Here is a 56,749-nt window from a genome sequence, read left to right as displayed (position 1 = left end):
TCACGGTGTGCGCCCCCGTCGAGGCCGATCACGCCTACGACTTCACGGGCGCCGGCGCCGAACACGTGCACGTCCCGCGCAGCAGCGACCCGTCCTCCGTGGCCGCGCTCCGGGCCGCCTGCGCGGACGCCGACCTGGTGCACGCGCACGGGCTGCACGCCTCCTTCCGCGCCGTCCTCGCGCTCAGCGGCCGCCGTACACCCCTCGTGGTCACCTGGCACGACCGTGCCCAGGTCGAAGGAGCGCGCGCCCATCTGCTGCGGCTGCTGGAGCGGCGCGTCGTCAAGGCCGCCGTCGTCGTGCTCGGAGCCACGTCCGACCTCGTCGACCGGGCGCGCCGGACCGGCGCCCGGGACGCGCGGCTCGCCGCCGTCGCGCTGCCGGGGCCGCGCAAGGCCGTCGAGTACGAGGATCCCGACCGGCTGCGCCCCAAGCTCCGCGCCGAACTCGGCGCCACCGACCGCCCGTTGCTCGTCGCCGTCGGCTCCCTCGACCGGCAGCGCGGCTACGACACCCTCCTGGACGCCTCGCGCGGCTGGTGCCGCCTCGATCCGGCCCCGCTGCTCGTGATCGCGGGGGAGGGGCCGCTGCGGGCCGACCTGCAGCGCCGGATCGAGGACGAGGAACTGCCGGTCCGGCTCGTCGGGAGCCGCGACGACGTGGGCGAACTGCTCGCCGCCGCCGACCTCGCGCTCCTGCCCAGCAGTTGGGAGTCCCGCTCGGTGATCGCCCAGGAGGCCCTCCACGCCCGCGTGCCGCTCGTCGCGACCGCCGTCGGCGGCATCCCCGAACTCGTCGGCGACGCCGCCGAACTCGTGCCCTACGGCGACGCGAAGGCCCTCTCCGACGCGGTCACCCGGCTGCTGCGCGACCCCGAACGCCGGGAACTGCTCCGGGAGAAGGGCACCCGACAGGCGGCCACCTGGCCCACGGAGGACGAGACCGTCGCCCAAGTGCTGAGTGTCTACGACGAGTTGACCCAGCCTCTGCCGCTGACCTGAGCTAGACCTCTTACGGCACGAGCCTGCGCGCCCGCAGTGCCAGGCTCAACGCCAGTACCGTCTGCGGGTCTTCGAGGTCCGTGCCCAGCAACTCCCCGATGCGGGCAAGGCGGTTGTAGAGGGTCTGCCGGTTGAGGTGCAGTTCGCGGGCGGTCTCGGCCTTGCGGCCCGCGTGGGCCAAGTACGTTTCCAGGGTGGGGAGCAGGGGCGGCTTGGCGCGGTTGTCGTGGTCGCGGAGCGGGCCGATCGCGCGGTCCACGAAGGCCGCCAGGTCGGGATGGTCGCGCAGTCGCCACAGCAACAGCTCGATGTCCAGGCGTCGGGCGTCGTACCACGGGCGGTCCGACAGGCCCTGTGCCGCCGTCGCCGTCTCGGCCGCGTGCCGCAGTCCCGCGGACGCCGCCGTCCAGCCGCCGGCCACCCCGACGACCACGATCGGCGGCTGGGCGCCAGGGCGTTGCATTCCGGCCCGTTCCACGCCCGCCCGCAGCGCCGCCGCGACCCGGTCCGCGACCGCCGACCGTTCCGACTCCGAGCGCAGCCCGAGCAGGAGCGGGACGCGGCCCTCGACGGGTCGTACGCCCAGCAGGACCGGGACCCCCACCGAGGCCAGCTCCTCCGCGACCGCGCGGGCCAGGACCGCCCAGCCGCCGCCCGGGGCGGCCAGCGCGTCGCCCAGCCGCATCACCACGGGCAGCAGCGGGCTGGTGCCGGGCTTGAAGCCCAGCACCCGGGCCTGCGCAGGGGCGTCCTCGGCGGCGATGCGGCCCTCGGCGAGGTCGGTGAGGAAGTCGCCGCGTCCGCGGGCCGCCAGCTCCTCCTCCTGGCGGGCCTGCATCAGGACCACGGCGAGGATGCCGGCGGCCCGTTCGGCCGCGATGCGGTGCACGGGGGAGAGCGGCGCCCGTACCGGAAGCAGCACGATCCGCGCCCGCACCGAACCCGTACCGGGACCGCCCCCGGGCACGTCCACCAGCACCGAACCGGCGGGCGGCGAGCCGTCCTTGTGCTGGCCGCGCAACCCCTCCCAGACCTGGAGCGGGTCGGCGCCCTCGGGACCGGACCCGGCGGCGTAGAGGAGTTGGCCGTCCGGGGTCTCCAGGAAGACCGGGTTGCCGCTGAAGTCGGCCAGGATGCCCAGGACTTGGGGGATTCCGCCGCCGCCGAGCAGGGCCTCCGTGCAGCGGCGGTGGACCTCCTCGGCCTGCTGGAGCAGTGCGTAGTGGCCGTTGACGATCTCGGTGTGGATCTCCTCGGTGACCGCCACGAACGGCACCTCGCGGTGCAGCTGGACCAGCGGGAGACCGGTCGCCCGGGCCGTCTCGACGAGGGTGGCGGGGAGCCGGGTGAATCGCGGGCCGAGCTCGACGACCAGGGCCGCGATGCCCCGCTCGGCCAGCGTTCGGACGAAGGCGCGCTGTTCCGCCGGGCGCGTACCGAGGCCGTAGCCCGTGGTCAGGAGCAGTTCGCCGCCCTTGAGGAGGGAGGCGATGTTCGGGACCTCGCCCGCGTGGACCCAGCGCACGGTCCGCTGGAGCCGGTCGGCGCCGGCCAGGATCTCCGGCAGCCCGCTGCGCAGCCCGGGCAGCTCCAGCGCCCGCTGAACGGTGATCCCGGCGCCCTGGCTGTCGAATGTGCTGTCCGTACGGCTGTCCATGCAGCGGACGCTACCTGCGCGGATGCCCTCAGCACACCTCGAGGCTAGGCGGGCGCGATGTTGTGGTTGAAGCGGAAGACGTTGTCGGGGTCGTACTCCCGCTTCACCGCCGCGAGCCGCCGGGTGTTCTCGGCGCCCAGGCCCGCCGTCACGCGGTCGGTGCCCTCGTCGCCGATGAAGTTGAGGTAGGCCGCGCCGGTGCTCCAGGGCCGGACCCGGGCCTGGACGTCCCTGACCCAGGCGACGCAGCGTTCGTCGTCCGCCGGGTCCTCCCACATGCCGAAGGGGTGCACGGCCCAGGGCGCGGTCCGGAACGGCTGCGGGTACTCGGTCGGCCCGGACGCGATGGCGCCGCCCTGCGGGAACAGCACGTGCTGGGTGCCCGTGGGGACCGGCATGCTCTCGCCGAGGGCGCAGAAGACGTCCGTGAACGCGTCGGGCGCGCCCGTCAGATACTCGGCCGACCAGTAGTTCCGCATCCCCGGGGGATCGTCGAACATCGTCTGGAACATGGCGTAGGGCAGCGCGGTGACGATCTCTATCTCGTGCGGCAGGGCCAGCAGCGGCTGGGCGAGTTTGCGCATGTCCTCCTCGGCGCCGGCGTAGGTGATCAGCGCACCGCACAGCCGCTTGCCGACCAGGTGCTCGGGGACGAACTCCTCGGGCGGGGCGGTCAGATAGATGACTCCGCCGCTCGCCTCGTCCGGGCCGGTCTCGATGATCTCGCGGTAGGTGCGGACGACGTCGGGGCCGTGCTCGGGCTCGTACATCACCATGGCGACGGAGAATTCGGGCAGTTCGTGGAGTCTCAGGGTGAGCGCGGTGGCGATGCCGAAGTTCCCGCCGCCGCCGTGCAGGGCCCAGAAGAGTTCCGGGTTCTCCTCGGCGCTCGCGTGGACCACGGTCGCGTCGGCGGTCACCAGGTCGACGCCGAGCAGGTTGTCGACGGCGAGACCGAAGGCGCGGTCCAGCCAGCCGGTGCCGCCGCCGAGGACGAAGCCGCCGACGCCGGTCGTGGAGACCCGGCCGCCGGTGGTGGCGAGACCGTGTTCCTGGGTCGCGCCGTCCAGTTCGCTCATGGTGGCCCCGCCGGCGATCCGTACCGCCCGGGCCGCGGGATGGACCGTGACCTCGCGCATGTGGCGCAGGTCCACGACGAGCGCTCCGTCGCCCAGTGCCATGCCCGCGACGCTGTGGCCGCCGCCGCGCACCGCGATCGGCAGGTCCAGTTCGCGCCCGAAGCGCACGGCCCGTACGACATCGGCCTCGTCCACGCACTGGGCGATCACGGCGGGACGCCGGTCGATCATCGCGTTGAAGACGACACGGGCGTCGTCGTAACCCTGATCCCCCGGGGCGAACACGTCGCCGACCAGATCCTCGCGCAACGCGGTGAGGGCCGCGCTCGCCGTCGAGAGGGAAGCCATGGCCGCCCCCCTTTCAGAAAAGGGGCTTTTGTCGGCTTCCAGCCTAGGCGGGTGACGTGCGGCGGTCGCGCCGGGCCGCCGCACGTCACCAAGCCGTAAGGAACAGCGCAGCAGGGCCCGGACCGCGCGTCACGGTCCGGGCCCTGCTGCTGAGGTGCGTCAGCTCTTCGCGGTGTCGTCGCCCGCCTGTCCGGCGGCCTCGGCCGCGGCTGCCTTCTCGCGCATCTTGCGCACCAGCTCCGCCTTCTGGTCGGCCGCGCCCTGGCGGTCGAGGTTGCGGTGCGGACCGTGGTTCTGCCGTTCGGCGCGGGACTGCTTCTTGCGCTTGCCGCCGCCCTGGCCCACGGGGTTGTTGATGTTCTTGCTGACGGTCATGGTTCTCCCGGTAGTGATGTCAAGTGGTCCGCGGATTCATCACCCCGGCGCCGGTGTCAGCCGCCGTAGGCCCCCGAAGCCGTCAGCCGCAGCGCCGTGTCGATCAGCGGGACGTGGCTGAAGGCCTGCGGGAAGTTGCCGACCTGGCGTTGCAGGCGCGGGTCCCACTCCTCGGCGAGGAGGCCCAGGTCGTTGCGGAGCGAGAGCAGCTTCTCGAAGAGCTTACGGGCCTCGTCCACCCGGCCGATCATCGCGAGGTCGTCCGCCATCCAGAACGAGCAGGCCAGGAACGCGCCCTCGTCACCGGGGAGGCCGTCGACGCCCTCGTCCGTGCCCGAGGTCGGGTAGCGCAGGATGAAGCCGTCCGGGGTGGACAGTTCGCGCTGGATCGCCTCGATCGTGCCGATCACGCGCTTGTCGTCGGGCGGCAGGAAGCCCATCTGCGGGATGAGCAGCAGCGAGGCGTCCAGCTCCTTCGAGCCGTACGACTGCGTGAAGGTGTTGCGCTCCTTGTCGTAGCCGCGCTCGCACACGTCCCGGTGGATGTCGTCGCGCAGTTCGCGCCACTGCTCCAGCGGGCCGTCCGCGTCGCCCGACTCGATCAGCTTGATCGTGCGGTCGACCGCGACCCAGGCCATCACCTTCGAGTGCACGAAGTGGCGGCGCGGGCCGCGCACCTCCCAGATGCCCTCGTCCGGCTCGTCCCAGTGCTTCTCCAGGTAGCGGATGAGCTTGAGCTGGAGGAGCGAGGCGTAGTCGTTGCGGGCCAGGCCCGTCATGTGGGCCAGGTGCAGGGCCTCGGTGACCTCGCCGTAGACGTCGAGCTGGAGCTGGTGCGCGGCGCCGTTGCCGACCCGGACCGGGCCGGAGTTCTCGTAGCCCGGCAGCCAGTCCAGCTCCGCCTCGCCGAGCTCGCGCTCGCCGGCGATGCCGTACATGATCTGCAGGTTCTCCGGGTCGCCGGCCACCGCGCGCAGGAGCCACTCGCGCCAGGCGCGGGCCTCCTCGCGGTAGCCGGTGCGCAGGAGGGAGGAGAGGGTGATGGCCGCGTCGCGGAGCCAGGTGTAGCGGTAGTCCCAGTTGCGGACGCCGCCGATCTCCTCCGGGAGGGAGGTGGTCGGCGCGGCGACGATGCCGCCGGTCGGGGCGTACGTGAGGGCCTTGAGGGTGATCAGGGAGCGGACGACGGCCTCGCGGTAGGGGCCGTGGTACGTGCACTGGTCGACCCACTCGCGCCAGAAGTCCTCGGTCGCCTCCAGTGACTGCTCCGGCTCGGGGAGCGGCGGAGGCTGCTTGTGCGAGGGCTCCCAGGAGATCGTGAACGCGATGCGGTCACCCGGCGCGACGGTGAAGTCGGCGTACGTCGTGAGCTGCTTGCCGTAGGTCTCCGCCGATGTGTCGAACCACACGGAGTCGGGGCCCGCGACGGCGACCGTGCGGCCCTCGTGCTTGTGCACCCAGGGGACGACCCGGCCGTAGGAGAAACGCATCCGGAGGGCCGAGCGCATCGGGACGCGGCCGGAGATGCCCTCGACGATGCGGATCAGCTGGGGGGCGCCGTCGCGAGGGGGCATGAAATCGGTCACGCGGACCGTGCCTCGCGGGGTGTCCCACTCGGACTCCAGGATCAGTGAGTCGCCGCGGTAGCCGCGCCGGGCCGCGGTGGGCGGCGGCGCGTCGGAGGCGTGGGCCGGGCCCAGCCGCCAGAAGCCGTGTTCCTCGGTGCCCAGCAGACCGGCGAAGATGGCATGGGAGTCGAATCGGGGCAGGCACAGCCAGTCCACCGTGCCGTCCCGGCAGACCAGGGCAGCGGTCTGCATGTCTCCGATGAGTGCGTAATCTTCGATGCGCCCGGCCACGTGCAACTCCAGTCGAACGGCCACGTCGCCCCACCAAGAAGGGGGCGGTCGCTGTGTGCGGTCAAGGGATCGTTTGTAGTGCGTCGTTGAGCCATGAAGCAAATGGGGGTCGTTGCCCAACGGGCCGACGAGCTCTCGTTGTTCCGGGATATACGGGCGGGGGTGGTGCCGTGTTCCGGACCGGCTCGGCAGCGAGTGTCCGAGCAGGATACGACGCACGTAGATGATCTGTGTGCCGCTCTCGCCAACGGACCTGGGCCGAACGGGTGAGCAGCGGGTGAGAAGCAGGTAACCAGGGCGCGTCTGTGTCGACGCGGGTGACCTGTGTGTCGGCGTGAGTGCGGAGCGTGGCCGGAAGCCATCTCGTCCGGGCGCTGATACCCTGGTAGCCCGTGGACCGGTGGGCACAAAACCCCCGACGACCGCACCTCGAACCGCGACCACGGGAGCCCCCTCTTGGCCATGCCGCCCGCTGCTTTCCGAAACAGCACAGCCACGACGACCAAGCACATCTTCGTCACCGGGGGTGTCGCCTCCTCACTCGGCAAGGGCCTCACCGCCTCCAGCCTCGGCATGCTCCTCAAGGCGCGGGGCCTGCGCGTCGTGATGCAGAAGCTCGACCCGTATCTGAACGTCGACCCCGGCACGATGAACCCCTTCCAGCACGGTGAGGTCTTCGTCACCAACGACGGCGCCGAGACCGACCTGGACATCGGCCACTACGAGCGGTTCCTCGACCGCGACCTGGACGGCAGCGCCAACGTCACCACCGGCCAGGTCTACTCGACGGTCATCGCCAAGGAGCGTCGCGGCGAGTACCTGGGCGACACCGTGCAGGTCATCCCGCACATCACCAACGAGATCAAGCACCGCATCCGGCGGATGGCGACCGACGAGGTCGACGTCGTCATCACCGAGGTCGGCGGCACGGTCGGCGACATCGAGTCGCTGCCGTTCCTGGAGACGGTCCGCCAGGTCCGCCACGAGGTCGGCCGGGACAACGTGTTCGTGGTCCACATCTCGCTCCTGCCGTACATCGGCCCCTCGGGAGAGCTGAAGACGAAGCCCACCCAGCACTCGGTTGCGGCCCTGCGGAACATCGGTATCCAGCCGGACGCGATCGTGCTGCGCTCCGACCGCGAGGTGCCGACCGCGATCAAGCGCAAGATCTCGCTGATGTGCGACGTCGACGAGGCCGCCGTGGTCGCCTGCCCCGACGCCCGCTCGATCTACGACATCCCCAAGACCGTGCACAGCGAGGGCCTGGACGCCTATGTCGTCCGCAAGCTGGACCTGCCCTTCCGTGATGTGGACTGGCGGACCTGGGACGACCTCCTCGACCGCGTCCATAACCCGCTGCACGAGATCAACCTCGCGCTGGTCGGCAAGTACATCGACCTGCCCGACGCCTACCTCTCGGTCACCGAGGCGCTGCGCGCCGGCGGCTTCGCCAACAAGGCCCGCGTGAAGATCAAGTGGGTCACCTCGGACGACTGCAAGACCCCGGCCGGCGCCGCCAAGCAGCTCGCCGACGTGGACGCGATCTGCATCCCCGGCGGCTTCGGCGACCGCGGTGTCTCCGGCAAGGTCGGCGCCATCCAGTACGCCCGCGAGCACAAGATCCCGCTGCTCGGCCTGTGCCTGGGCCTTCAGTGCATCGTGATCGAGGCCGCGCGCAACCTGGCCGGCATCGAGGACGCCAACTCCACCGAGTTCGACGCGGCCACCGGCCACCCCGTCATCTCCACCATGGCCGAGCAGCTCGACATCGTCGCCGGCGACGGCGACATGGGCGGCACCATGCGCCTGGGCATGTACCCGGCCAAGCTCGCCGAGGGCTCCATCGTGCGCGAGGTCTACGACGGCAAGGAGTACGTCGAGGAGCGCCACCGCCACCGCTACGAGGTCAACAACGCCTACCGCGCCGAACTGGAGAAGAAGGCCGGACTCCAGTTCTCCGGCACCTCCCCGGACGGCAAGCTCGTCGAGTACGTCGAGTACCCGCGCGAGGCCCACCCCTACCTCGTCGCCACCCAGGCCCACCCCGAGCTGCGCTCCCGCCCCACCCGGCCGCACCCGCTCTTCGCGGGCCTGGTCAAGGCGGCCGTGGCACGCAAGACGGGCAAGTAGTACGAGGGTTGTACGGTGACCGGGGTGCGCGCCTTCAAGAGGTGCGCACCCCGGCCGTTCTGTACGTCAGGTTCGTGTACGTGTGGAGGGACAGCGCATGACCATCAAGGACACCCCGGAGGAGTGGGAGATCCGGGCGACCGCGACCCCCTTCGTCGGCAACAAGACCTCCGTGCGCACCGACGACGTGGTGATGCCCGGCGGCGCGGTCGTGCACCGCGACTACCAGGTCCACCCCGGCTCCGTGGCCGTCCTCGCCCTCGACGAGCAGGACCGGGTGCTGCTCATCAAGCAGTACCGCCACCCCGTGCGGCAGAAGCTGTGGGAGATCCCGGCCGGACTGCTCGACATCCCCGGCGAGAACCCGCTGCACGCCGCCCAGCGCGAGCTGTACGAGGAGGCGCACGTCAAGGCCGAGGACTGGCGGGTGCTGACCGACGTCTACACCACGCCCGGCGGCTGCGACGAGGCCATCCGCATCTTCCTCGCCCGCGATCTGTCCGAGGCCGACGGACAGCGCTTCGAGGTCGAGGACGAGGAGGCCGACATGGAGCACACACGCGTGCCCCTCGACGACCTGGTCCGCGGGGTCCTCGCCGGCGAACTCCACAACAACTGCCTCGTCGTGGGCGTCCTCTCCCTGGTCGCCGCCCGGCACGGCGACGGCGTCGACGCGCTGCGCCCCGCCGAGGCGCCGTGGCCAGCGCGTCCTTTCGAGTCCTGAACCCAACCCTCCGCCTCCTTCGGCCCTTTGGTGTGACCATCGGCTGATCCGATCGGGGGATGTGCCCGCCGCGCTCCGCACGGTTCGTCGCAGAGCGTGAACTAGGCTCTGGAAATGCCCGAACCGGAGTCCCGGCGGGCTTTGCGCGTGCAGTGGGACGGGAGTGTGGCCCGTGACGGATCAGGCGGTGGACACAGATGGCGTGAAGCTGTCCGAGGACACTTCTGCCGAGGGCCAATTCCTGGGCCGCGCAAGAGAGTTGAAGGAGCTGCGGGCCGACATCGAGCGCGCGGGCCTGGACACCATCGCCGGCCGGAAGGCGCCCCGCGCGCGCGTCCTCCTCATCGCGGGCAAGCCCGGTTCGGGACGCACCGCCCTCGCGGGTGAGCTCGTCCGGCAGGTCGCTGACCGTTACGACCACGGTGTGCTCCGGGTCCGGCTCAGCGAGCCCGACGGCACCCCCGTGCCCACCGAGCGCACCGCCCGCGAACTGCTCACCGCCCTGGAGCTGCCCACCCCGGCCGGCGCCTCCGAGGACGACCTCTCGGACATCCTGCGCGCCGCCCTCGCCGACCGGCGGGCGCTGCTCCTGCTCGACGACGCGGCCGACGCCGAGCAGGTCGACGCGCTTCTTCCGGACACTCCGGACTGCCTGGTCGTCGCCGTCTCCGGCGGCCCGCTCACCGGCATCGCCGATGTCCGCCCGTGCACCCTGGGCGGCCTCGACACCAAGTCCGCGCTGGAACTCCTCACCCGCTACACCGGCGCGGTCCGCATCACCGTCGACCCGGTCGCCGCCGAGGGCCTGGTCGAGGTCTGCCGGGCCCAGCCCGCCGCGCTGACCCTGGCCGGCGGCTGGCTCGCCGCCCGCCCGCAGGCCGCCGTCGCCGACCTCGCCAAGCACCTGCACGCCGAGAGCGACGAGGGCACCCCGCTGAGCCGCGTCTTCCGGCTCGTCTACGGCTCGCTGCCCAGCCCCGCCGCCCGGATACTGCGACTGCTCTCCCTCGCCCCGGCCGGCCAGGTCGACCCGCAGACCGCCTCCGCGCTCGCCGGCTGCTCCGTCAACGGCGCCCGCGCCGCCCTGGACGACTTCGTCACCGCGGGCCTGCTGCGCGCCCTGGACTCCCCGCTGCCGCAGTACGAGGTCCCCGGCTGCCTCCAGCCCCTGCTGCACGCCCTCGCCGAGGCCCAGGACCGCCCGGCAGAACTCCAGCTGGCCCGCGCCCGCATGCTGGAGCGGACCGTACGGCTGCTCCAGTCCTGCCGTGCCATCACCGAGACCGACAGCCCCCAGGCCCGCGAAAAACTCCTCGGCACACCCAACTCGCTGCGCTTCCCCAACCCCCGGGCCGCCGCCGACTGGCTGCGCCTCAGCCAGCCCGCCCTGCTGGCCTCCGCCCGCCTCGCGGTCGCCGACGGCGAACTCGACACGCTGGCCCGCCGGTTGATGTCCCAACTCGTGCGGGCGATGGTCGCCCACTTCGGCACCCAGGCCGCCGCCCCCGAGCTCTACGGCATCCACCGCCTCGTCCTGGACGTGGCCGAGCGGCGCAAGCTGCCCCGCGAGCAGGCCGCCGCGCTGCTGAACCTCGCCGATCTGGACGCGCAGACCGGCCGTACGACCGAGGCGCTGGCCCGCTACCGGGCCGCGCTGGATGCCGGACGGGAAGCAAATGATCCGTATGCGACCGGTCGCGCGATGGAATCCGTAGGCGGCGCGCACCAGGAGCTCGGCGACTACGACCGGGCCGCCGACTGGTTCGGCCGCGCGCTGGCCCAGCGGCTGGCCCGGGACGAGCGCGCGGAGGCCGCCCGGCTCTACGGCCGGATCGGCGCCGCGCACACCTACGCGGGCCGTTACGGCGAGGCGCTGCGGAACTGGCGGGCGGCCGTCGCCGGATACCGCAAGAACGGCGATGTGCCCGCCCAGGCACGGGCGTTGAGCGAGCTGGCCCGGGTCCAGGAGTACGCGGGCCGCCCCGAGGAGTCGCTGCTCACCTGCCACGAGGCCGTCGAGTGGGCGCGCCGCGCCGAGGACGTCCGGCTGCAGGCGGCGCTGCAGCTGCGGCTGGCCGACACCCTCGACCGGCTGGGCGATCCGGCGTCCGCCGCGCTGCACCGCGGCACGGCCGAACGGATGCTCGGCGAGGAGCTCCAGGAGGGTGATCCCGCCCCCGAATCCCCGGAACATGACGCTAACGCCTGCGAAATCCGTAGTACATCCGCTGAAGATTGATGCATTGAAAGGCTAGACACCGAGAACGCCTTCATTAAACTGGCTCTGCCGCACCTTCTCCTGCGGTCTCCCGGTGCGCTCACGCATGTCCGGGTATGAGATGTATTGCCCCACACCCTCTGAGCCAAGGACCGTGATCGACGTGAAGGTCGGCATCCCCCGCGAGGTCAAGAACAACGAGTTCCGGGTGGCCATCACACCCGCCGGCGTGCACGAGCTGGTGCGCCACGGCCACCAGGTCCTCATCGAGCAGAACGCCGGCGTCGGCTCCTCGATCCCGGACGACGAGTACGTGGCGGCGGGCGCGCAGATCCTCGCCACCGCCGACGAGGTCTGGGCCACCGCCGACCTGCTGCTCAAGGTCAAGGAGCCCATCGCCGAGGAGTACCACCGCCTCCGCAAGGACCAGACGCTCTTCACCTACCTGCACCTGGCCGCCTCCAAGGAGTGCACCGACGCGCTCATCGAGTCCGGCACCACCGCGATCGCCTACGAGACGGTCGAGCTGCCCGGCCGCGCCCTGCCGCTGCTCGCCCCGATGTCCGAGGTGGCGGGCCGCCTCGCCCCGCAGGTCGGCGCCTACCACCTGATGCGCTCGGTCGGCGGCCGAGGTGTGCTCCCCGGCGGTGTTCCCGGCACCCAGCCCGCGCGGGCCGTCGTCATCGGCGGCGGGGTCTCCGGCTGGAACGCCACGCAGATCGCCGTCGGCATGGGCTTCCACGTCACGCTGCTCGACCGCGACATCAACAAGCTCCGCGAGGCCGACAAGGTCTTCGGCACCAAGGTCCGGGCGATCATGTCCAACTCCTTCGAGCTGGAGAAGGCCGTCCTGGACGCCGACCTCGTCATCGGCGCGGTGCTCATCCCGGGCGCCAAGGCCCCGAAGCTGGTCACCAACGAACTCGTGTCGCGGATGAAGCCCGGAAGTGTGCTTGTCGACATCGCGATCGACCAGGGCGGCTGCTTCGAGGACTCGCGTCCGACCACCCACGCCGAGCCGACCTTCCCGGTCCACAACTCGGTCTTCTACTGCGTCGCCAACATGCCCGGCGCGGTGCCGAACACGTCCACCTACGCGCTCACCAACGCCACGCTCCCGTACATCGTGGAGCTCGCGAACCGCGGCTGGGTCGAGGCGCTGCGACGTGATCCTGCTCTCGCCAAGGGCCTCAACACCCATGACGGCAAGGTGATTTACCGCGAGGTCGCGGAGGCGCACGGACTGGAGCACGTCGAGCTGGAGTCGCTGCTCAACTGACCGTTCGGCAGCCTCTGTCGACTAAGTCACCGTTCAGCAAAAGGCGATACGTCAACACAGGTCGTCAACACCGCGCGCCCGGCCGGACCTTGCTCGACAGGTCCGGCCGGAAGTGTGTGTATGGTCACTTTGCGGCACTCGGTCAACTCGCGCCGAACATAACCCTTGAACCGATTCGTGCACCGGTGAAACCTGCCGTGCGACTGCCGTACGCCCTTGACAGAGGGATGTTTCATTGCCGACACATCGGGCCGGGTCCGGCGGATTGTGTTGCTGCGAACACCCGACACGCCATAGAGTCGCCAACCGTCGGCATGGTGCCACGCTGACCTATCGAGAAGTTCCCTGGTCACCAAGGAGGTAAGACGACTTGTGAATGAGTCGACATTTTCTCCCGGGGGTGGTCAACCAGGAATGCCGGCAAGGGGCCAGGAGCCCGCGGGGTTCGAGGCTGTCGGCTCCGTCGCTGTGCGCACCTTCGCAGCCCACCAGGGTCACCACAAGCCAGGGGTGACCCAGCCAGCACACCAGAGCATGGATGGCCATCACGTGAACGCCATGGCCGGCGACGGAAGGGGCGCGCCCCACAACCATTTCGCCGACTACGACGAACTGCCCGACGGGCACTTCTACGACCCCGACGCCGAGTACGAGCCCGATCCCGAGTACGCGGCCACACTCGCGCCCGACGCGGCCCGCCAGCGCCGTGAGCGCGTGGGCCCGACCGGACGCCCGCTGCCCTACTTCCCGATCCCGGGTCCGCTGACCAGTCACGGCCCCGCGACGATCATCGCGATGTGCAACCAGAAGGGCGGCGTCGGCAAGACCACGTCGACCATCAACCTGGGTGCCGCGCTCGCGGAGTACGGCCGACGCGTACTGCTCGTCGACTTCGACCCGCAGGGCGCGCTGTCGGTCGGACTGGGCGTCAATCCCATGGAGTTGGACCTCACCGTCTACAACCTGCTCATGGAGCGGGGCATGTCGGCCGACGAGGTGCTCCTCAAGACAGCTGTCCCGAACATGGACTTGCTGCCGAGCAACATCGACCTGTCCGCCGCCGAAGTGCAGTTGGTGAGCGAGGTCGCGCGCGAGTCCACCCTGCAAAGGGCGTTGAAGCCGCTGATGGCCGACTACGACTACATCGTGATCGACTGTCAGCCCTCCCTCGGCCTGCTCACCGTGAACGCCCTGACGGCGGCTCACAAGGTGATCGTGCCGCTGGAGTGCGAGTTCTTCGCGCTGCGCGGTGTCGCGCTGCTGACCGAGACGATCGAGAAGGTCCAGGAGCGGCTCAACCCCGAGCTGGAGCTCGACGGCATCCTCGCCACGATGTACGACTCCCGGACCGTGCACAGCCGTGAGGTGCTCGCCCGCGTCGTCGAGGCGTTCGACGATCACGTCTACCACACGGTCATCGGGCGCACGGTGCGCTTCCCGGAGACCACGGTCGCCGGTGAGCCGATCACCACGTACGCCTCCAACTCCGTCGGTGCCGCCGCCTATCGCCAGCTCGCCAGGGAGGTGCTCGCCCGGTGTCACGCCGAGTGAGTCTGCCGGGGGCCGACGAACTGTTCCGTACGACAGGGGGGATGGCGCTCCAGGCGTCCAGCCCCAGGCGCCAGTCCAACGGCGAGGCACGGGTGCCGGCTCCGGCGGGGGAGAGCGACGGTGCCGCCGCTGGGGAGGACGCCCCGCAGTCCGTACCCGCACAGGGCGGTGACGGCGAGGGTGCGGAGCACGTGGCGGCCGACGCGGACGCGGGAGAATCCCGCAGCCGGGCCGCAGACGGCTCCGTACGACGCCAGGAGGCGCAGGAAGGTTCTGCCGCCCCCCAGCCCCGCAAACGCGGCCGACAGCCCGCCCAGCGGCGTCCCAGCGGGCGGGAGCGGCACGACGAGAAAATCACCGTGTACGTCTCCGCCGAGGAGCTGATGGACCTGGAGCACGCCCGTCTGGTGCTCCGCGGCGAGCACGGCCTCGCGATCGACCGCGGCCGGATCGTCCGCGAGGCGGTCGCCGTCGTCCTGGCCGATCTGGAGTCCCGGGGGGACGCGAGCATTCTCGTACGCCGGCTTCGCGGGCGGTAGCGGTAGCCTGCGGGGGCCATGACCTCGAACGACGCTCCCGCCGCCGGCGCACCCGCCGGACGTCGGCGTGCGCTCGGGAAAGGGGCGGCCGCGGCTGCTCAGGAGCCCCGGCCCGAGGTCGTCGTAGAAGAAGCGGTTGTCGACGAAGTCGCGGACGAAGTTGAAGTTGCCGAAGAACCCGACGACGGGGTCTTCAAGGTGCGGCTCGCGAACTTCGAGGGGCCCTTCGACCTTCTCCTCCAGCTGATCTCGAAGCACAAGCTGGATGTCACCGAGGTGGCGCTGTCCAAGGTCACCGACGAGTTCATGGCGCACATCAGGGCGATGGGGCCCGACTGGGATCTCGATCAGACGACCGAGTTCCTTGTCGTCGCGGCGACCCTGCTGGATCTGAAGGCGGCCCGGCTGCTGCCCGCCGCCGAGGTCGAGGACGAGGCCGACCTCGCGCTGCTGGAGGCCCGGGACCTGCTGTTCGCGCGGCTGCTGCAGTACCGGGCGTACAAGCAGATCGCCGAGATCTTCAACCGGCGCCTCGACGAGGAGGCCCGGCGCTACCCCCGTACCGTCGGACTCGAACCGCACCACGCCGAGCTGCTGCCCGAGGTGGTCATCAGGATCGGCCCGGAGGGCTTCGCCAGGCTCGCCGTGAAGGCGATGCAGCCCAGGCCCAAGCCGCAGGTCTACGTCGACCACATCCACGCGCCGCTGGTCAGCGTGCAGGAGCAGGCCGGGATCGTGGTGGCGCGGCTGCGGGAGCTCGGCGAGGCCAGCTTCAGCGTGCTCGTCGACGACACCGACGACACCCTCACCGTCGTAGCGCGCTTCCTGGCGCTGCTGGAGCTGTACCGCGAGAAGGCCGTCGCCCTCGACCAGGAGACCGCGCTCGGTGATCTGATCGTGCGCTGGACGGGCGGGGAGGGGGAGGTCGAGCCGGTGGTGACCGACGAGTTCGACCGGCCGCCCGAGGTGCCCAAGGAGACCAAGGAGGAGTCGGCGTGAGCGAGGAGACCACGGGAGTACCGGCGAGCCCGTCCGGCGTCGCGGAACTCGACCTCAAGCCCGCCCTGGAGGCCGTCCTCATGGTCGTGGACGAGCCCGCGACCGTGGAGCACCTCGCGAAAATACTCCAGCGGCCCAAACGGCGGATCGCGGACGCGCTGCGCGAGCTGGCCGACGAGTACACCGTCCAGGGGCGCGGTTTCGAGCTGCGGCTGATCGCCGGGGGCTGGCGTTTCTACTCCCGTCCGGAGTATGCGCCGGCCGTCGAGGGCTTCGTCCTGGACGGCCAGCAGGCCCGGCTCACCCAGGCGGCGCTGGAGACCCTGGCGGTCGTCGCGTACCGCCAGCCGGTCAGCCGCAGCAGGGTCTCGATGGTCCGCGGAGTCAACTGCGACGGTGTGATGCGCACCCTCTTGCAGCGCGGTCTGGTCGAGGAGGCGGGCACGGAACCCGAAACAGGTGCGATCCTGTACGTGACGACGAACTACTTTCTGGAGCGGATGGGCCTGCGAGGCCTGGACGAGCTCCCGGAGCTCGCGCCCTTCCTCCCTGAGGCCGAGGCGATCGAGGCGGAGACGCTGGAAGGGGTCCCGTCGTTCGATCCGGATGCACCGGATGCAGATGCAGACGACACGACGACGACGGAACTTTGATGCGAAGCAGTGGCAGTGGCAGCAGTGGTGGCGGTAGGAGCGGCGGGCGTGGCAACCCCCGCGGGACCGGCGGGGGCGGCAATCCCCGGGGTTCCGGTGGGGGCGGCGGCGGTCGTGGTTCCGGCGCGGGCAACTCCCGGGGTGCCGGCGGGGGCGGCTCCCAGCCGAGGGGCGCGGGAGGCCGCGACGACAAGCCGAAGCGCGCCGGAAAGCCGCGTCCCGAGGAGCGGCGCTACGACGTAGGCCCCACGGGGTCCCACGAGGGCCCGAAGACCGGGCGCGGTGCCTCCGCGCGCGGTGGTGCCAAGGGCGGCCCCAAGCAGGGCCAGAGCACCGGACGCGGGCGCTGGGCGCCGGCGACCTCGCGTGAGTACGACGCGCGGGCCGAGGAGCGCAACCGGGAGCGGTACGCGGGCAAGAAGGACGTGAAGCTGCCCAAGACCTTCCCGGGCGCCGAGCAGGAGGGCGAGCGGCTGCAGAAGGTCCTCGCCCGCGCGGGCTACGGCTCCCGGCGCGCCTGCGAGGAGCTGATCGAGCAGTCCCGCGTCGAGGTCAACGGCGAGATCGTGGTCGAGCAGGGGCTGCGCGTCGACCCCGAGCACGACGAGATCAAGGTCGACGGGCTGACGGTGGCGACGCAGTCGTACCAGTTCTTCTCGCTGAACAAGCCCGCCGGTGTCGTCGCGACGATGGAGGACCCCGAGGGCCGGCAGTGCCTCGGCGACTACGTCACCAACCGCGAGACGCGCCTTTTCCACGTCGGCCGGCTCGACACCGAGACCGAGGGTGTGATCCTGCTCACCAACCACGGCGAGCTGGCGCACCGGCTGACCCACCCCAAGTACGGCGTGAAGAAGACCTACCTCGCGCACATCGTGGGCCCGATCCCGCGCGACCTGGGCAAGCAGCTCAAGGACGGCATCCAGCTGGAGGACGGGTACGCGCGTGCGGACCACTTCCGGGTCGTCGAGCAGACCGGCAAGAACTACCTGGTCGAGGTGACCCTCCACGAGGGCCGCAAGCACATCGTCCGCCGCATGCTCGCGGAGGCCGGGTTCCCGGTCGACAAGCTGGTGCGCGTCTCCTTCGGCCCGATCACCCTGGGCGACCAGAAGTCGGGCTGGCTGCGACGGCTGTCGAACACCGAGGTCGGGATGCTGATGCAGGAAGTCGACCTCTAGAAGCACGAGTTGGGGTGCGGCCGGTTCCGGAGTCTCCGGGGCCGGCCGCTTCGTTTTCCTCGGGCGCGGGGGTTGTGCGGGGCGACGATCGCTCTTTATAGTCGAACTGACTATTAACGGGGTGGATCACCATGACCGCAACACCGGGCTACGACAAGTACGCCTTCGAACCCTTCGCCGTCACCGCCGACCTCGCCGTCCTCACGATCCGTGCGGGCGCGCTGCACGTCCTGCTCGTCGAGCGCGGACAGGAGCCGTACGCCGGACAGTGGGCGCTGCCCGGTGGCTTCGTGGCGCCGGACGAGTCCGCCGAGACGGCCGCCCGGCGTGAACTGGCCGAGGAGACCGGCCTGTCGGACGTCTCCGGGCTGCATCTGGAGCAGCTGCGCACCTACAGCGAGCCCGACCGCGACCCCCGGATGCGGGTCGTCACCGTCGCCTTCGCCGCGCTGCTGCCCGACCCGCCCGAACCGCGTGCGGGCAGCGACGCGGCGCAGGCCCGCTGGCTGCCGTACGACTCGCTCGGGCCGCTCGCCTTCGACCACGACCGGATCCTGGCCGACGCGCACGAACGGGTGGGCGCCAAGCTGGAGTACAGCTCCCTCGCCACCGCCTTCTGTCCGCCGGAGTTCACGCTCGGGGAGCTGCAGCAGGTCTACGAGACCGTGTGGGGCGCCGAGTTGGACCGCCCGAACTTCCGCCGCAAGGTGCTCGCCACGCCGGGGTTCGTCGAACTGGTGCCGGGTGGCGCCAAGTTGACCGGCGGTCGCGGCAAACCGGCCGCGCTGTACCGCGCCGGGACCGCCACCACCCTGTACCCGCCGCTGCTCCGCCCGACCCGGGAAGGAAGCCCCGCATGACCACGACCAGCGCCCGCAAGCGCGCCGCCACCGGAGCCCTGATCGGCCTCGCCCTCGGGGACGCGCTGGGCTTCCCGACCGAGTTCAACGACGTGCCCGCGATCCTCGCCAAGTTCGGCCCCTGGCGCGAGATGGAGCTGCCGAAGCCGGCGATCGTCACCGACGACACCCAGATGACACTGGCGTTGGGGCGCGGACTGCGAACCGCCATGGATCGAGGGCTGCTTGGGCCCGAGCGGATGGAGCGGCCGGTGCGCGAGGAGTTCGTGGACTGGTACCAGTCGCCGGAGAACAACCGTGCCCCCGGCCGGACCTGCCTCGTCGCCTGCGACCTGCTGAAGGCCGAGGACCGGCTCTGGCAGGACGCCAGCCAGGTCGGTTCGAAGGGCTGCGGGGCCAACATGCGGGTCGCGCCGATCGGGCTCGTCCCCGGTCTGAGCGACGAACAGCGGTCCGGCGCCGCCCAGTTGCAGTCCGCGCTCACCCACGGCCATCCGACCGCGCTCGCCGCCTCCGACCTCACTGCGCACGCCGTACGACTGCTCGCACAGGGCGCCGAACCGACCGGACTGGTCGGGCTGCTGCGGTCGTACGCCGTGGAGAACCGCACCCGGTACCACGACCGCTGGCTCGGCGACCTGTGGACCCGGAGCCAGGACCCCACGCCCGAGCACTTCATCGCGCGCGGCTGGGACGACTGCCTGGAGATCCTTGACCGCCTCCAGGACGCGGTACGCGCCAACTCCCCGGAGACCGACCCCTGTCTGGCCACCGGCGCGGGCTGGATCGCCGAAGAGGCCCTGGCGACCGGCCTGTTGTGCTTCCTGCTGTTCGTGGAGGAACCGGTGACCGCGCTGCGGCGCGCGGCCTGTACGTCCGGCGACTCGGACTCGATCGCCTGCCTCACGGGGGCCTTCGCGGGCGCCCACCTCGGCGCGGACGCCTGGCCGGGGGAGTGGGCGGAGCGGATCGAGTACCGGGGGGAGCTGCTGGCGCTCGGGGCGCTCTGGGACGCTTGACCGATGATCGACGTTCTGGACATCGACCTCAAGCCCGTGGTGGCGGAGCAGCCCGACCCGCTGCTCTTCGCCACGGTCTCCGGCGCGCACCTGTATGGCTTCCCGTCCCGGGACTCGGACGTGGACCTCAGGGGCGTGCACCTGCTGCCCGCCGCCGAACTCGTCGGCCTGCGCGAGCCGGACGAGACACGGTCGAAGATGTGGCTGCGGGACGGTGTCGAGATGGACCTCGTCACCCACGACCTGCGCAAGTTCGTACGGCTGATGCTGCGGCGCAACGGCTATGTGCTGGAGCAGCTGTTGTCGCCGCTCGTCGTGCACACCACCGACGCCCACCGGGAGCTGGCCGCCCTGGCACCGGGCTCCCTCACCAGTCATCACGCCCACCACTACAGGGGGTTCGCGCAGACGCAGTGGCGGCTGTTCGAGAAGACCGGCGAACTCAAGCCGCTGCTCTACACGTTCCGTGTGCTGCTCACCGGCATCCATCTGATGCGCAGCGGCGAGGTGCAGGCCCATCTGCCCACGCTCGTCGGGCAGGTCGAGGCTCCGTCCTATGTGCCGGACCTGATCGCGGCCAAGGTCGAGCGGGAGCACGGGGCCGCCGATGTCGACCAGGCGCGGGTGCGGGCCGACATAGAGACCCTGCACGGTGAACTGGACGCGGCCCAGGAGGCGTCAGCGCTCCCGGACGCCCCGAGTACCTACGACGCCCTGCACGAGTTCGTCGTCCGGGTCCGGCTGGAGGGCTGAGGCGCGGCGGACTCGGATCAGGAAGTCCTCCACCCGGCGCCGGTCCGGTTCCGGTGGGAGCGGGGTGCGGGCCGCCGCCTCATCCGTCTCCGTCGCGAGACGGGTCATCCACAACTCGACGTCCGGCCACGGGACTTCGCCGCGTTTGACGGACAGCAGGGGGTCGCGCCGGTCGCCCACGTCGATCGTCAGGGTGCCCGTGCGGAGTACGTCGCGGGCGCTCATCAGCAGGCGGAGCAGATGCATCGCGTGTTTCCAGCGGGGCGCGCCGTGCAGGCGGATGTCCGCCTCCAGCTTCTTGCGCTGGCCCAACGCGTAGCGCGTGAACGTCTCGTGGACCTGGCGGGAGAGGAACGCACCGCGCAGGGACAGGAGTTCACGGCCCGTGTCGTCGATGTGCTCGACGACGGGCGAGTGCAGGCACTCCAGGATGTTGGGGTTGGCGCGCAGGGCCAGTTCGCAGAAGCGCTCCAGCTCCCAGCTGAACTGCTCCTGGGCCGGGCCCTCCACATGCGTCGGCGGCTTCTCGAAGCGCCAGAACAGGGGAGTGGGGGCGAGGAACACACCCCGGCGGTCCGTGTCGCTGCCCTCCGTCGCCAGACCGAAGGCGCGCGACCCCATCACACAGGCATAGATCGTGTGGTCGCGGACCAGGGCCTCAGGGTGCATTCCGGGAGTGTCGGGGTCCATTCCGGGAGCGTACGCGGCACTTCACGCCAGGCGGATCGAATTTCCCTCCACTGTGATCTGCTCCGCCGGGAGGGGCTTCGGCGCCGGGCCGCCCGCGACCGCACCGTCCGCGATGTTGAACTTGCTGCCGTGGCACGGGCAGTTGATCGTGCCGTTCGCGATGGTGCTCACCGTGCAGCCCTGGTGGGTGCAGATCGCCGAGAAGGCCTTGAACTCGTCCTTCTTGGGCTGGGTCACCACGACCTTCTGGGCCTTGAGGATCTTGCCGCCGCCGACCGGGATGTCGGCGGTCTTCGCCAACTCCTGCCCGCCGGAGGCCTTCACGGACGACGAGCCCGAGGAGTCGTTGCTGTCGCCGTACTTGCTGCAACCGGCGGCGAGCGCGGCGGCCGCACCCGTCACGAGAACCGTGCGGCGCGTCGAGCTGTCGGTCATGTACTCACTCCGAAGGTGCGGAAGAACCAGAGGGCGGACGTCAGCCAGAGCAGCGTGAGGCCGGTGAAGACCAGCCCGCCGACGAGCGGCAGCAGCCAGCCGGGGAGGCGCTCCGAGCGGAGCAGCAGCATCTTGGCACTGAAGGCGCCGAAGAACAGGCACCCCAGGAGGGAATGCCACATCACGCGTGTCGAGTACGTCTGGTACCCGAACGCGTAGAGGCAGTGCACCGCGACCGGCACCGCCACCAGGAACGCGATCCGCCCCGACCAGCGGTGCAGGGTCCCCGACCAGGTCGGTCCCGGCAGCTTGCCGTAGACCATGAAGGCCGAGACGACCTGGACCAGGGCGAAGAAGAACGCGGTCGTCGCGAGCCAGGACTTCACCGCGCCCGTGCTGCTGAAGCCGGCGAGGTTGAAGGCGGTGCCTGCCGGGTCGTGGACCTTGCCGTAGACGCCGAGTCCGACGGCCACGGCCGCGGCCACCAGGGCCGGGACCAGATAGCGGGCGGGGCTGTCGCGGCGGCGCGGGGGCGGTGGGAAGGCCTGGGTGGCGGCGTTCGGGTCGGCGGTCATGATCGGCTCCCTGAGGCGGATGGTGGGTCAGGGGGTGACGGGCTGTGCCGTGAGCTGCTGTCCGTCGACCGTGACCGCGCCGGTCTCCGGGTCGATACGGGGTGCGGCGGAAACCTTGCCGTCGCGGGTGACGATGCCGGTCTGGCGGCCGTTCGGCAGCACGATCCAGCCGCCGTCGATCTTGGCGCCGCGCACCTTGGCCGTGGCGCGCCACAGTCCGGACGGCTTGACGGCCTTGTCGGCGGTGAAGGCGTACTTGCGGCCCTCGTCCTTGACCGTGCCGCGGATCTTCTTGCCCTGCTGGAGCTTTCCGTCGAGTACGGCGCCGTTCGGCGCGGTGAGCTTCATCGTGCCGTCGTCCGCGACCGGGCCGCGCAGCCAGGCCTCCTTGTAGCGGCCGTCGCAGAAGTACGCGACCGCCTTGCCGTCGCGGATCGTCACGGCGACCGAGGCGGTGTCGTCGTCGGTGCGGCCGGCGTAACTGGCGTTCGGCACGGCCGACTTGGACGGCGTCGGGCTGGGCGTGACGGTCGGCGTCGGAGACGCGGGCGCCGACTTCTTCGGAGACGGTGACGGGGACTGCGATGCCTCGCTGTACGAGGACGACGCGGTCTTCGTCCCCGACGTCACATTGAGCGTCAGCATGAACAGGCCCAGCACCAGACCAGCCAGAAGTGTGAGCAGTGGTCCAGGACGCTTCATTACTGTCCTCCCCCGAGGCGAGCTACCAGCCCATGAGAGCGGACTCGGGGCCGTGCGTAAAGAGGCATACCGGGATGATCTCACCACCTGTAGCGGACCAGTAGCGGAACAGAGTGATTCAGGTGACATTGGCAGGGTTCGCGAGGCCCGCTCCGGCCCGTCTCAGGGGGCGGGCGCCGGGCACCCGTACCGGACGGGCTGACTAGGCTGGATGTGCACAGAGCCGTGAGGTACATCAGCGAGGAGCAGAGCAGTGGCGGTACGAGCGGTCCGGGGCGCCGTCCAACTGGACAGGGACGAGGCCGGCCACATGGACGAGCGGGTCGGCGAGCTGCTCGCCGCCGTCCTGGAGCGCAACGGCCTCACCGCCGACGACCTGATCAGCGTCTGGTTCACGGCCACGCCCGACCTGCACAGCGACTTCCCGGCGGCCGCCGCCCGCAAGCTCGGCAGCGCCTTCGCCGACGTACCGCTGATCTGCGCCCAGGAACTCGACATCGCGGGTGCCATGCCCCGAGTGGTCCGCATCCTCGCGCACATCGAGTCCGACAAGCCCCGCGCCGGTATCGCGCACGTCTACCTCGGTGCCGCCGCCGCTCTCCGCAAGGACATCGCCCAGTGAGAACCGCGCTCGTCATCGGCACCGGACTCATCGGCACCTCCGCCGCGCTCGCCCTCGCGTCCCGGGGCGTCGTCGTTCACCTCGCCGACCACGACCCCGAGCAGGCCCGTACGGCCGCCGCGCTCGGCGCCGGTACGGAGGAGGAGCCGGCGGGACCCGTCGACCTCGCGATCGTCGCCGCGCCGCCCGCGCTGGTGGCCGGGGTGCTCGCCGACGCGATGCGCCGGGGCGTGGCCCGCGGCTACCTCGACGTGGCCAGCGTCAAGGGGGGCCCGCGCCGCGAGCTGGAGGCGCTGGGCCTGGACCTCTCGTCGTACATCGGCTCGCACCCCATGTCCGGCCGCGAGAAGTCGGGCCCGCTGGCCGCGACCGCAGACCTCTTCGAGGGCCGCCCGTGGGTGTTGACGCCCACCCGCGACACCGACACCGAGGTGCTGAACCTCGCGTTGGAACTGGTCTCGCACTGCCGTGCCGTACCGGTCGTCATGGATGCGGATGCGCACGATCGGGCGGTGGCTCTCGTGTCCCACATGCCGCATCTCGTGTCCAGCATGGTCGCCGCGCGGCTGGAGAACGCCGAGGAGGCCGCCGTACGGCTGTGCGGGCAGGGCATCCGGGACGTGACCCGGATCGCCGCGTCCGACCCCCGCATGTGGATCGACATCCTCTCCGCGAACCCGGGGCCGGTCGCCGACCTGCTCACCGATGTCGCCGGGGATCTGGAGGAGACGGTGCGGGCACTGCGCTCCCTGCAGTCCGCCGACGAGGACAAGCGCCGCGAGGGCGTCGACGGCATCGAGGACGTGCTGCGGCGCGGCAACGCGGGGCAGGTCCGCGTCCCCGGCAAGCACGGGTCGGCTCCGCGGGTGTACGAGGTCGTGGCCGTGCTGATCGACGACCAGCCCGGCCAGCTGGCCCGGATCTTCGCCGACGCGGGGATGGTCGGGGTCAACATCGAGGACGTCCGCATCGAGCACGCGACCGGGCAGCAGGCGGGTTACGTCCAGCTGATGGTGGAGCCGAAGGCGGCGGGGGCGCTGATCGCTGGATTGCGGGAGCGGGGATGGGCGATCCGGCAGTAGAGGTGCGCGGTGTCGGTGCGGGCGTCTCCCGGGGGCCGCGCCCCCAGACCCCCGCTTCGGCCCTGAAGGGGCCTCGTCCTCAAACGCCGGACGGGCTGATTTTGCGGGCCTGCGTTGAAAGGCACCGGGCGGGCTGAGGACTGGCGGCTTGGGTTGGCGGGCGTGGGACGGGCTGGGTTGGTGGGCCTGGGTCGGCAGGGCGTGGGACGGGTTGGATTTACGGGCCTGGGTTGGCGGGCGTGGGACGGGCTGGGTTGGTGGGCCTGTGTCGGCAGGCCGCAGGATGGGCTGGATTGGCGGGCCTGTATCGGCGGGGCGTGGGACGGGCTGGATTCGCGGGCCTGTGCCGGCACGACGTCGGACGGGCTGGATTCGCGGGCCCGCCTTGGAGAGGCCCCGGACGGGCTGTGGAATGTCGGCCCGCGTCGGCAAGGCGTCGGGCGGCGGGTTGATCATGCCGGGTCGGCGTCGACAAGGCGCGGCCGGACGAGTGACGCGCACCCAGTAACCTTGTGCGGGGCGCACTCGCGTCCCCACCCCGCTCACCACCCTTCACCAGGAAGGTGTCCTCCCGTGGAAAACGGCGCCGCCCGGACCGCCCCGGCAGTGATTGTCGCCATCGACGGCCCCTCCGGCACGGGCAAGTCGAGCACGTCGAAGGCCGTGGCCGCGCAGCTCGGGCTGAGCTATCTGGACACCGGCGCGCAGTACCGGGCGATCACGTGGTGGATGGTGAACAACGGGATCGATCTGACCGACCCCACCGCGATCGCCGACGCGGCGGGCAAGGCGGAGATCGTCTCGGGCACCGACCCGGCGCACCCGACGATCAGCGTCGACGGCGTGGACGTGGCGGGCCCGATCCGTACCCAGGAGGTCACCTCCAAGGTCAGCGCGGTCAGCGCGGTGCCCGAGGTGCGGGCCCGGATCACCGAGCTGCAGCGGTCGCTGGCCGCCGAGGCGGAGCGGGGGATCGTCGTCGAGGGGCGGGACATCGGGACGACCGTGCTGCCCGACGCCGACCTGAAGATCTTCCTCACCGCTTCTCCGGAGGCACGTGCCGCCCGCCGCAGCGGTGAGCTGAAGGGCGCCGACGTACAGGCCACCCGCGAGGCGCTGCTGAAGCGGGACGCGGCCGACTCCTCGCGCAAGACCTCGCCGCTCGCGAAGGCGGACGACGCGGTCGAGGTGGACACCTCCGACCTCACGCTCCAGCAGGTCATCGAGTGCGTGGTCACCCTGGTCGGGGAGAAGCGGGCCGCCAAGTGACAGCTCCAAAAGCTCCAACCGCCGCATCGGAGCGGGGTGCCGAGGTCGGGCGGCGCATCGGCGTCGGCCTGATGTACGGGCTGTGGAAGCCGCGTGTGCTGGGTTCGTGGAAGGTTCCCGCTTCCGGCCCTGTGATCCTCGCCGTCAACCACTCCCACGGCGTCGACGGACCCATGGTCATGGGCGTGGCACCCCGGCCGACGCACTTCCTGATCAAGAAGGAAGCCTTCGTCGGCCCGCTGGACCCCTTCCTGCTGCGCATCGGCCAGCTGAAGGTGGACCGTTCGGTCGCCGACCGTACGGCGATCACCGGGGCGCTGGACGTCCTGGCGGCCGGCGGCGTCCTCGGGATCTTCCCCGAGGGCACCCGCGGCGAGGGCGACTTCGCCTCGCTGCGCGCCGGGCTCGCCTACTTCGCGGTCCGCAGCGGCGCCCCGATCGTGCCGGTGGCCGTACTGGGCACCGCCGAGAAGAGCGGACGACTGATAAAGGCGCTGCCTCCGCTGCGCTCCCGCGTCGACGTCGTCTTCGGCGACCCGTTCGACGCGGGCGACGGCTCCGGCCGCCGTACGCGCAAGGCTCTGGACGAGGCGACCGAGCGGATCCAGAAGCAGCTGGCCGCCCACCTGGACGATGCCAGGCGCCTCACCGGGCGCTAAGAGACACTTGAGTAGTGGATCACCCGAAATCCGGGGGCTCCACCGATCACCACGATGAACGAGGTACCGACTTCATGAACGACCAGATCCAGCCCGACGGCTCCGGCGAGGAGCACGAGCACGGGGCGCTCGGCGACGCCGAGTACGCGGAGTTCATGGAGCTCGCCGCCGTAGAGGGCTTCGACATCGAGGACGTCGAGGGCGCCATCGAGGAGGCCGGTCACGGACCGCTGCCCGTGCTCGCCGTCGTCGGCCGGCCGAATGTCGGCAAGTCGACGCTCGTCAACCGCATCATCGGGCGCCGCGAAGCCGTCGTGGAGGACAAGCCCGGTGTCACCCGCGACCGCGTGACCTACGAGGCCGAGTGGGCGGGCCGGCGCTTCAAGGTCGTCGACACCGGCGGCTGGGAGCAGGACGTCCTCGGCATCGACGCCTCCGTGGCCGCCCAGGCCGAGTACGCGATCGAGGCCGCCGACGCGGTCGTCTTCGTCGTCGACGCCAAGGTCGGCGCCACCGACACCGACGAGGCGGTCGTACGGCTGCTGCGCAAGGCCGGCAAGCCCGTCGTGCTGGCCGCCAACAAGGTGGACGGCCTCAGCGGCGAGTCCGACGCGGCCTACCTGTGGTCCCTGGGCCTCGGTGAGCCGCACCCGGTCTCCGCGCTGCACGGCCGCGGCACCGGCGACATGCTGGACGCCGTCCTGGAGGCGCTGCCGGAGGCGCCCGAGCAGACCTTCGGCACCGCGGTCGGCGGCCCGCGCCGGATCGCCCTGATCGGCCGCCCGAACGTCGGCAAGTCCTCGCTGTTGAACAAGGTGGCGGGCGAGGAGCGCGTCGTCGTCAACGAGATCGCGGGCACCACCCGTGACCCGGTCGACGAGCTCATCGAACTCGGCGGTGTCACCTGGAAGTTCGTCGACACGGCGGGCATCCGCAAGCGCGTCCACCTCCAGCAGGGCGCCGACTACTACGCCTCGCTGCGCACCGCCGCCGCCGTCGAGAAGGCGGAGGTCGCGGTCATCCTGATCGACGCCTCCGAGTCCATCTCGGTGCAGGACCAGCGCATCGTCACCATGGCCGTCGAGGCGGGCCGAGCGATCGTCCTCGCCTTCAACAAGTGGGACACCCTCGACGAGGAGCGCCGCTACTACCTGGAGCGCGAGATCGAGACCGAGCTGGCCCAGGTCGCGTGGGCGCCCCGGGTGAACATCTCGGCGCGCACCGGCCGCCACATGGAGAAGCTGGTCCCGGGCATCGAGACCGCCCTCGCCGGCTGGGAGACCCGCGTCCCCACGGGCCGTCTGAACGCCTTCCTCGGCGAGCTGGTCGCCGCCCACCCGCACCCGGTCCGCGGCGGCAAGCAGCCCCGCATCCTCTTCGGCACCCAGGCCGGCACCAAGCCCCCGCGCTTCGTGCTCTTCGCCTCCGGCTTCATCGAGGCGGGCTACCGCCGCTTCATCGAACGCCGTCTGCGCGAGGAGTTCAGCTTCGACGGCACCCCGATCCACATCTCGGTCCGGGTGCGCGAGAAGCGCGGCAACAAGAAGAAGTAGCAGTCGTACGACGAGGAGGGCGGCCCCTGTCGGAACAGGGGCCGCCCTCCTCGTGTGCGTGCCGCGTCAGATGCCCCGGCGTGGGCCGGGCGGCAGGGCCGGGATGTGGTGCATCCCGGTGTGGCCGTGCTGCTGGCCGACGTGACCGAGCTGCCCGACGCGCTGCCACTGCGACTGCTGCCGGGCGCTGTAGGCCCCCGCGCTGTACGCGCTGTACGAACTCCCGCCGAACGAACCGCCGCCGAACGAGCCGCCGAACGAGCCCGTGCTGTGCGGGCTGTGCCCGAAGGCCGTGAAGCCCAGTTCCTCCTCGCCGCTGCGGTCGCCCGGCAGCGAGCGGAAGGTCTTGACCCACTCCGAGTAGAGCCGGTCGTAGATCGGCGTGGCCGATGGGCCGCCGGGGCTGTCCCGGTCCGATCGCGAGGACGGGATCGGCTGGTAGGGCCGGCTGCGGGGAACGTCGTAGGTGTGCACGTATGTCCAAACGACGGGTGATCTGAAGGGATGCGGCTCAGGTGCCCGCGAGCGGGAGCGCGGAGCCGACCAGCTTGCCGTTGGCCGCCGCCTTGTCGAGCGCGCTTCGCAGCAGGTCCTCGCGGGGCTGGCGGCCGATCGAGCCGACCGGTGCCGCGAACATCAGCACCTGCTGGTGCTTGTTGGCGGCGGCGCGCCAGCTGTCGGTGACCTGGAGCGGCTGGTGCGCCTGCCACCAGGCCACCGGGGAACCGCCGTTGCTGCTCGGCTGGAGGACCGCGTGCAGCTGGCCCGCGGCGAGCAGCACCGACCAGCCGTGCAGCACCGGCGGCACGGTGGTGATCTCGCTGAGCGGCATGAAGCCCTGCTCGATCAGCAGCGGCAGGAAGTCGTCGCCGGCGCCGGTCGAGCCGGGCCGCACGATGGCGGCGGTCGGCTCCACCACCAGGGCCGGGTGCAACTCCCCTGAGATCAGGACGAGTCCGCTGGTCACACCGAGCACGGCCTGCTCGGGTACGGCCTTCTCCGGTTCGCCGGCCGGGGCGTGCGCGTTGCCGCTGATGGAGCGGACGGCGCCCTGCAGCTGCTCCTCGGTGACCTGGACGATCTGGGAGGGCAGGCAGGTGGCGTGGGCGAAGGCGAGGACGGCAGTCTCGTCGCCGATGAACAGGACGGTGCTGGTGCGCTCCTGATCGGAGTCGCCCTGGGTGCGGCACGACGTGCAGTCGTAACTGCCCGGGGCGTTGTCTCCGGCGAGCAGCCGGTCGGCTTCTTCGTCGCCGATCTCGGCGCGTACGTCGTCGCTGACGTCGAGCATGCGCGGCACGGGTGGCTCCCTCGGAATGCGGTGCCCGGTGGGTCCCGGGCTCATGAAGAAGACAACGGAGGATCTGTGGCGGGAGTCACGCTCCGGAGCGAACCGAATCCAACCGACCGACGCGGACGGTCACGGCTGGTACGGAATCGGACACTCCCTGTCAACTCTTTGAAAGGTCAAGGGAGTTGGTTGCGTGAACCGAGTCACAGCGTTTGTCGGCAACTGGTCGAAAAATCGTGAAATCAGCGAATGTAGTGGGTGGCCGAAAAATGCCGATACCCGCGGTAACAGTCAACTGGCCTGCGGCGACGGGCAGTTGGTCGACACCGGCTCGTCCACCTCCGTACATTCCTCCGCCGTGTGCAACGAGCACCGCTCGGGACACGTCCGCCGGCCGAACAAGCCAGCAAGCAGCACCACTTCCGGCGGACGGGGAGGAGCGCGAGGACCACGTCGATGCGTGGGAGCCGCGAACCGCCTTGGGGGACCCCGAGTTGTTGGAGAGGGAACTACATGTCCGAATGTGCCGATACCACTCGCGACAACACGCCTGAGACCCACCGCAAGGGTCAGGCACGGACGGCGGCGGTCCTCGCCGGAGCGGCCCTGCTCGCCCCCCTGGGCGTGCTGGCGGCCACTGGCAACGCCGCGGCGGCCGACAGCGGAGTGTGGGACCGCATCGCCCAGTGCGAGAGCGGCGGCAACTGGCACATCAACACCGGCAACGGCTACTACGGAGGACTCCAGTTCTCCGCCGGCACCTGGCGCGCCTACGGCGGTTCGGCCTACGCGGCCACCGCCGACCAGGCCTCGCGGTCCGCGCAGATCGCCGTGGCCACGAAGGTCCAGCACGCCCAGGGCTGGGGCGCCTGGCCGGTCTGTTCGGCCAAGGCCGGAGCGAACGGCAGCGCACCCGCGGCCTCTTCGGGCACGGTGACCGAGAAGTCCACCAAGGCGAAGACGCCGAGGACTACGAAGAAGTCGTCCGGCGAGTCGACGGTCAAGTCGACCAAGAAGGCGGCCCCTTCGAAGCCGACGTCGAAGACGCCGGACCGCGGCACGAACGAGGTCTCGCGCGGCACGTCCCGCGGCGACTACACCGTCCGCAAGGGCGACACCCTCAGCGGCATCGCCGCCGAGCACGGGACCACCTGGCGGAAGATCTACGCCGCCAACAAGGCCGTCATCGGCGGCGACCCCGATCTGATCGTGCCGGGCCAGCAGCTCGACCTCTGAGTCGAACCGCTCCCGAGCCGCCCCCGCCCGGTCCTCCGACCGGGCGGGGGCGTGCCCGTTACGTCAGTTCGGTCGCCTCGCCGCCGAACACGACCACTCCGCGCCGCAGTTCGTACACGAGGGCGGCCCGGCCGCGCAGCACGGGCGGGAGCCGCTGCTCGGCGACGACCACGCATGCGTCCAGCCCGCCCAGCAGTTGGTACGTGCGGTCCGCGACCGCCGGTGACATGCCCTGCGCCGGTTCGTCGACGAGCACCACGCGCGCGCCTGCCAGCAGGGCACGGGACAGGGCCAGCATCCGCTGCTCGCCTCCGGAGAGGGTGCCGGCCCGGCGGGGGAGCAGCGGGCGCAGCTGGGGGTACGCGTCGAGGGCCACGGAGTAGTCCCGCGCGGCGAGTTCGAGGTTCTCGTGGACAGTGAGGGACCCGAACACGGCCCGCCGCTCCGGCACCAGACACAGTCCCCGGCGGGCCCGTTCGTAGGCCGGCACACGGGTCACATCGGCGCCGTCCCACACCACCGCGCCGCCCGACAGCGCGACCGTTCCGGCGAGGGCGCGCAGCACGGTCGTACGGCCCGAGCCGTTGCGGCCGAGCAGGACGGTGAGCCCGTGGGCCGGGGCGGCGAGGGTGACGCCGTGCAGGGCTTCGAGGGGGCCGTAGCGCACGCGCGCGTGGCGCAGGGAGATGGTCATGCGGGGCTCTCCCAGGCGTTGGGCGTGTCGAGGACACGATCCGGCGGCCCGGAGGCGACGACGCGCCCCGCCGTCATCACATGGACCACGTCCGCGAGGTCGGCGACCAGATCCAGGTCGTGCTCCACGACGAGCAGCGCGGTGCCCTCGGCGGCCAGCGCCCGCAACACCAGGGCCAGCGCGGCCACTTCGGTGGTGTCGAGCCCGGCGGCGGGCTCGTCGAGCAGCAGCACGCGAGGGTCGCCCGCGAACGCCCGCGCCAGCTCGACCCGGCGCAGCGTCCCGGTGGGCAGCCCGGCGGCGGGCAGCGACCACAGCTCCCCGCCGAGCCCGAACAGCCGCAACGCCCGCTCCACGGCACCGGGTTCGGGGGCCCGCCCCTGCTCGGCCCCCACCCGCACATTCTCGGCGACGGTCAACGAGGGGAAAACGGCGAGCTGTTGAAAGCTCCGACTGACCCCGAGCCGCGTCCGGGCATGCGCGGGCAGCCGAGTGATATCCCGGCCACCGAGCCGAACCCGCCCACGCACAGGCCGCACGGTCCCGGCCAGACAGTGGAACAGGGTACTTTTTCCAGCCCCGTTGGGCCCGACAACAGCGGTCACCTCACCGGCCCGCACGACGAGATCAACGCCGTCGAGAGCGGTGAAGCTGCCGTAACGGGCGTAGAGGGCGTGGGCGGTGAGGGCGGGTGGGGTTCGTGGTGGGGAGGTGCGCCTCTGCGGGGCCCGAGCCCTGGAGGTCCGCCCGGGGGCGGTCTCCGTCTGGCGCGCAACGCCCTTGCGGTCGGCTGCTGTTGGGCCGGTCTCGCTCCCGTGGGTGGCTGCCGTTGGGTCCGGCTCGTCCTGGTGCCCGGGCTCGGAGGTGCGTCCTCGTGGGTCCTGGGCCCCTGACATCCGTTCGGGGTCGGTTTCCGCCGGGCGCGCAACGCCCCTGCGGGCGGCTGCTGTTGGCCCGGTCTCGCTCCCGTGGGTGGCTGCCGTTGAGTCCGCCTCGCCCCGCTGCCCAAGCCCGGCGGCGCGCCGTCGCGGGTCCCGGGCGCCGTCAGACACCCGTCCGCCGCCGAGCTCCACGCGACGCGCAACCCCCGCGTGCGCAGCAGCCGTTGACTGCACCCGCCCCGGCACGCCCACCTCCCGCAACCTCCGCCGCACCCGCACCCCCAACGGTGTGAGCCGCGCCCGCCGTTGGGGGCGGAGCCGCCCGACCGCTGTCCGTAGCGCCTCGTACGGCCCCCCGGGAAACCGCCCCACGCACACCGCCAGCACCCCGATCAGTGCCGCCGCCACTCCACCGCGCGCGCCCGCGTCGAGGCCGACCAGGAGGGCTGCGGCCGTCAGTGCGCCCAGTGTGCTGTCGGCGCCCAGGACGACCACTGCGGCGAACCACAACAGGCCGCGGACGGGGTCGTAGGCCGAAGGGTCGAAGGCGCGGAGGCCCATGCCGAGCATGGCGCCGCCGAGGGCGGCCAGAGCCGCGCCCGCGACGAAGGCGAGGAGTTTCAGGGAAGGGACCTGGACGCCCGCAGCCGACGCGCCCGCCTCGTGGTCGCGCATCGCGGCGAGGGCGCGGCCCGTGCGGCCCCGGCGCAGGGCGTGGGTCGCCAGCAACGCGCAGGTCAGGAGGGCGAGTTCGAGGACGTAGTAGGCGCGGTCCCCCTCGAAGCCGGACGGGCGGTTCAGCGCCAGGCCCGATGTCGCGTACGGCTGGGCGAAGACGAAGCGGCTGACCCCGACGCCGACCGCGAAGGTCGCGAGGGCCAGGGACAGGCCGTGGCGGCCGATCGCGGGCCAGCCCGTGAGGAGGCCGAGGGGAGCGACCAGGAGGACGGCCACCGCCAGCGCGGCCAGTTCCGGCAGGCGGGGCAGGCCCGGGAAGCGGCCCGCCGCCAGCAGAGCCGTGAACAGGGCGCCCAGGCCCGCGTACGCCGCCTGGCCCAGCGAGAGTTGGCCACCGCGGCCGGTGACCACCACCAGGGACAGCAACACCACGCCCAGCGCCGGGACTTGGACCGAGGTGTGCAGATCCGAGCCCGCGAAGCCGAGGGGGAGCAGGAACAGCACCGCGGCCACGATCCAGGCCCCGGGAGGCGTCGCGACGCGCGCGGAAGCCGTACGGGGGAGGGCGTCCCTCGCACCGACACCCGGCAGCACCAGCGCCACGACCAACAGCGCGACCACGAACAGGTTCGCGCCCACCGCCTGCACCAACTGCCCACCCCAGCCGGGCAGATGAACCCTCGTCAACTGGCTCTGCCCGACCCCGATCCCCAGCGCCACCACCACGGCGACCGGCAGACTCCGCATCCGCGCGGCCACCGCGACCGCCACCACCTCCATGACGAGCAGGGGCAGGCCGTACGGGTCCAGGCGCACGGAGGGAGCGAGGAGCACGCCCGTCAGGCCCGCCGTGAAGGAACCGAACGCCCAGCCCGCCGCCGCGACCCGGTCCGCGTCCACCCCGGCCAGCAGCGCGAGTTGGCGGTCGTCGACCACGGCCCGCAGCTCCCGTCCGAAACGCGTCCAGCGGATCACCGCCCCGACGCCCGCCGCGAGGACCAGGACCACCGCCAACTGGCCCCAGGGATCGGCCGATACGAGCTCCGGCGCGTCGTCCCGCGCCCCCTGCCCCCACACCAGCGCCGCCCCGCCGACCAGCAGCACGAACACGCCGATCGACGCCACCAGGGTCTGTGCCGGATCGCCGCCGAGGACCGACAGCGGCCGGAAGACGAAGCGTTCCAGCGCGACCCCGACACCCGGCGCGAGGAACAACAGCGTCACCACCGCGCCCAGCCACAGCGGCCAGCCCCACTCCACCACGCACTGCCGGAGCGCGTACGCGCACACCATCGCGACCGCGCCGTGCGCGAAGTTGAGGACGCCGGTCGCCCGGTACGTCACGATCAGGCCGATCCCGGTGAGCGCGGCGGCGCTGCCGACGGACAGTCCGGCGAGGGTGAGGTCGTAGGTCAGCGAGGACATCAGTCGTCGGCTTCGGCGGGCTCGCAGATCGGGCAGGGGCCCAACTCGCCGTTCGCCACGAGCTTCGAGTCCACCGGCACCGCCTCCGCCTTACCGGCGACCAACGGGCAGTCCGCGCGGTGCCACAACGTGCCGCCGGGCATCATCAACAGGTCTCCGCTGACCGCCAGGGGCGCGGCGGCGGCCTCCGCCGACTCCTCGGCGTCGTCGGGTTCGGAGGCCACGAGAAGGGCGTACAGCTCCTCCACGCGCGTGGTGGCGAGGGCGCCGCGGCCGTGGGTGAGCAGGATCGCGCCGGCGACGATCAGCGCGGCGCCGGGGATCGTGCAGGAGGCCAGGTAGGGGAGCTGCCGTTCGGCGTAGCGCTCGCCGGAGACGCCGTACCAGCCGAGCACGCACAGCACCGCACCCGCGGCGAGCGCGGCCCAGCCGGCCCACAGGACGGGATGCACGGTCCGCAGTCGGCCTGTCCGCATATCCGGCTCCCACATGTGTCATGTGTCTGTCCATGTCAGCCAATGGCTTGCACTATGCCCTCTACAAGCTGACCCTGAAAGCACCGGGCGCTCATGGCCCGGACCGACACCCGGTGGTGAGCCAGATGGTTCTCGGGAGCGACCTCAGGCGGGGGAACGGCCGATGGAGGGCGGGTGCGGTCGCCCTCCTCCTTGTGCTCGGCCCGGCCCTGGCGGCCTGCAGCGACGACAGCGGGGGCGGCAGCAGCGCACCGCCGCCCACCCCGTCCGTGGAGCGGACGACGAGCGCACCGGCGACCGCGCCCGCCGACCCGGCCGCCGCCACGAGCCAGATCAAGGCCAACTGGAAGAAGTTCTTCGACCCGGCCGGCTCCACCGCGGACAAACAGGCCGTCCTGGAGAACGGCGACAAGATGGGCGCGGTCCTGAAGGCGTTCAACGGCGACAAACGCGGCGGGCAGGTGCAGGCCGAGGTCACCAAGGTGGTGTTCACCAAGGCGGACAAGGCGACCGTGACCTACACGCTGACCCTCAACGGCGCCACCGCCCTGCCGGACGCCTCCGGGACCTCAGTCGAGCAGGGCGGCACCTGGAAGGTGTCCGTCAACACCCTGTGCGCGCTGGTGGCGTTGAGCGGCGATGCCTCGCCGGCGCCCGGGTCGGGCTGCTGAGACCGCTGCCGCGGTGCTGCTGCTCCTGGTGGGCACGGCCTGCGGCAGCCGTCTCCCGGAGAGCGACTTCGAGCACGGCGACACCCGTACGCCCGCGCCGAGCACCGGCACACCGATCCGGGTCGGCATCATCACCAGCGCGACCAGCCCGGTCGGCGGCGACACCTTCACCGGCCCCCGCGACGGCGCCCAGGCGTACTTCGACCGCGTCAACGCGCGCGGGGGCATCGCCGGACGCCGGGTCGAGGTGCGGCTGTGCGACGACGGCGGCAGCGGGGTCGGCGACAACGAGTGCGTGCACCAACTGGTCGACGAGGACAAGGTCGTCGCCCTGGTCGCCACCACCGCCCTCGACTACGCGGGCGCCTCCCGCGTCTCCCACGCGCGCGTGCCCGACATCGGCGGCCAGCCCATCGGCGCCGCCTACGACACCTGGCCGCACCTCTACGGCATCTACGGCAGCCTCGCGCCCCGCACGGGCACCCCGGGCTGGGGCGGGAAGCTGTACGGCGGCACGGAGGTCTACCGCTACTTCAAGCGCGAGCAGGGCGCCCGTACCGCCGCCGTCGTGTCGTACAACCAGGCCGCGTCCGCCGCCTACGCCCGGCTCGTCGAGCAGGGGCTGAAGGCCGAGGGCTACAAGGTCGTCCCCGAGCAGGTCGACTTCGCGCTGCCCAACTTCCGCGCGGCGGCGGCCGACCTGAAGCAGCAGGGCGCCGACCTCGTCTTCGACGCCCTCGACACGCACGGGAACGCCCAGTTGTGCGCGGCGATGGACCAGGTCGGCGCACAGGTCGTCGCCAAGGTGACGAACGTACAGAATTGGACATCCACCGTCCCGGAGGACTACAAGAACTCCCCGCGCTGCCGCAACGCCCTGTGGGCGACCGGGTCCAGCCGTGACTTCGACGATGTGTCGCAGCCGGCCGTACGGGAGTTCCGGGACGCCACCGAGGGGCTGAAGACGCATTCCCAGTGGCAGTTGGAGGGCTGGGCGGCGGCGATGTGGTTCACGGACGCGGCCAAGGCGTGCGCGAAGACGGAAACGGGCGTCACGCGCGCGTGCGTCGACGGGTTCATGAACCGGAGCGAGCACTACACCGCCGACGGCCTGCTGGTTCCCGTCTCCTTCGAGCGGCTGGCGGAACCGCCGAAGACCCGCAGGACCTGTCTGTCGGTCGCGCGGTGGCAGGACGGGAGGGGGTGGGTTCCGCAAGGAGACATGAACAGCACCTGTTTCGAGGTGCCTCAACTCCCGTACAGCCCTTGATACAGACTTCGACCATGTTGGAGACCTCGGCACGACTCCTGCGGCTGCTCTCGCTGCTCCAGGCCCACCGCGAGTGGTCCGGCGCCGACCTGGCCGACCGGCTCGGGGTCACCCCGCGCACTGTGCGCCGGGACGTCGACCGGCTGCGCGAGCTGGGCTACCCCGTCAACGCGAGCCCCGGCACGGGCGGCGGCTACCAGCTGGGCGCGGGCGCCGAGTTGCCGCCGCTGCTCCTGGACGACGACGAGGCGGTCGCCGTGGCGGTCGGTCTGCGCACCGCCGCCGGGCAGGGCATCGAGGGCATCGGCGAGACCTCCGTACGCGCCCTCACCAAGCTCGAGCAGGTCCTGCCGAACCGGCTGCGCCGCCGGGTGGGCGCACTCAACGCCTTCACCGTGCCGATGCTGCACAACACCCTGGCGTCCGCCGTGGACCCGGCCGTACTGACCGAGCTGGCCGCCCTGTGCCGGGACGCCGAGCGGCTGCGCTTCGAGTACCAGAGCCACGACGGCGCCCCCACCCGCCGTACCGTCGAACCGCACCGCCTGGTGTGCACCGAGCGGCGCTGGTACCTGGTCGCCTGGGACCTGGACCGCGAGGACTGGCGCACCTTCCGCGTCGACCGCGTCACGCCCAGACCGCCGCACGGGCCGCGCTTCACCCCGCGCGAGCCACCGGCCGAGGACCTCGCCGCGTACGTCTCGAAAGGGGTCTCCACGCGCGCGTACGCCTCGCAGGCCGTCGTGCGGCTGCTCGTGCCCCTGGAGCGGGCCGCCGAGCGGATCTCACCGTCCGCCGGGACGCTGGAGGCGGACGGGCCGGACGCCTGTCTGCTGCGGACCGGGGCGCCGAACCTCGATGTGATGGTGATCCATGTGGTGATGACGGGCTTCGAGTTCGAGGTCCTGGAACCGGTCGAGCTGACCGGAGCGATCAGGAGGGCCAGGGACCGGCTGTCCCGTGCGCTGGAGCGGGACGGCTCGGTGGCGCACGGCGATTCTGTGCCGGAACGGTGAAACTCTTATGCTGCGTCAGCTCCTGCCGTACGGCACGGAATCGGAATGGAATGGGGCGCCCGGCCGGTTCTCGCGGAACTTTCCGCCGGGCTATTCGACGGGCCGGACCGACAGGCGGGAATTACGTTCGAATGCCCGCGTAAGGCGTACGGAACCGCTCATACGTGTGAGGTAGACAGAACAAAACACACGTCCTGATCCTGTGACAGAAGTGTGACCGGAGAGGGTCATGGAGAGCGGGAGAGCGGCTAGCGTGGCGGGCATGGCACCCATTCCGACTCCACCGGCCGAGCCCCAGGACAACCCCAACACCTACGTCGGCCTCGACGCGGCCGAGGCCGAGCGGCTCGCGCGGGAACGGGGGTGGTCGACCGTGCGGTCGCTGCCACCGGGGGCGATCATCACCATGGAGTACCGCGAGGGCCGGCTCAACTTCGAGGTGAAGGACGGCACGGTGGCGCGCGCCTGGAAGGGCTGAACGCGCACGTCACGAAGGCCCCGGTTCCGCAGGAGGAACCGGGGCCTTCGTCGTGCGGGGATGGATTGTGCGTACCGGCCCCGCGGCTTCGTGGGTCAGCCGCCCGCCGCCGGACGGGCCGTCGCGGAGGTGGTGCCACGTGCCACCCGGTCCGGGTGAGGCGGGCGGCGGCTGCCGATCGGGGTGACCGGGGTGCGTTCCGAGCGGGTCGTGTGCGGGCTCGGCGCGAGATGGACGGGAGGCCGTGCCGAACGGCTCGCGGTGACCGTCTCGCGGGCCGCCGGGACCTCGTCGCCCGAGGCGGAGGCGCGTGGCTTGAGCAGCACGGGCGCGGTGACCGGCGATGTCGGCACCGGGGCGGGCGCCGTACCGCCGCGGCGGGCGCGCCAGCGGTCGCGGTAGTCGAAGATGCGGGTCTCGGCCAGCGCGATCAGCGGCTCGCACCACGGGAGGGCGAGCAGGACCAGCAGACCGGCGGCCCAGCCGAGCAGCACGTCGCTCAGCCAGTGCGTACCGAGGTAGACCGTGGCGAGACCGACGCCGAGCGAGGTCACGGCGGACGCGGCGGACAGCCAGCGGCGGGCTCTCGGAGTGGAGGCCAGATACGCCAGAATCCCCCAGGTCACGACCGCGTTGGCGGTGTGGCCGCTGGGAAATATATCGCCGCCGAGGCCCATCTCGTTCGAGCCGATGACGGTGGCGTAGTGCGGGCCGAGGCGGCCCATGCCGAGCTTGGCGGCGCCGACCGTGATGTTCAGGAGGAGCAGCAGGGTGCCCAGGGTCAGCAGCGGGCGCAGTGTGTGCTGCCGCCACGAGCGCCAGCCCAGCCAGGCCGCGACCATCACCGCGGTGGGGCCGCGCTGGCCCAGCACCACGTAGTAGTCGACGAACCAGTGGATGCCGGCCCATTGCTGGTACGGCCGGAAGAACATGACCTGCCAGTCGAACCGGACCAGCCAGGAGGTGGTCACGACAAGCCACACGATCGCCAGATAGAAGGCCAGGGTCGCCGCGAACAGCACGACCCTGTGCCGGCTCATCTTCGGCACATCGATGTTGGCCGGCCGTTCCGGTTCCCGGTCCAGCCTCGCGAACACCCGGTCCAGACGGGTGAGGTTTCGTTCGGTACGCACCCAATCGACGTTACAGCGAGTGAGTGTGGATGCCCGTCGAATCAGCGGCTTTGTGATGACGATGTGATGTGGGAAAGCTCTCAGGGACAGGTTTATTTCCGAGGATTCCGCAATCCCAGATGGCTCCGCCCTTCAATTCCTTTGATCATGCCGGGCCCCAGTTTTATGGCACTTATGAATTAGTTCACCAAACGCTGGGGTGAAATTAGCCGGGTGCTCACCAGTCGCCCGGAGTGGATCATGGCGGACCGGTGCCGTTCAGCCAGAACGCCCCGTACACGGCCGACGCCACCGCGACACCGCCCACCACCCACGCTGACCTGGAGATACGCAGCCGCGCCAGGGCAAGCGCGAGGGGGAACAACAGGGGGAAGGCGGGCATCAGCAGGCGCGGTTTCGAGCCGAAGTAGCTCGACGCGCACAGCGCGAGCGCGGTGACGACCCCGGTGTACACCAGGAGCGGCAGCGGCTGGCCCTGCCGGACGCCCACGACGTAAAGCCAGAGGACCAGCCCGACGCCGACGATCAGTCCGACCCCGGCCAGGGCGGACGGGAACGAGGTGAACTTCTCGCCGACGAATCGGGCGAAGGCGGCGCCGCCGTCGAAACCGTTGCGCCAGCCCGCCTGCACGTCGAGGTAGCCCAGTGGGCCCTTGCCGGTGCGATGGCCGACCCACAGGACGTATCCGGCGGCGCCGAGGGGCGCGAGCGCCAGACCGAGGGCGCATCGCCATTTCCGTGCGCCGGGCGCGGGCGCCGTGCTGCGGTCCCGCACGAAAGAGGTGACGCCGGCGACCCACACCGCGGCCACCACCGCGAGCCCCACGGGCCGGGTCAGCCCGGCCAGCAGCGCGAGCGAGCCCGCCGTGAGCCACCGGCCCGTCAGCGCGGCGTACAACGACCAGGCGGCGAGCGCCGTGAACAGCGACTCGCTGTACGCCATCGACTGCACGATCCCCACCGGCAGCACGGCCCACAGCAGCACGGCGTACACGCCCGCCGTACGGTCGTAGACATGCTCGGCGACCGCGAAGATCCCCCAGGCCGCCGCGAGCGAGGCGAGCAGGCTCACCACGAGCCCTCCGTCGGCGTACGACAGCGGGGAGACCGCGTGCATGAGCCGTTCCAGCCAGGGCAGCAGCGGGAAGAAGGCGAGGTTCGAGTGGACGTCGCCGTTCGGGAGCCGCACCTCGTAGCCGTAACCGAGGTCGGCGACCCTGGTGTACCAGAGGGCGTCCCACCGCGCGGTCAGCAAGGTGTGGGCGCTCTTGCCGCGCGCCGCGCTCCACACCGCGAGCACCACCAGGCCCAGGGCGCGGACGGCGGCGTACCCGAGGAGGGCCGGGGCCGCCCGGCGCAGGGGTGCTTCAAGATCGGTCACGGGCTCGATTATCGACGGGGTACGGAACCGGCAGGCCCGGCGGGGCGTGGTCCACAGGAGGGGGAGTGGTGTACGCCACACGTGTTGTCCGGGGAGTGTGAGAGGTCCGCCACGTGGCATTGGCGTGAACTCGCGTACGCTGACGGCTCACTCGCCTTCGTTGCGCGGGTCGGAGACACCGCTCCTCTCCGACCGCAGTCACGGGGAGTCCCCACCCCGTGAGCCCGCCGAACGCGAGGGAACATCTGGGAGGTAGTACATGTCCGGGACGACCACGGCCGCCGCAGCGCTGCGCCGTCGGGCGGCCGGGGCCGGTGCCAACCGCTGGGTCGTCCTCGTCGTCCTCTGCGTGAGCCTGCTCCTCGTCGCGCTCGACGCCACCGTGCTCCATGTCGCGGTGCCCGCCGTCACCGAGGACCTCAAACCCGGCGCGATAGAGCTGCTCTGGATCGTCGACGTCTATCCGCTGGTCTGCGCCTCGCTCCTCATCCTCTTCGGCACGCTCGGCGACCGCGTGGGCCGCAGGCGCATCCTGCTCCTCGGCTACGGCCTCTTCGGCATCGCCTCCGGCCTGGCCGCCTGCGCCCATGACGCCCAGGTCCTGATCCTCGCGCGGGCGCTGCTCGGCGTCGGCGGCGCGATGATCATGCCGGCCACGCTGTCGATCCTCCGCCAGGTCTTCCCCGACCGGCGCGAGCGCGCGGTGGCGATCGGCGTGTGGAGCGCGGTGGCGGCGGTCGGCGCGGCGGTCGGGCCCCTGCTCGGCGGCTTCCTCCTCGAACACTTCTGGTGGGGCTCGGTCTTCCTGGTCAACATCCCCCTGATGCTGATCAGCCTGCCGATCGGCCGCCTCCTGCTCCCCGAGTCCCGCGGCGACCGCAACGGCCCCTGGGACGTCGTCGGCGCCCTGATGGCCGCCGGCGGCCTCTTCGGAGTCGTCCTGGGCGTCAAGCGACTCGGCGGCGGGGAGCCGGTCGAGAGCGCCTGTACCGTGGCCCCGCTGCTCGTGGGCGCGGTGCTGATGGTTCTTTTCGTACGACGGCAACGGCGCCGTACGCATCCGCTGGTGGACCTGAGCATGTTCCGCAGGCCGGCCTTCAGCACCTCCGTCGGCTGCATCGTGCTGGCGATGCTGGCCCTGGTGGGCCTGGAACTGATCGCCGCCCAGTACCTGCAACTGGTCCTGGGCCTGTCGCCCCTCCAGACGGGTCTACGGCTGCTGCCGCTGACGTTCGCGGCGATGGCGGCGGGGCTGTTCGGGGCGCGGATGCTCCGGCGCTTCGGCCCGCGCCGGATGGTGTGCTTCGGCTTCTGCCTGACCGCGTTCTCGGTGCTGACGCTCACCGCGATGGGCGGCCGGGACAACACCGGGCTGCTGCTCTTCGGGTTCCTGCTGCTCGGGTTCGGCCTGGAGATGACGCTCTTCGGGGCGTACGAGTCGATGCTCAGCGAGGCACCGCCGGCCCAGGCGGGCGGCGCGGCGGCGATCGGCGAGACCTCCTACCAGCTCGGCGCGGGCATCGGCATCGCGCTCCTCGGCAGCGTCATGAACGCGGCGTACGCGCCCGGGCTGCGGTCCGTACCCGGGGTGCCGACCTCCGCGTCGGCATCGGCGAGCCATTCACTGGGCGAGGCGTACGACGTCGCGTCGCGTCTCGGTGGAGTCCGTGGTGCCGCCCTGCGCGACGCGGCACGGCACGCCTTCGTGCACGGGCTGCACGTCACGCTCCTCGTCAGCGCGGGCCTGCTGCTGCTGGGCGCGGTGATGGCGTTGCGCCTGCCGCGTGTCATGCAGTGCGAGGCACCTCTGGCGAAGGTGCCCGCTCCGCGCGAAGTCGCAGAGTCCCGCGTCTCCGCCTGAACAACCTTCTCCCACCCACGCACCGCCAGTGGCGGGCACTTGAAGGGTGGACGTCTCCCGTGGGGATTCCCGCCGTCGGCGGCTGCCCGTTCGCGTCGGCCGACACCCCTCCGCGCTATCGTAACTAGCAGTGGTAGTTTTCCTAGATTTCGGAGGCTCTGCATGGCTGCGTCCTCGTCCTCGAAGTTGCCCCCCTTCGATCCCGCCGACCCCCTCGGCCTCGACGATCTGCTCGACCCCGAGGACCTGGCGATCCGCGACACCGTTCGCGCGTGGGCCGCCGACAAGGTGCTGCCGTATGTCGCCGAGTGGTACGAGCAGGGGGAGTTGCCCGGGATCCGGGAGCTCGCGCGGGAGTTGGGCGGGATCGGGGCGCTCGGGATGTCGCTCGACGGGTACGGGTGTGCCGGTGCCTCCGCCGTCCAGTACGGGCTCGCCTGCCTGGAGTTGGAGGCCGCCGACTCGGGGATCCGGTCGCTCGTGTCCGTGCAGGGATCGCTCGCGATGTACGCCATCCACCGCTTCGGGAGCGAGGAGCAGAAGCAGGCCTGGCTGCCGCGTATGGCCTCCGGCGAGGTCATCGGCTGCTTCGGGCTGACCGAGCCCGACCACGGCTCGGACCCGGGCGGGATGCGGACGTACGCCAAGCGCGACGGCGGCGACTGGGTGCTCAACGGGCGGAAGATGTGGATCACCAACGGCTCGGTGGCCGGGGTCGGCGTCGTGTGGGCGCAGACCGACGACGGGATCCGGGGGTTCGTCGTGCCGACCGACGTCTCCGGCTTCTCCGCGCCGGAGATCAAGCACAAGTGGTCACTGCGCGCGTCCGTCACCAGTGAACTCGTCCTCGACGACGTGCGGTTGCCCGCCGATGCGGTGCTGCCGGAGGTCGTGGGACTGAAGGGGCCGTTGAGCTGTCTGTCGCACGCTCGTTACGGAATCGTGTGGGGTGCGATGGGCGCGGCGCGCGCTTCCTTCGAGTCCGCCGTCGAATACGCGAAGACGCGGGAGCAGTTCGGGCGGCCCATCGGCGGCTTCCAGCTCACCCAGGCCAAGCTCGCCGACATGGCGGTCGAACTGCACAAGGGGATTCTGCTCGCCCATCACCTGGGGCGGCGCATGGACGCCGGGCGCCTGCGTCCCGAGCAGGTCAGCTTCGGCAAGCTGAACAACGTACGGGAGGCCATCGAGATCTGCCGTACGGCACGGACGATCCTCGGTGCCAACGGGATCTCGCTGGAGTACCCGGTGATGCGGCACGCGACGAACCTGGAGTCGGTGCTCACGTACGAGGGCACCGTCGAGATGCACCAGCTCGTGCTGGGCAAGGCGCTCACCGGACTCGACGCCTTCCGGTAGGAAGACCCGAGGACCCTGATCGACGTTGATCAACCCTGCGGGAGGCAGGGCCGGTAAGCGGCCCTGCCTCAGCTCTGGTTGAAGAAACCGTCCTCGCGGCGCGCGACCGGGTCGCCGCTGACGATCTCGGTGTTGGCGGGGGTCAGCAGGAAGACACGGTTGGCGACCCGCTCGATCGTGCCGCGCAGGCCGAAGGTCAGGCCGGCCGCGAAGTCGACCACGCGCTTGGCGTCGGTCGCCTCCATCGCCGTGAGGTTCACGATCACCGGGACACCTTCCCGGAACAGCTCACCGATGGCGCGGGCGTCCCGGAAACTGTCCGGGGTGACCGTGCCGATGCGCCGGCCCTTCACCTCGGCCACGTCCGAGGCCACCTTCACTCGCGGGTCCGTCACCCAGGCATCCCCGGGCTGCTCGGTCCCTTCGGAGTAGTCGTCGTCGTAGTAGCGCTCGTCATCGTTGTCGTCAACGAGCCCAAGCCAGGCACTCGCCTTGCGTACCGATCCCATGGACGCCTCCTCTCACAGCGGTCTTTATTGCTATCCGCATCCCTATGGTCATCCATGATGCGGATCGCGCGCCAAGTGGATAGACGCCGCGCGGGGGGTTTGTGACGCTACTGGTGCACAGCCAATACGTCGAGGGCCCCCGTGTATCAAGGGTGTTGCCGCATACGGCTGCTGACTGAGAGTGAAATATGATTCTTCTCGGCGTCCGGGTGATGGCTGGTGCGTACGGGTGAACGGAGTGGTCGATGCGATGCGGCTGCTCAACGCCCGGTCAGATGCCATGTCGAACTCCGGATGCCCTGTCAGATGTCGTTCACGCCGCAGGGGGTTGTCGTGTTCGGAATGGTCCGGCCTTGCAGTCATCGGCTCGGCGAGAACCTCAAGACCCAGTGGCTGGCGCATTTGTGCGGGCTTTGTCTCGCGCTGCGCGGGGACCATGGGCAGTTCGCGCGGATTGTCACCAATTACGACGGTCTGCTCCTCTCGGTCCTGACGGAGGCTCAGGTCGAGCGGGAGGGCGGTGGATGGCGGCGTACGGCCGGGCCCTGCCCGTTGCGCGGGATGCGGACCGCGTCCGTAGCGCAGGGCGAGGGGGCGCGCCTCGCGGCGGCCGTCTCGCTGGTGCTCGCCTCCGCCAAGGTGCGTGACCATGTCGCCGACGGGGACGGGCTGCTGGCCCGCAGGCCGGTGGCGCTGGCCGCGCGGCGCGTCGCGGGGAGCTGGGGGCGGGCCGGGGCGCGGACCGGTTCGGGTGTCGGGTTCGACGCCGGTGTCCTCGTCGAGGCCGTGGAGCGGCAGTTCGGCATCGAGGCGCTCGCCGGGCCCGGCACGCCGATCCTGACCGTCACCGAACCGACCGAGACCGCCACCGCGGCCGCCTTCGCCCACACCGCGCTCCTGGCCGGACGGCCCGGCAACGCCGTACCGCTCGCCGAGGCCGGCCGCCTCTTCGGGCGGCTCGCGCATCTCCTGGACGCCGTGGAGGACCGGGAGTCCGACGCGGCGTCGGGCGCCTGGAACCCGCTGACGGCGACCGGCACCCCGCTCACCGAGGCCCGGCGACTGGCCGACGACGCGCTGCACGGGATACGGCTCGCGCTGCGCGAGACGTCCTTCACCGACGGCAAGTTGGCGCATCTGCTGCTCGCGCACGAGCTGGGGCGCTCGGTGGACCGGGCCTTCGGGACGCAGTCGTGCGGGCACGGACCCGAGGCGGCGTTCGGGCCGCCGCAGACGCCCTACCTGCCGGGCGATCCGCGCCACGACGGCAATCCCTACGGCGGTAATCCCCACGGCGGCAACCCCTTCGGCGGTGAGCCGCCGCGGCCCGACAAGCGCGGCTTCTGGGCCGGGTGTGCCGCCGCGCTCGGGCTGTGCTGCACCTGCAAGGTGTGCTGTGCCGACGAGTTCGAGGGACCGTGGTCGCGGCGGCGGCGCGAGGGATGCTGTTCGAGCTGCGACTGCTCGTGCTGCGACGCCTGTGAATGCTGCGAGTGCTGTGAATGTCTCTCGTGCTGTGACTGCTGACCGCGACGGTGACGCGTAGTCACCACCGTTGTATACGACCGTCTCGCGGGCCATTGCCGAACTGCGAGGCCGGGCGGCCCGTGTTTCGGCGCGGTAAAACAAAAACATGATCCGGTGACCGGTGTGCCGTGAGGGTCGTTGGGCGGGAGCAGAACCATTTCTGCCTCAGGTTCGACTCTTGATCAACTCGCCACCCACTTAAGGCACTTCAGTGGACGTCACAACAAAAGCGACCACCAGCATCCGCGCCAGGCTGCTGAGGATTCTGGTCCTCGCCCTCGCGGTCCTGCTCGCCCTGCTCGGCATCGCGGCCACCGAGCAGATCTCCGCCTACCGCAACGCCTCCGCGACCGCCGACAACGCCCGCCTGGAGATCACGCTCCAGGGACTCGTGCACGAGCTGCAGAAGGAGCGCGGGCTCACCACCGGATACGTGGGCGGAGTCCAGCAGTTCAGCGCCAAACTCCCCGCGCAGCGCAAGGCGACCGACGCCGCGCGCCAGCAGCTGGACGTGGCCCTGAAGGGGCGCGAGGACTCGGCTGCCGGTTCCGTGCGCGAGTCCCTCGGGCGGCTCGACGGCCTGGCCGGGATCCGCAAGGACGCCGACGACGGCACCGGCGTGGTGAAGGACACCTTCGACTACTTCACCACCACCATCACCGTCCTCGACCGGCTCGACCTCGGCCTCGATGACGTCCACGACGGCACCCTGCGCGACGCCTACCAGGCGCTCCAAGTCCTCGGCAACGCCAAGGAGTTCACCGGCGAGGAGCGGGCCATCGTGCTCGGCTCGGTACGCGCCGGGAAGTTCCGCGGCGACGACTACGGCCGCTTCATGGAGATCCGCGCCGGACGCCTCGCCGCCCTCGACGCCTTCCCGCGGTCGGCCACCGCCGTTCAGGAGCGGCGCCTGGAAACCGCCCTGACCACGCCCGACGCCGAACGCGCGCTGTCGTACGAGAGCAAGGCGGTGCACGGCACCGGGAAGCTGAAGCCGAGCGCCATTCCGCCCATGGCCTGGTGGGACTCGATGACCGCCACCATCAACGGGATGCGTGACGTACAGATCAGCCTCGGCGCCGATGTCGAGAACCGGGCCGCGCAGCTGGAGAGTTCGGCCCAGCGCGACCTGCTGCTGTTCCTGCTCCTCGCGCTCGGCACGGTCGCCGCGCTCGGTGCGCTGGCCCTCGACTGCGTACGGTCCGTCTCCTCGCCGCTGGTCGAACTCGCCCAGCAGGCACGGGAGGTGGCCGGGAGCCGGCTGCCGCAGGCCGTGGCCGCCGTACAGGACGGGTCGTCCGGGGCGGCGCCGCAGCCGCCCGCTCCGCTGGCCGTCAACGGCAGGGCCGGGGCCGAAGTCCGGGAGGTGGCCGAGGCGTTCGACCGGGTGCAGCGGTCCGCGTTCGATCTCGCCACCGAGCAGGCCGTGTTGCGGCGCAACGCCACCGACTCGCTGGTGAGCCTGGGCCGTCGCAACCAGAACCTGGTGCGCCGTCAGATCAGCTTCATCAACAAGCTGGAGCACGAGGACGCCGACCCGGCGACCCTCGCCAACCTCTTCGAACTCGACCACCTGGCCACCCGTATGCGCCGCAACGCCGAAAGCCTCCTGGTGCTAGCCGGAGAGTCCAGCCCCCGCCCCTGGTCCACCCCGCTGGCCGTCAACGACGTGCTGCGCGCGGCGCTCTCGGAGGTCGAGGAGTACCGCCGGGTCACCCTGCGCCGGATCGAGCCCGCGTTCGTCACGGGCTCCGTCGTCGTCGAAATCGCCCACCTGCTGGCCGAGTTGGTGGAGAACGCGCTGAGCTTCTCGCCGCCGGACTCCGACGTGGAGATCGAGGGACGGCGCACCAGCGCCGGTTATCTGATCGCGATCGTCGACCACGGGCTCGGGATGGACAACCAGGCCATCGCCGAGGCCAACGTACGGCTCTCCGGCACCGCCAGCTTCATGGCCGAACCCACCCGGTTCCTGGGCCACTTCGTGGTCGGCGCGCTGGCCCGCAAGTGCGGTATCGAGGTACGGCTCGGCGAGGCGCCGGCGGCCGGTGTGGTCGCGCGGGTGCTGATCCCCGCGGCGCTGCTGACGGAGAAGGCGGTCGAGGCGAAGCCCTCGGTCCCGGCACCGAGGAAGGCGGAGACGGACATGGAGCCGAAGACCGAACCGGCAGCGGCCCCGGTGGCCGCCAAGGGCGGTTCGTCCGCCGCGCGCACCCGCAACGGCCTGGTCAAGCGGCCGCAGCGGAGCGGTATCGCGGCGGCGGTGAGCGAGACCGACCGCACCGACCGGACCACCCCCGCCGCACCGCCCAACCCGGAACGGACCCCCGAACAGGTCTCCGGGATGCTCTCCACCCTGCGCAGCGCCCATATGCGGGGCGGGATCAGCGTCGAGAAGGAGAAGCAGCAGAACGCCGAGACGAACGAGGGTGCCGCCAAGTGACCGCCGTCGACACCCAGCACGACTCGCAGACCTTCAACTGGCTGCTCGCCAACTTCGTCAAGAGCACCGACGGCGTACGGGACGCGGTCGCCGTCTCCTCCGACGGACTGCTGATCGCCGTGTCGGACGGACTCGGACGCACCGAGGCCGACCATCTCGCCGCGATCGTCTCGGGGTTGAGCAGCCTGGCCCGCAGCGCGTCCAAGCGGTACAGCTTCGACGGGGTCAAACTCATCATGATCGAGATGGGCCGGGGTTTCCTGCTCGTCTCGGCGATCCGGGACGGCAGCTGTCTCGGTGTCCTCGCCGACAGCAGCGGTGAACTGGGCCTCGTCGGCTACGAGATGGCGGTGCTCGCGGAGCGGGCGGGTGATCTGCTCACCCCGACGCTCATCGCCGATCTGCGGCAGGCGTTGCCACGGTGAACGGTGAACAGTCCAGGGACGTAGAACCTGACGAGGACGCGACGTTCGTCCGGCCGTTCATCATCACCGGCGGCCGGTCCGAGCCCCTCCAGGCCGATCTGCGGCTGGAGACGCTGGTCGTCGCCGTCGGCGTGCCGGATCCGTCGCTCGCTTTCGAGCGGCGCCACATCGTCGCGGTGTGCGAGCGGCCGACGACCGTCGCCGAGGTGGCGCACCGGGTCGGGGTGCCGCTCGGAGTGGCGAAGGTGCTGATCTCCGACCTCGTCGTCGCCGGGCAACTCGCCTGCCGGCAACCCGCGGAGCTGCCGCTCCCGATGCTCGAAAGGATCAGGGACCATGTCCGGGCGCTCTGACAAGATCGTGCCGCTGGCCGTGAAGATCGTGGTCAGCGGCGGCCTCGGGGTCGGCAAGACCACGTTCATCGGGGCCATTTCGGAGATCGAACCCCTCGACACCGAGGCGGCGATCACCCAAGTCTCCGTGGGCGTCGACTCGTTGGTGGGGGTCGAGGCGAAGACCACCACGACCGTCGCCCTCGACTTCGGGCGGATCACGCTCGATCCGACGATGACGCTGTATCTGTTCGGGACCCCCGGACAGGACCGCTTCTCGTTCCTCTGGGACGACCTGGTGGAGGGCGCGCTCGGCACGGTGGTTCTCGTGGACACCCGGCGGATCGAGGACTGCTTCCCGGCGGTCGACTACTTCGAGTCGCAGGGCGCGCCCTTCGTCCTCGCCGTGAACCGCTTCGACGGCGCCGACCGGTTCGACGTGGAGGAGGTCCGGGAGGCGCTCGGGCTGAGCGCGGACGTGCCCGTGCTGGAGTGCGACGCGCGGAGCCGGGACTCCGTGCGGGATGTGCTCGGTGCGCTGATGGACCGGGTGATCGGGGTCCGGGCGACACCACGACGCCGTACGGCCGCACTGACGCGATAGGTGCGGTGGAGGAAGTGCGGACGGAACCCGAGGGGAGGGGTGCGTGTGAAGGCGGAGCGGGTGGAGCGGAAGAACGCGTGAGGCGCACGGTCGGGAGATTCCGGCGACCGGGACGCGCAGTGGGTCAGCTCAACAGGAGGAGGACCACACTCGACCGAGGTCGATGTGGGAGCGCTTGACCAGCCACTGCTGCGGATGCATGGGACAAGTGGAACAGGCATCCGGTGGGGCGTCAACCGAGATGAGACGTACTGCTCACAGTGTGGACTTCCTTGACAGTGAGGGGAAACGGCGCCGTACAGTCGGTGGACGGCCCTGCTGAGGGGCTCGGCCGTACGGCGCCGCGAGGCGCCCTGTGTGAAGGCATTCGCCCGTGTTGCTCACGTCACGGAGTCTTCGCATGCCTTCCGACATACCCACACCCGTATCCGCCGCCCCGGGCACCAGGTCCTCACTCGTGATCGTCGGAGCCGGGCCGCGGGGGACCGGTCTCATCGAGCGCATCGCCGCCAACGCGCCGGAGCTGTACGCCGGTTCGGGCATCGCGGGTCTCGACATCCACCTCGTCGACCCGCATCCGCCGGGCGCCGGACGCATCTGGCGCGCGGCCCAGTCGCCGCTGCTGTGGATGAACTCGCACGCCGAGGACGTCACCATGTTCACCGACGAGACGGTGGTCATGGACGGCCCGGTACGCCCCGGTCCCACGCTGCACGAATGGGCGGAGATCGAGGGCTCCACCTTCGCCGACCGGCAGCTCCAGGGCGCCTATCTGCGCTGGGTGCACGAGGAGGCCGTGGCCGCGCTGCCGCCGGGCGTCACCGTCCACCACCACCAGCGGCGCGCCCTGCGGGTGAACGGTCCGCGCGAGGGCCGCCAGCAGGTGTGGCTGGAGGGCCGTCCACGCCCGCTCCTCGCCGACCTCGTCGTTCTCGCGATCGGCCACCTCGACGCCGAACTCGACGACGAGCAGCGTGAGTTGGCGGCCTACGCCCGCGCCCACGACCTGGTCCACCTGCCGCCCGACTTCACCGCCGACAGCGACCTCACCTCCCTCGCGCCCGGCGAGAGCGTCATCGTCCGCGGCTTCGGGCTCGCCTTCGTCGACCTGATGGTGCTGCTCACCGAGGGGCGGGGCGGGCGTTACGACGGCGACACCTACCTCCCCTCGGGGCAGGAGCCGGTGCTGTACGTCGGCTCGCGGCGCGGAGTGCCGTACCACTCGAAGATCGGTTACGAGTGGACCGGTGAACGGCCGCCGCTGCCACGGTTCTTCGGGCCCGCCGAGGTGGACGCGCTGCTCGCGCGGCCGGGGGGCTTCGACTTCCGGCGGGACGTATGGCCGCTGGTCGAGAAGGAGTTGGGGTTCGCGCACTACCACCGGCTGTTCGGTGTGCACCCCGAGCGGACGGCGATCGCCTGGACCGACTTCGAGGAGAAGTACGCGGCCGGGGAGGCGGCGGAGCGCGAGGCGCTCGTGGCGTCCGCCGTGCCCGACCCCGCCGACCGGCTCGACCTCGCGGCGCTGGACCGTCCGCTGGACGGGGTGCGGTATCCGTCGCCGGAGGCGTTCCAGGAGGGCCTGCGGGCCTATGTCGAGGACGATCTGAGCCGCCGTCACGATTCCTCCCACAGCCCGGACTTGGCGGTCTTCCTCGGACTGCTCTCCGTCTACGGGCAGTTGATCCGGCTCGGTGACGTCGGGCCCTGGTGGCACGGCTTCTTCAGCTATCTCGCCTCCGGGCCGCCGGGACCCCGGCTGCGCCAGCTGCTCGCGCTGTCCCGGGCCGGCGTGGTGCGGTTCGTCGGCGCGGACATGGCCGTGACCGCCGAGGGCGGGGTGTTCCGGGCGTCCAGTCCGACCGTGCCGGGCGCCACCGTCGAGGCGCGGGCGCTCGTCGAGGCGCGGCTGCCCGAGCCCACCGTCGGGCGCGCCCTCGACCCGCTGCTGCGCGAACTGCACGCCGACGGAGCCGTGGAGACCCCGGAGGGGCTGCTGCGGGTGGACCGCGCCGACGGCCGGATCCTCGACGCGGCCGGACGCCCGCACCCCCGGCGCTTCGCGCTCGGCCCCTACACCGAAGTCCGCACCCCCGGTGCCTTCACCCGCCCGCGCACCGGCGGCCCGGCCTTCCGGCAGAACGACGCCACCGCCCGGGCCGTACTGGCATTTCTTCGGGACCTCGCGTGTCGGGCCGCCGCGTAGGGGGGTGTCGTCCGGACCGCCTCGGGTCCGCGACGCCTGGCACGGCACCTCGCGGCGTTGTCGCATCACCCGAGTACGCCCAGTACGCGGGTCATGCTCCGCCTTGCGATGCACCGCACCATGCGCCGCGGCCTGATCCGAGGCGATCCGAACGACACCCCCCAGCCCCGAGCAGATCGGTGAAGTCCCGGGCTTCATCGAGGACTTGGCCCTCTCCGAGGTGCTCCCGAACGACAGGAAGGCTTCCCTCCCATGACCTCCTCGCACGGCCGGGGCCTGCATCTGGCCGCCGCCGTCGACCAGCGGTCGGCTTATGACGCCGACTCCTACGTCGAGTTGGCGCGGCTCGCCGAGAGCGGCGGCCTCGACTTCGTGACGCTCGACGACACCTTCGCGCGCCCCGGCCCCGACGCCCTCGCCGTGCTGTCCCGGGTCGCCCCGGCGACCGGCCGGATCGGCCTGGTGCCCACCGTGACCGTCACCCACACCGAGCCCTTCCACGTCCAGGCGGCGGTCGCGACCCTCGACTGGGTCAGCCGGGGCCGGGCCGGCTGGCGGATCGACGTGTCGACCACCGAGGGCGAGGCCCGGCTCTTCGGCCGCCGCCATGCCGCGCCCGCCGACGCGCTGTGGCAGGAGGCGGGCGAAGTCGCCGAGGTGGCCGCCGAGTTGTGGGACAGCTGGGAGGACGACGCCGAGATCCGGGACACCGCGACCGGCCGCTTCGTCGACCGCGACAAGCTGCACCACGTCGACTTCGCCGGCTCCGAGTTCTCCGTCAAGGGCCCCTCGATCGTGCCCAGACCCCCGCAGGGCCACCCGGTCCGCGTGGTCGACGCCACCGAGGGCCAGGCCCGGCGGACGGCCGCCCGGTACGCCGACGTGGCCCTCGTCCGCGCGGCGAGTTCCGCGCAGGCCGGCGCCGTACGGGCCGAACTGCGCGCGTCCGCCGAGAAGTTCGGGCGCGATCCCGACACCCTGCGGGTCCTGGTGAGCCTGGTCGTCGACCTCGGCGACGGCGAGCACGCGGCCGAGCCGGGCCACGGCGGGGGCGGCCCCCGGCAGACCGCGCACGGCCCGCTGTACCGGGGCGGCCCGGTCGACCTCGCCGAACTGATCGCGGCCTGGTGGCACGGCGACCGTACCGTCGACGGCTTCCACCTCACGCCCGTCGAACCCCGCCGCGACCTGGAACGGCTGGTCAACGGCACGGTCGCGCTGCTCCAACACCGGGGCCTGTTCCGCACGTTCTACCCGGGCAGCACGCTCCGCGAGCACCTGGGCCTGGCCCGGCCCGCCAACCGGTACGCCGTGACCGGGGGAGCGTCATGACCGTACGGCCCCGTAAGCAGATCCATCTGGCGGCGCACTTCCCCGGTGTCAACAGCACGACCGTGTGGGCCGATCCGCGGTCGAAGTCCCAGATCGCCTTCTCCTCCTTCGAGCACCTCGCCCGCACCGCCGAACGCGGCCTCTTCGACTTCTTCTTCCTCGCCGAGGGGCTGCGGCTGCGCGAACACAAGGGCCGTATCCACGACCTGGACGTGGTGGGACGGCCGGAGTCCCTCACGGTCCTGAACGCGCTCGCCGCCGTCACCGAGCGGATCGGTCTCGCCGCCACGGTCAACGCCACCTTCAACGAGCCCTACGAACTCGCCCGCAGACTGGCCACGTTGGACCATCTCAGCGGCGGCCGGGCGGCCTGGAACGTGGTGACCTCCTCCGACGCCTTCACCGGCGAGAACTTCCGCCGCGGGGGCTACCTCGACCGCGCCGACCGCTACACGCGCGCGGCCGAATTCGTAGCCGTAGCACGGGAGTTGTGGGACTCCTGGACCCCGGACGGACTCTCCCGCCCCTTCGCCCACAAGGGTCAACACTTCGACGTCGCGGGCGAGTTCACCGTCCCGCGCTCACCGCAGGGGCACCCGGTCGTCATCCAGGCCGGGGACTCGGGGGAGGGCCGGGAGTTCGCGGCCCGATCGGCCGACGTGATCTTCACGCGGCACGGCACACTGGAGGACGGCCGCGCCTTCTACGCCGACGTGAAGGCACGCCTCGCGAAGTACGGCCGTAGCGCGGACGATCTCAAGATCATGCCGGGGGTCACCGTCGTCCTCGGCGACACGGCGGCCGAGGCGCAGGAGCGGGCCGCCGAGATCCGGCGGCAGCAGGTCTCCCCGCAGAACGCGATCCTCGCCGTGGAGCAGATCTGGGGCACGGACCTCTCCTCCTACGACCCCGACGGACCGTTCCCTGACTTCGACCCGGAGCCGGACCCCTCGCTCACCCAGGGGCGGACCCGGCGCGGCGACAGCGTCGCGACGGCCGAGAAATGGCGGGCGCTGTCCCGGCAGAAGGGCCTGTCCATCCGGCAGACCGTGATCGAGGCGAGCGGCCGGCAGTCCTTCATCGGCACCCCCGAGGCGGTCGCCGCGGAACTGGAGACATTCGTACGGCAGGACGCCGCCGACGGCTTCATCCTGGTACCGCATCTCACGCCGGGCGGGCTCGACGAGTTCGTGGACCGGGTGGTGCCGCTGCTCCAGGAACGCGGCGCGTTCCGCACGGAATACCGGGGCGCCACCCTGCGCTCACACCTCGGGCTCGCCGAGCCGGGAGGGAAGGGGTGACCGGGATGTCGTCGGACGCGGTGGTCGAGTGGAAGCAGTGGCACGAGCACCGGGTCGAGTCGGTGTCCGCGCCCTACGGCCCGCTCGCCCTGACCGGCACGCACTGGCTGGAGGACCATCCGGACGGGCGCCTTCCGGGCATCCCCGGGGTGTGGCTCCTCGACGGTGACGCGGTCGTCCTCAGTGCGCCGGAGGACGGACCGACCCTCGACGGGAAACCCTTCACCGGCTCGGTCCGCCTCGGCGCCGACACCGGCCCGGTGGACGCGGCCCGCGTCGGCCTCGGCGGGCGCCGGCTGGTCGTCCTGGTCCGCGAGGGCAACTGGGGCGTGCGTGACTACGACCCCGACTCGGCCGCGCGCCGCGCCTTCCGGGGCATCGAGACCACGCCTTACGACCCGCGCTTCTCGGTGCCGGGGCGCTTCACACCGTACGACTCCTGGCGCGTCGTGCGGGTCGACGCGGCGGACGGTGTCCGGCGCGGGCTCGGGCTCTCCGGTGAACTCGCCTTCCGGCTCGACGGGTTGGAGGTGACGCTCCAGGTCGCGGTGCAGGACGACGGCAGGTTGTGGGCGGTGTTCGCCGACTCCACGAGCGGGGACAGCAGTTACCGGTTCCGCTTCCTGTATCCGGACGCGCCCGATGCGGAGGGGCGCACGACGGTCGACCTCAACCGGGCGGTGCTCCCGCCGTGCGCGTTCGCCGACCATTTCATCTGCCCTTTCCCGCCGCCGGGGAATACGCTGGGCGTCGCGATCGAGGCGGGGGAGCGCACCCTTCGCTAGACGGGCCATCGGCCCTGGTGGACGGGGATGTGGCTGTCGGCGGCGGGGTGATCAACTCGCGTAGATCGTGGGCCAGTTGAAGGCTGCACGGCCGAAAGGCGCCCTTGCGCCCCTTGGCCGCGCAGCCGAATACTCCCCCACAGCGCTTGTCAGGGACACGGCTTGTTCGAAAACCGGACGCCCGCCCCCGACTGCGCCTCACGGGCCCCGACCCCACGCGGGCCCCCGAATTCCCCTAGGAGGGAACGAAACGTGAGGATCAAGCGCACCACCCCCCGCAGCGGAATCGCGAGACGGGCCGGGCTGATCGCCGTGGCCACCGGATTCGTCGCCGCTGCAGCGTTCGCCGTCCCCACCGCGAACGCGAGCGAAGCCCAGACGTTCAGCGCGACCCAGCTCTCCGCGGCCAACTCGTCCGTGCTCAAGGCCGATGTCCCGGGCACCGCCTGGGCGGTCGACGCCAAGACGAACCGTGTCGTCGTCACCGTCGACAGCACGGTCTCCCAGGCCGAGATCGCGAAGATCAAGTCGCAGGCGGGCAGCACCGCCGGCGCGCTCACCATCAAGCACACGGCCGGCCAGTTCAAGAAGCTGATCACCGGCGGCGACGCCATCTACGGCGGCGCCTACCGCTGCTCGCTCGGCTTCAACGTGCACAGCGGGAGCACCTACTACTTCCTGACCGCCGGGCACTGCGGTGAGGTCGCCTCCACCTGGTACTCCAACTCCGGGCACACCACGACACTGGGCACGAACGTCGGCTACAGCTTCCCGACCAACGACTTCGCGCTGGTCAGGTACACCAACACGTCGATCGCCCACCCGAGCGCGGTCGGCAGCCAGACCATCTCCAGCGCCGCCACCCCGGCCGTGGGCACGACCGTCTACCGGCGCGGCTCCACCACCGGCACGCACAGCGGCCGGGTCACCGCCCTGAACGCCACCGTCAACTACGGCAGCGGCGACATCGTGTACCAGATGATCCAGACCACCGTCTGCGCCGAAGGCGGCGACAGCGGCGGTCCGCTGTACGCCGGCACCGTGGCCTACGGTCTGACCTCGGGCGGCAGCGGCGACTGCACCTCCGGCGGCACGACCTTCTTCCAGCCGGTCACCGAGGCGCTGAGCTACTACGGCGTGAGCGTCGGCTGACGCCCGCCTGAACGTCCTCCGCTCCGGACTGCAGCCGGCAGCGGGTGAGCCCCCGTACGCAACTGGCGTGCGGGGGCTCGCTCTTGTGCGGAGCGCGGAGTTACCTTCGTGGTATCGGAGCAGGCACCTGATGCGCCCACGTCGGACCCTGGGGGCCGTGATGGTCGAGGAGCTGGTGGCGGCGGGAGTGACGCTCGCGTCCGTCGGAGCGGTGTACGCGATGGCGGCGGCGCGAGTCGTCAAACAGTACGAGCGGGGTGTGGTGTTCCGGCTCGGCAGGCTTCGGTCGGACGTGCGCGGGCCCGGGTTCACCATGGTCGTCCCGTTCGTGGACAAGCTCCGCAAGGTCAACATGCAGATCGTGACGATGCCGGTGCCCGCGCAGGAGGGCATCACCCGTGACAACGTGACGGTCCGGGTGGACGCGGTCGTCTACTTCAAGGTCGTCGACGCGGCCGACGCGTTGGTGCA

52 protein-coding genes (1 of these 52 cut by a window edge) are annotated in these 56,749 nt (G+C 71.2%); 36 read left to right on the top strand and 16 right to left on the bottom strand.

Annotation, left to right across the window (positions count from 1 at the left end; genetic code table 11):
• A protein-coding gene (locus SSP08S_RS48680) for a glycosyltransferase family 4 protein (protein ID WP_019074937.1) crosses the window boundary here: on the top strand, window positions 1-1,001 show its 3' portion. 136 nt of this gene lie to the left of the window's left edge; only the last 1,001 of its 1,137 coding nucleotides appear in the window; its start codon lies beyond the left edge, outside the window; it ends in the stop codon at window positions 999-1,001.
• Window positions 1,002-1,011: 10 nt separating this feature from the next.
• Here the strand turns inward: SSP08S_RS48680 and SSP08S_RS48675 are convergent, their stop codons facing one another.
• From SSP08S_RS48675 to SSP08S_RS48660, 4 genes are all read right to left on the bottom strand, one after another.
• Window positions 1,012-2,658: a PucR family transcriptional regulator gene (locus SSP08S_RS48675; RefSeq protein WP_019074936.1), complete on the bottom strand. Its 1,647-nt coding sequence runs from the start codon at window positions 2,656-2,658 to the stop codon at window positions 1,012-1,014.
• A gap of 44 nt (window positions 2,659-2,702) precedes the next feature.
• Window positions 2,703-4,085, bottom strand: a complete 1,383-nt coding sequence (locus SSP08S_RS48670) for an FAD-binding oxidoreductase (RefSeq protein WP_019074935.1) — start codon at window positions 4,083-4,085, stop codon at window positions 2,703-2,705.
• A 159-nt stretch (window positions 4,086-4,244) separates the two neighbouring features.
• Entirely contained in the window at window positions 4,245-4,460 is a 216-nt protein-coding gene (locus tag SSP08S_RS48665) for a DUF6243 family protein (RefSeq protein WP_019074934.1), read from the bottom strand.
• 56 nt (window positions 4,461-4,516) lie between these two features.
• Window positions 4,517-6,319: a glycoside hydrolase family 15 protein gene (locus tag SSP08S_RS48660; protein ID WP_019074933.1), complete on the bottom strand. Its 1,803-nt coding sequence runs from the start codon at window positions 6,317-6,319 to the stop codon at window positions 4,517-4,519.
• A 462-nt stretch (window positions 6,320-6,781) separates the two neighbouring features.
• On the opposite strand from SSP08S_RS48660, the gene pyrG reads away from it, so the two are divergent.
• The 12 genes from pyrG (at window position 6,782) to SSP08S_RS48600 (ending at window position 20,225) form a co-directional block, all read left to right on the top strand.
• Window positions 6,782-8,449, top strand: coding sequence for a CTP synthase (gene pyrG / locus SSP08S_RS48655; RefSeq protein WP_019074932.1), 1,668 nt, complete (start codon window positions 6,782-6,784; stop codon window positions 8,447-8,449).
• Window positions 8,450-8,546: 97 nt separating this feature from the next.
• Window positions 8,547-9,173 (top strand): NUDIX domain-containing protein, encoded by a 627-nt coding sequence (locus tag SSP08S_RS48650; protein WP_019074931.1) that lies wholly within the window; start codon window positions 8,547-8,549, stop codon window positions 9,171-9,173.
• Between the two features lie 172 nt (window positions 9,174-9,345).
• Complete coding sequence (locus SSP08S_RS48645) at window positions 9,346-11,412, top strand: tetratricopeptide repeat protein (protein ID WP_019074930.1); 2,067 nt, start codon at window positions 9,346-9,348, stop codon at window positions 11,410-11,412.
• A gap of 142 nt (window positions 11,413-11,554) precedes the next feature.
• Window positions 11,555-12,670: an alanine dehydrogenase gene (ald, locus tag SSP08S_RS48640; protein WP_078532805.1), complete on the top strand. Its 1,116-nt coding sequence runs from the start codon at window positions 11,555-11,557 to the stop codon at window positions 12,668-12,670.
• A 414-nt stretch (window positions 12,671-13,084) separates the two neighbouring features.
• Window positions 13,085-14,221, top strand: coding sequence for a ParA family protein (locus tag SSP08S_RS48635; RefSeq protein ID WP_078532803.1), 1,137 nt, complete (start codon window positions 13,085-13,087; stop codon window positions 14,219-14,221).
• Entirely contained in the window at window positions 14,206-14,760 is a 555-nt protein-coding gene (locus SSP08S_RS48630; protein WP_078532801.1) for a hypothetical protein, read from the top strand. Before SSP08S_RS48635 ends, SSP08S_RS48630 begins: the two co-directional genes overlap by 16 nt.
• An 18-nt stretch (window positions 14,761-14,778) precedes the next feature.
• Window positions 14,779-15,759 (top strand): segregation and condensation protein A, encoded by a 981-nt coding sequence (locus SSP08S_RS57560; RefSeq protein ID WP_019074926.1) that lies wholly within the window; start codon window positions 14,779-14,781, stop codon window positions 15,757-15,759.
• Window positions 15,756-16,412 carry an SMC-Scp complex subunit ScpB gene (scpB, locus tag SSP08S_RS48620; protein WP_019074925.1) on the top strand — a complete coding sequence of 219 codons (657 nt, stop codon included), beginning with the start codon at window positions 15,756-15,758 and terminating at the stop codon, window positions 16,410-16,412. Before SSP08S_RS57560 ends, scpB begins: the two co-directional genes overlap by 4 nt.
• Window positions 16,412-17,593, top strand: a complete 1,182-nt coding sequence (locus SSP08S_RS48615; protein ID WP_019074924.1) for a pseudouridine synthase — start codon at window positions 16,412-16,414, stop codon at window positions 17,591-17,593. Before scpB ends, SSP08S_RS48615 begins: the two co-directional genes overlap by 1 nt.
• Before the next feature lie 131 nt (window positions 17,594-17,724).
• A complete protein-coding gene (locus SSP08S_RS48610) occupies window positions 17,725-18,453 on the top strand; it encodes an NUDIX hydrolase (RefSeq protein ID WP_019074923.1) in 729 nt (242 codons plus the stop codon).
• The gene (locus tag SSP08S_RS48605; RefSeq protein WP_019074922.1) at window positions 18,450-19,472 is read left to right on the top strand and encodes an ADP-ribosylglycohydrolase family protein; all 1,023 of its coding nucleotides are present in this window, start codon (window positions 18,450-18,452) and stop codon (window positions 19,470-19,472) included. The genes SSP08S_RS48610 and SSP08S_RS48605 overlap by 4 nt, the downstream gene beginning before the upstream one ends.
• A gap of 3 nt (window positions 19,473-19,475) precedes the next feature.
• Window positions 19,476-20,225: a nucleotidyltransferase domain-containing protein gene (locus SSP08S_RS48600; protein WP_019074921.1), complete on the top strand. Its 750-nt coding sequence runs from the start codon at window positions 19,476-19,478 to the stop codon at window positions 20,223-20,225.
• Here the strand turns inward: SSP08S_RS48600 and SSP08S_RS48595 are convergent.
• The 4 genes from SSP08S_RS48595 to SSP08S_RS48580 are packed head-to-tail and all read right to left on the bottom strand — an operon-like array spanning window position 20,151 to window position 22,627.
• Window positions 20,151-20,894 carry a nucleotidyltransferase domain-containing protein gene (locus tag SSP08S_RS48595; protein ID WP_019074920.1) on the bottom strand — a complete coding sequence of 248 codons (744 nt, stop codon included), beginning with the start codon at window positions 20,892-20,894 and terminating at the stop codon, window positions 20,151-20,153. The two genes, SSP08S_RS48600 and SSP08S_RS48595, sit on opposite strands and share 75 nt — an antisense overlap.
• A 42-nt stretch (window positions 20,895-20,936) precedes the next feature.
• Complete coding sequence (locus tag SSP08S_RS48590) at window positions 20,937-21,350, bottom strand: Rieske (2Fe-2S) protein (protein ID WP_019074919.1); 414 nt, start codon at window positions 21,348-21,350, stop codon at window positions 20,937-20,939.
• The gene (locus SSP08S_RS48585) at window positions 21,347-21,925 is read right to left on the bottom strand and encodes a DUF6529 family protein (protein ID WP_019074918.1); all 579 of its coding nucleotides are present in this window, start codon (window positions 21,923-21,925) and stop codon (window positions 21,347-21,349) included. The genes SSP08S_RS48590 and SSP08S_RS48585 overlap by 4 nt, the downstream gene beginning before the upstream one ends.
• A gap of 27 nt (window positions 21,926-21,952) precedes the next feature.
• Window positions 21,953-22,627, bottom strand: a complete 675-nt coding sequence (locus tag SSP08S_RS48580) for a hypothetical protein (RefSeq protein WP_026179465.1) — start codon at window positions 22,625-22,627, stop codon at window positions 21,953-21,955.
• Window positions 22,628-22,880: 253 nt separating this feature from the next.
• Between SSP08S_RS48580 and aroH the strand changes: the two genes are divergently transcribed.
• From aroH to der, 5 genes are all read left to right on the top strand, one after another.
• Window positions 22,881-23,249: a chorismate mutase gene (aroH, locus tag SSP08S_RS57555; protein WP_019074916.1), complete on the top strand. Its 369-nt coding sequence runs from the start codon at window positions 22,881-22,883 to the stop codon at window positions 23,247-23,249.
• Window positions 23,246-24,331: a prephenate dehydrogenase gene (locus SSP08S_RS48570; protein ID WP_019074915.1), complete on the top strand. Its 1,086-nt coding sequence runs from the start codon at window positions 23,246-23,248 to the stop codon at window positions 24,329-24,331. Before aroH ends, SSP08S_RS48570 begins: the two co-directional genes overlap by 4 nt.
• A 573-nt stretch (window positions 24,332-24,904) precedes the next feature.
• A complete protein-coding gene (gene cmk / locus SSP08S_RS48565) occupies window positions 24,905-25,600 on the top strand; it encodes a (d)CMP kinase (RefSeq protein WP_019074914.1) in 696 nt (231 codons plus the stop codon).
• Window positions 25,558-26,259 (top strand): lysophospholipid acyltransferase family protein, encoded by a 702-nt coding sequence (locus SSP08S_RS48560; protein WP_174479460.1) that lies wholly within the window; start codon window positions 25,558-25,560, stop codon window positions 26,257-26,259. Before cmk ends, SSP08S_RS48560 begins: the two co-directional genes overlap by 43 nt.
• Window positions 26,260-26,333: 74 nt before the next feature.
• A complete protein-coding gene (gene der / locus SSP08S_RS48555; protein ID WP_019074912.1) occupies window positions 26,334-27,812 on the top strand; it encodes a ribosome biogenesis GTPase Der in 1,479 nt (492 codons plus the stop codon).
• Window positions 27,813-27,878: 66 nt separating this feature from the next.
• On the opposite strand, the gene SSP08S_RS48550 is transcribed toward der, so the two are convergent.
• Window positions 27,879-28,286, bottom strand: coding sequence for a hypothetical protein (locus SSP08S_RS48550; protein ID WP_019074911.1), 408 nt, complete (start codon window positions 28,284-28,286; stop codon window positions 27,879-27,881).
• Between the two features lie 37 nt (window positions 28,287-28,323).
• Window positions 28,324-29,112, bottom strand: coding sequence for a DUF8842 C-terminal domain-containing protein (locus SSP08S_RS48545; RefSeq protein ID WP_019074910.1), 789 nt, complete (start codon window positions 29,110-29,112; stop codon window positions 28,324-28,326).
• A 504-nt stretch (window positions 29,113-29,616) separates the two neighbouring features.
• Here SSP08S_RS48545 and SSP08S_RS48540 point away from each other — a divergent pair.
• On the top strand, window positions 29,617-30,339 hold the full coding sequence (locus tag SSP08S_RS48540; protein ID WP_019074909.1) for a transglycosylase family protein: 723 nt from the start codon (window positions 29,617-29,619) through the stop codon (window positions 30,337-30,339).
• A gap of 58 nt (window positions 30,340-30,397) precedes the next feature.
• Here the strand turns inward: SSP08S_RS48540 and SSP08S_RS48535 are convergent, their stop codons facing one another.
• From SSP08S_RS48535 to SSP08S_RS48525, 3 genes are read right to left on the bottom strand one after another with little or no spacing between them, the layout of a single operon-like run.
• Window positions 30,398-31,033, bottom strand: a complete 636-nt coding sequence (locus SSP08S_RS48535) for an ATP-binding cassette domain-containing protein (protein ID WP_019074908.1) — start codon at window positions 31,031-31,033, stop codon at window positions 30,398-30,400.
• The gene (locus SSP08S_RS48530; RefSeq protein WP_019074907.1) at window positions 31,030-34,017 is read right to left on the bottom strand and encodes an ABC transporter permease subunit; all 2,988 of its coding nucleotides are present in this window, start codon (window positions 34,015-34,017) and stop codon (window positions 31,030-31,032) included. Before SSP08S_RS48530 ends, SSP08S_RS48535 begins: the two co-directional genes overlap by 4 nt.
• The gene (locus SSP08S_RS48525; RefSeq protein WP_019074906.1) at window positions 34,017-34,493 is read right to left on the bottom strand and encodes a hypothetical protein; all 477 of its coding nucleotides are present in this window, start codon (window positions 34,491-34,493) and stop codon (window positions 34,017-34,019) included. The genes SSP08S_RS48530 and SSP08S_RS48525 overlap by 1 nt, the downstream gene beginning before the upstream one ends.
• A gap of 125 nt (window positions 34,494-34,618) precedes the next feature.
• On the opposite strand from SSP08S_RS48525, the gene SSP08S_RS48520 reads away from it, so the two are divergent.
• From SSP08S_RS48520 to SSP08S_RS48505, 4 genes are all read left to right on the top strand, one after another.
• On the top strand, window positions 34,619-35,164 hold the full coding sequence (locus SSP08S_RS48520; RefSeq protein ID WP_043260356.1) for an MTB12 C-terminal domain-containing protein: 546 nt from the start codon (window positions 34,619-34,621) through the stop codon (window positions 35,162-35,164).
• Complete coding sequence (locus SSP08S_RS48515; RefSeq protein ID WP_026179462.1) at window positions 35,133-36,434, top strand: ABC transporter substrate-binding protein; 1,302 nt, start codon at window positions 35,133-35,135, stop codon at window positions 36,432-36,434. The genes SSP08S_RS48520 and SSP08S_RS48515 overlap by 32 nt, the downstream gene beginning before the upstream one ends.
• A gap of 14 nt (window positions 36,435-36,448) precedes the next feature.
• Complete coding sequence (locus SSP08S_RS48510) at window positions 36,449-37,450, top strand: helix-turn-helix transcriptional regulator (RefSeq protein WP_019074903.1); 1,002 nt, start codon at window positions 36,449-36,451, stop codon at window positions 37,448-37,450.
• A gap of 262 nt (window positions 37,451-37,712) precedes the next feature.
• Complete coding sequence (locus tag SSP08S_RS48505) at window positions 37,713-37,928, top strand: I78 family peptidase inhibitor (RefSeq protein ID WP_019074902.1); 216 nt, start codon at window positions 37,713-37,715, stop codon at window positions 37,926-37,928.
• 95 nt (window positions 37,929-38,023) lie between these two features.
• On the opposite strand, the gene SSP08S_RS48500 is transcribed toward SSP08S_RS48505, so the two are convergent.
• Both SSP08S_RS48500 and SSP08S_RS48495 read right to left on the bottom strand, forming a co-directional pair.
• Window positions 38,024-39,061: a phosphatase PAP2 family protein gene (locus tag SSP08S_RS48500; protein ID WP_019074901.1), complete on the bottom strand. Its 1,038-nt coding sequence runs from the start codon at window positions 39,059-39,061 to the stop codon at window positions 38,024-38,026.
• 238 nt (window positions 39,062-39,299) lie between these two features.
• Window positions 39,300-40,442, bottom strand: coding sequence for a mannosyltransferase family protein (locus tag SSP08S_RS48495; RefSeq protein WP_019074900.1), 1,143 nt, complete (start codon window positions 40,440-40,442; stop codon window positions 39,300-39,302).
• A 259-nt stretch (window positions 40,443-40,701) separates the two neighbouring features.
• On the opposite strand from SSP08S_RS48495, the gene SSP08S_RS48490 reads away from it, so the two are divergent.
• Both SSP08S_RS48490 and SSP08S_RS48485 read left to right on the top strand, forming a co-directional pair.
• On the top strand, window positions 40,702-42,303 hold the full coding sequence (locus SSP08S_RS48490) for an MFS transporter (protein ID WP_019074899.1): 1,602 nt from the start codon (window positions 40,702-40,704) through the stop codon (window positions 42,301-42,303).
• A gap of 162 nt (window positions 42,304-42,465) precedes the next feature.
• Window positions 42,466-43,662, top strand: a complete 1,197-nt coding sequence (locus SSP08S_RS48485; protein WP_019074898.1) for an acyl-CoA dehydrogenase family protein — start codon at window positions 42,466-42,468, stop codon at window positions 43,660-43,662.
• A 68-nt stretch (window positions 43,663-43,730) separates the two neighbouring features.
• On the opposite strand, the gene SSP08S_RS48480 is transcribed toward SSP08S_RS48485, so the two are convergent.
• Window positions 43,731-44,171, bottom strand: a complete 441-nt coding sequence (locus SSP08S_RS48480) for a cell division protein SepF (protein ID WP_019074897.1) — start codon at window positions 44,169-44,171, stop codon at window positions 43,731-43,733.
• A 333-nt stretch (window positions 44,172-44,504) separates the two neighbouring features.
• Between SSP08S_RS48480 and SSP08S_RS48475 the strand changes: the two genes are divergently transcribed.
• The 11 genes from SSP08S_RS48475 to SSP08S_RS48425 all read left to right on the top strand — a co-directional run.
• Window positions 44,505-45,698 carry a DUF5685 family protein gene (locus tag SSP08S_RS48475; RefSeq protein ID WP_043260359.1) on the top strand — a complete coding sequence of 398 codons (1,194 nt, stop codon included), beginning with the start codon at window positions 44,505-44,507 and terminating at the stop codon, window positions 45,696-45,698.
• Between the two features lie 211 nt (window positions 45,699-45,909).
• Window positions 45,910-48,141, top strand: coding sequence for a sensor histidine kinase (locus tag SSP08S_RS57550; protein ID WP_051106132.1), 2,232 nt, complete (start codon window positions 45,910-45,912; stop codon window positions 48,139-48,141).
• The gene (locus SSP08S_RS48465) at window positions 48,138-48,566 is read left to right on the top strand and encodes a roadblock/LC7 domain-containing protein (protein ID WP_019074895.1); all 429 of its coding nucleotides are present in this window, start codon (window positions 48,138-48,140) and stop codon (window positions 48,564-48,566) included. The genes SSP08S_RS57550 and SSP08S_RS48465 overlap by 4 nt, the downstream gene beginning before the upstream one ends.
• Window positions 48,563-48,919, top strand: a complete 357-nt coding sequence (locus tag SSP08S_RS48460; protein WP_019074894.1) for a DUF742 domain-containing protein — start codon at window positions 48,563-48,565, stop codon at window positions 48,917-48,919. Before SSP08S_RS48465 ends, SSP08S_RS48460 begins: the two co-directional genes overlap by 4 nt.
• The gene (locus SSP08S_RS48455) at window positions 48,903-49,502 is read left to right on the top strand and encodes a GTP-binding protein (RefSeq protein WP_019074893.1); all 600 of its coding nucleotides are present in this window, start codon (window positions 48,903-48,905) and stop codon (window positions 49,500-49,502) included. The genes SSP08S_RS48460 and SSP08S_RS48455 overlap by 17 nt, the downstream gene beginning before the upstream one ends.
• Window positions 49,503-49,902: 400 nt before the next feature.
• Window positions 49,903-51,708 carry an FAD/NAD(P)-binding protein gene (locus tag SSP08S_RS48450; protein ID WP_019074892.1) on the top strand — a complete coding sequence of 602 codons (1,806 nt, stop codon included), beginning with the start codon at window positions 49,903-49,905 and terminating at the stop codon, window positions 51,706-51,708.
• Window positions 51,709-51,960: 252 nt separating this feature from the next.
• Window positions 51,961-53,040, top strand: coding sequence for an LLM class flavin-dependent oxidoreductase (locus SSP08S_RS48445; protein WP_019074891.1), 1,080 nt, complete (start codon window positions 51,961-51,963; stop codon window positions 53,038-53,040).
• On the top strand, window positions 53,037-54,341 hold the full coding sequence (locus tag SSP08S_RS48440; protein ID WP_019074890.1) for an NtaA/DmoA family FMN-dependent monooxygenase: 1,305 nt from the start codon (window positions 53,037-53,039) through the stop codon (window positions 54,339-54,341). The genes SSP08S_RS48445 and SSP08S_RS48440 overlap by 4 nt, the downstream gene beginning before the upstream one ends.
• A 5-nt stretch (window positions 54,342-54,346) precedes the next feature.
• The gene (locus SSP08S_RS48435) at window positions 54,347-55,126 is read left to right on the top strand and encodes a DUF1684 domain-containing protein (RefSeq protein WP_026179460.1); all 780 of its coding nucleotides are present in this window, start codon (window positions 54,347-54,349) and stop codon (window positions 55,124-55,126) included.
• Between the two features lie 252 nt (window positions 55,127-55,378).
• Window positions 55,379-56,278, top strand: coding sequence for a S1 family peptidase (locus SSP08S_RS48430; RefSeq protein WP_019074888.1), 900 nt, complete (start codon window positions 55,379-55,381; stop codon window positions 56,276-56,278).
• 160 nt (window positions 56,279-56,438) lie between these two features.
• On the top strand, window positions 56,439-56,749 hold a 311-nt coding region (locus SSP08S_RS48425), incomplete at its 3' end, for an SPFH domain-containing protein (protein ID WP_019074887.1).

Origin of the sequence: Streptomyces hokutonensis (assembly GCF_000376565.1) — a bacterium.
GTDB classification, from domain to species: domain Bacteria; phylum Actinomycetota; class Actinomycetes; order Streptomycetales; family Streptomycetaceae; genus Streptomyces; species Streptomyces hokutonensis.
Note: the sequence above shows the minus strand (reverse complement) of the source record. Positions and strands in the feature narration are given on the sequence as shown.

Coding starts and splice junctions, on each gene's coding strand:
- SSP08S_RS48485 (WP_019074898.1), top strand. CDS start 42,466: ATGGCTGCGTCCTCGTCCTCGAAGTTGCCCCCCTTCGATCCCGCCGAC.
- SSP08S_RS48540 (WP_019074909.1), top strand. CDS start 29,617: ATGTCCGAATGTGCCGATACCACTCGCGACAACACGCCTGAGACCCAC.
- SSP08S_RS48490 (WP_019074899.1), top strand. CDS start 40,702: ATGTCCGGGACGACCACGGCCGCCGCAGCGCTGCGCCGTCGGGCGGCC.
- SSP08S_RS48590 (WP_019074919.1), bottom strand. CDS start 21,350: ATGACCGACAGCTCGACGCGCCGCACGGTTCTCGTGACGGGTGCGGCC.
- der (WP_019074912.1), top strand. CDS start 26,334: ATGAACGACCAGATCCAGCCCGACGGCTCCGGCGAGGAGCACGAGCAC.
- SSP08S_RS48615 (WP_019074924.1), top strand. CDS start 16,412: ATGCGAAGCAGTGGCAGTGGCAGCAGTGGTGGCGGTAGGAGCGGCGGG.
- SSP08S_RS48445 (WP_019074891.1), top strand. CDS start 51,961: ATGACCTCCTCGCACGGCCGGGGCCTGCATCTGGCCGCCGCCGTCGAC.
- SSP08S_RS48610 (WP_019074923.1), top strand. CDS start 17,725: ATGACCGCAACACCGGGCTACGACAAGTACGCCTTCGAACCCTTCGCC.
- SSP08S_RS48520 (WP_043260356.1), top strand. CDS start 34,619: ATGGTTCTCGGGAGCGACCTCAGGCGGGGGAACGGCCGATGGAGGGCG.
- SSP08S_RS48510 (WP_019074903.1), top strand. CDS start 36,449: ATGTTGGAGACCTCGGCACGACTCCTGCGGCTGCTCTCGCTGCTCCAG.
- SSP08S_RS48515 (WP_026179462.1), top strand. CDS start 35,133: ATGCCTCGCCGGCGCCCGGGTCGGGCTGCTGAGACCGCTGCCGCGGTG.
- SSP08S_RS57560 (WP_019074926.1), top strand. CDS start 14,779: ATGACCTCGAACGACGCTCCCGCCGCCGGCGCACCCGCCGGACGTCGG.
- SSP08S_RS48650 (WP_019074931.1), top strand. CDS start 8,547: ATGACCATCAAGGACACCCCGGAGGAGTGGGAGATCCGGGCGACCGCG.
- SSP08S_RS48535 (WP_019074908.1), bottom strand. CDS start 31,033: ATGACCATCTCCCTGCGCCACGCGCGCGTGCGCTACGGCCCCCTCGAA.
- SSP08S_RS48670 (WP_019074935.1), bottom strand. CDS start 4,085: ATGGCTTCCCTCTCGACGGCGAGCGCGGCCCTCACCGCGTTGCGCGAG.
- SSP08S_RS48525 (WP_019074906.1), bottom strand. CDS start 34,493: ATGCGGACAGGCCGACTGCGGACCGTGCATCCCGTCCTGTGGGCCGGC.
- SSP08S_RS48435 (WP_026179460.1), top strand. CDS start 54,347: ATGTCGTCGGACGCGGTGGTCGAGTGGAAGCAGTGGCACGAGCACCGG.
- SSP08S_RS48635 (WP_078532803.1), top strand. CDS start 13,085: ATGCCGGCAAGGGGCCAGGAGCCCGCGGGGTTCGAGGCTGTCGGCTCC.
- SSP08S_RS48455 (WP_019074893.1), top strand. CDS start 48,903: ATGTCCGGGCGCTCTGACAAGATCGTGCCGCTGGCCGTGAAGATCGTG.
- SSP08S_RS48585 (WP_019074918.1), bottom strand. CDS start 21,925: ATGACCGCCGACCCGAACGCCGCCACCCAGGCCTTCCCACCGCCCCCG.
- SSP08S_RS48595 (WP_019074920.1), bottom strand. CDS start 20,894: ATGCACCCTGAGGCCCTGGTCCGCGACCACACGATCTATGCCTGTGTG.
- SSP08S_RS48480 (WP_019074897.1), bottom strand. CDS start 44,171: ATGGGATCGGTACGCAAGGCGAGTGCCTGGCTTGGGCTCGTTGACGAC.
- SSP08S_RS48450 (WP_019074892.1), top strand. CDS start 49,903: ATGCCTTCCGACATACCCACACCCGTATCCGCCGCCCCGGGCACCAGG.
- SSP08S_RS48605 (WP_019074922.1), top strand. CDS start 18,450: ATGACCACGACCAGCGCCCGCAAGCGCGCCGCCACCGGAGCCCTGATC.
- SSP08S_RS48675 (WP_019074936.1), bottom strand. CDS start 2,658: ATGGACAGCCGTACGGACAGCACATTCGACAGCCAGGGCGCCGGGATC.
- SSP08S_RS48600 (WP_019074921.1), top strand. CDS start 19,476: ATGATCGACGTTCTGGACATCGACCTCAAGCCCGTGGTGGCGGAGCAG.
- SSP08S_RS48505 (WP_019074902.1), top strand. CDS start 37,713: ATGGCACCCATTCCGACTCCACCGGCCGAGCCCCAGGACAACCCCAAC.
- SSP08S_RS48530 (WP_019074907.1), bottom strand. CDS start 34,017: ATGTCCTCGCTGACCTACGACCTCACCCTCGCCGGACTGTCCGTCGGC.
- pyrG (WP_019074932.1), top strand. CDS start 6,782: ATGCCGCCCGCTGCTTTCCGAAACAGCACAGCCACGACGACCAAGCAC.
- SSP08S_RS48580 (WP_026179465.1), bottom strand. CDS start 22,627: ATGAAGCGTCCTGGACCACTGCTCACACTTCTGGCTGGTCTGGTGCTG.
- SSP08S_RS48665 (WP_019074934.1), bottom strand. CDS start 4,460: ATGACCGTCAGCAAGAACATCAACAACCCCGTGGGCCAGGGCGGCGGC.
- SSP08S_RS48440 (WP_019074890.1), top strand. CDS start 53,037: ATGACCGTACGGCCCCGTAAGCAGATCCATCTGGCGGCGCACTTCCCC.